The following is a 57,671-nucleotide window of genomic DNA, read 5'->3' on the forward strand; positions in this document are numbered from 1 at the left end:
CACATTGAAAATTAAACAACTTTAATTTATGTCCCAGACTCATTGATAATGACCTACAGATAAATGAACTGTTCATCTGTAGGTTTTCTAATTACCAATTAATTCAATTTGACATTTGATTCATCTTTCTTTTCGCTTATTGTCAGCACTTCATCTGCTAAGCTTTCTGCTTCGTAATTTGAATGTGTCACGAAGATAATCGGGATATGCCATTCATGAAAGATACGTTTCACTAGTGCGATGCCTTCTTCTTTCGTCTGGTCATCTAGACTAGAAAATGGTTCATCTAACAAGATAAGATCTGGCTTCGTACTCAAAGCACGTGCCAAAGCGACACGTTGAGATTCCCCACCTGATAAAGTCATCGGATATTTATCTTTCAAATGTTCAATATTTAACTCTTTCATTAACTTACGTATGTGATCATTCATTTCTGACATAAAGGTCAAATTACGATGCACCGTCATATTTGGAAACAGTTGATAGTCTTGGAAGAGATAACCCAAATTACGCTTTTGAATCTTCACATTCACCTTACGTTCAGTATCTGTGAGTACGCGGTTATTAATTTGTATCAACGCTTTGTCAGGCGTTTTCAAACCTGCGATAAAGTTAAGTGCAGTAGTCTTTCCTATTCCTGAAGGCCCTTTTAATGCATAGATCTTAGGCTCTGCATCGTCGATATGAATATCGATTAAAGCCCGATCAAGTTGATGTTGTAATTGAATCTTCAACATCTAATCCACCTCCCGATAACGATCGCGATTGAGCAAGTTGATAGTACTGATGACTACTACCGCAAAGGCAACTAAGACGAGCACCCATAACCATGCTTCGTTCTCTTTACCTTGTTCGACAAGGAAATAAATTTCGAGTGGTAAAGTATTCGTTTTATTAGGGATATAACCTGCTACCATTAACGTAGCACCAAACTCACCTATCGCTCTCGCGAAACTCATCATAATGCCAGAGAGTATGGAGCGTTTAGACAGTGGAACAACGAGGCGATAAAATATCTTTCGCTCACTTGCTCCCATCGTGCGCGCCGTGTTTAACATCTTGCTATCAATACCTCGAAAGCCTTGCACCGTATGTTGATACATGAGCGGAAAACTAACAATGACAGATGCAATTACTGCACCTGTCATCGTGAATACTACCGGAAAGTGTAAGACATTCGAGAAGAATCGTCCCACTACGCTATGAGGAGAGAAGATGATGAGTAAGATAAACCCCATAACAGTAGGTGGTAACACTATAGGTAGTACAATAATGCTTTCGAGAATTCTAGCAATGATCCCTTTTCTTTCATATAACCATTTGGATACTAGGATACCGATAATCGTTACGATGACTGTACTAATCAACGCAACTTCAATCGAAATCTTAAATGGTGTGAAGTCAGGCATTGCTACAACCTCCTAAGCTTCAAATTCGTATTTTTTCAAGATTTCTTTTGCTTTGTCTGATTTTAAGAAGTCCATCCACTCTTTAGCAAGTTTCTTATCAGAAGTTGCACCTGCTTCATAAGTGATTGGTTTGTCTAATTTCGCTTCGTTAATTTCTTTAACGTTGCTATCACTATTTTTTTGGTCTTGCGCTAAGTCTGTTTTGTAAACATAACCGAGTTGCGCATTACCTTTTTTCACGTAGTTTAATACTTGGCGAACGTCTTTCGCATACACTAAGTTAGGTTTAACTTGATCGTATAAGTTGTTAGCTTTCAAGTATTTTTCAGCGTATTTACCAGCTGGTACGGATTTAGCTTCACCCACCGCTAATTTGTCGCCTTTTTTAAGATCTTTAACTGAGCTATAATTACCATCTTTGTCTCCGATTAAGACTAGTTTGTTTTTCGCATAATTGTATGTATCATGCGCTTTGTCTTTATCTTTCAACATATCTACGTCTTTCGTGTTCGCTGACATGATAACGTCAGTTGGTGCACCTTTTTCGATTTGTTGTCTTAAGGCACCTGAACCGCCGTAGTTAAAAGTAATGTTCGCATCCTTGTGATCTTTCTTGAATTCTTTTTCTAAATCTTTAGATGCGTCAGTTAAGCTTGCTGCAGCTGCAATTTGCAATGCATTTTCGTCATTCTTGTCTTTCTTGTCTTTATCATCTTTCTTATCTTTATGTGATGATGTTTGATGTGAGTCATTTGAACTCTTTGAATCTTTTGAGCTATCGCCTGAGCCAGAACAGCCCGCAAGTACTAGGCATAGCGCAAGTAGTGAAACTACTAGAAATCTAAGTTTCATGAATATCCCTCCTCGCAAGCTATTATATACTTATTTGACACAAGATAAAAGTGCTTTCGCACAATATTTTCCGAAAATAAACTATATTAGGATAATGGAGTAAAAAGCGTTAACGAATCCCCTTATTGTAATAGTTCACACGTTGATCATCTTTCAATTTAATTAGGGATATGACTAATATACTAAGTATATCCAACATGTTCCCACGTGATTAACTACACATCACTCTGATTACATACTTTTACGATAAACTTGTTTTAACTGACTAACGATCTCCTCGTAGTTTGAAAGTTTTTGGAATTTAGGGGAATCAATAATTATATTCATGTATTGTTCCACCGTTTCATCAAAATCTAATGATAAACTTTGACCAGCAGGAAAATGCTCGAACCAAGGTTCAACAGCATCGAAAAAAGCATCCGTTTGAAACGAAAAATCAATAACTAATCGCTCATAACAAGTCGTGTAATGCTCTAGAAAGTGTTGCGCTTTTGTATCGTCTATTTCAACATAATATTCAGCAAAGTAGTAATATATCTGCATAGCTAAGAAGGGGAATAATTGATCAATATTAAAGGCTAAATTGAGATACTCATATTTAGGAGCTAACTCCTCGACTGATAAGTGCGGTAATTCATGTGCCACAAGGAGCACAAATTCTTGCACCATCAAATTTAAATTCTGATACATATCCGATTGGATTATACTGGTCGCCTTCTCTCTATCATCTTGAGCTAAATAGGCACTCCCTAATAACAAGTTCTCTCCCAAATTCACTTCATAGTCAGAGAGATGCTCAATGATTTGATCGAATTCTCCATTAACATACCAAAACGTGACTTTATATCCATACGTTTTACGCAATAGAGAAGTACTTGTGCAATTTGTTTCAATAATATGCACAATTTCAAAAGCAAGCGCAATCGCTTTGTCTCGTAAGGCGTCTTGCTTAAGTCGTTGTATATTGGTACTCATCACACCTAATAATGCGACAAGAAACTCATAATCGTTGCTGGATTGCTGAAAGTACGCTTCAATCGTTGATACAAAGTCTTCTTTACTATGGCTCAATTTATCGATTAAATCAGAAATAATCGCTTTCGTTTCCTCACGTGAGTGCTTAGAAGTGACGTTAAGCATTTCATCCACACTCGTGTTAAACAGTCTTGCGAGAATAGGTAATTGCGTAATATCAGGTAGTAATTGACCTGTTTCCCACTTAGAAATTGTCGTTTTCGTTGTCTTTAAATGATGCGCTAGTTGTGTTTGATTCCAACCTAGTCGGCGTCTCTCTTGTCTAATTCGGCTCGCAAGGTGTTGCACGTCTATCCCTCCTCACTCACCATATTAACTCACTCTTATGGTTAAGCGAAGTTCTTATTTTGCAACTTTAAGAAACAAAGTTTCCGAACGGGAAACATCTGCTAATTTCGTTTTTCAGCAAGTTATTTTCAGCATAAATTAAACTCCCCACGCACAGTCGTTCAACCGTACATGAGGAGCGCTACTCACTCTATCTATAATTGATTAATAAAACGTTGAAAGGCCGCTTGTCCTTCTTCCGTATTTTTAAACACACCAGCATCTTCTAACACTCGCGTAAATTTGCGACCCACCTCATCACGAATGATCTCGTCTACATTCGCCTCGTCAAAGTCATAATTCTGAGCCATGTCATGCGCCCACGTAGCATGAACACCTAAGTCTCGTTCCACTGAAGTATCACCCAGCAAGAAGCGTTTCACGACTTGTAATTCTTCTTTCAATCTCGCTGGTAGAATCGCTGTACCCATCACTTCGATGAGCCCGATATTCTCTTTCTTAATATGTTGCACATCAGGATGCGGATGGAAGATGCCGTCTGGATATTGCTCAGAAGTTTGATTATCACGTAAGACGACGTCCAATTCATACTGTCCATTGCGATAACGTGCAATTGGTGTCACGGTATGATGGCGTTCCCCTGACTCGCTCAATGCCCTAACGTTCACAGTTTCATCTGAGTAATGATTCCACACCTCAAGTACATGTGTGGCCGCCTCAATCACCTCACCTGGCGACGTGCCACGCAGACGAATAACACTCATCGGCCAGAACAATCTGCTACAAGATACATTTGGATGCCCTTGCATAGTAAAAGGATCGCGTTCTTCAGCATGATCCATCGGGAACGTATGGCGTCCAGCTTGATAATGATTGTGAGATAGAATAGAGCCACCCACTAATGGAATATCCGCATTCGAACCGATAAAGTAGTGTGGTAACTGATCGATAAATGCAAAGAGATTGGTAAAGGTTTGGCGGTTCATACGCATCGGTGTATGTGTTTCTGACAGTACGATACTATGTTCTTTAAAATATGCATAGGGTGAATATTGAAAGCCCCAAGTCGCACCATCCAAATCCATTCTTACAACGCGGTGATTCGTCCGCGCAGCTTGGGTTGCAGAACCTTGATAACCTTCATTCTCTATACAAAGTGCACATTTCGGATACGACGTTGCCATCGCTTGTTTCGCCATAGCAATATCTTTCGCACTCTTTTCTGGTTTCGACAAATTAATCGTCACTTCTATCGGCCCATACGGAGTTGGACTCGTATATGCAATATTTTTACGTATTGCATCTTCTTTAACGTAGTGACTGCGTTTAGATAATGCGTAAAAATAATCCGTAGCCGCTTCAGGATCTTCTGCTAACTTGTCATGAAAGGTACGATTGACGAGTGATGGGCGTGGCGTGATCAAATCGAGTAGTTGTGCTTCGAGTATTTCTTTCGCCGCCAAACTATCCTCAATCTGTCCGTCAGCTACAGATTCTCGAATCCAATGTTGTACATAATCGTTAGGCTCCCACTGTGTATCATCCTGTCCACCTTCATCCGTCACATCCGAAGCTTGTAGTAATCGCAACAGCTGATTCTGAAGGTATAATCTATCAAGTTCTTCGTATTCATTATATTGAATAATATAGTCAATATAGTGATTGACTAATGTTTGATTGAGTAACACTATGCTTCACGCTCCGATTGATCTTGATAGCCATGTGGATGTTGACAATGCCAGTTCCATGCTGAACGAATAATTTCATGGATATCGTCATGTTGCGGTTGCCAACCTAACACTGATCTCGCCTTATCACTAGCAGCGACTAACTTACTCGGATCACCCGCACGTCTTGGTCCTACTTGTGCTGGGATCTCTTCACCCGTCACTTTACGAGCGGCTTCGAGAATTTCAAACACAGAATAACCTTGACTGCTTCCGAGGTTAAACGCACCTGATTCTCCTCCATTTCGCAGGTGTTGATACGCTAAAATGTGCGCATCGATTAAATCAACGACATGCAAGTAGTCACGAATACATGAACCGTCTTCTGTATCATAGTCGTCACCGAAGATCGTAAGGGCGTCGCGTTGACCTAATGCAACTTCTAAGACGATAGGAATAAGATGTGTTTCAGGATGATGATCTTCACCAATTGAACCTTCAATGTGAGCACCCGCCACGTTGAAGTAGCGTAGCGCCGTATAATTCACACCATAGGCTTCATGACAACATTTCATCATCTTCTCCATCATTAATTTACTTTCACCATACGGGTTCGTAGGTGCTTGCGTATCTGTCTCATGAATTGGTACAGTATCAGGCTCACCATACACTGCAGCTGTAGAAGAGAAGACGATGTGATTTACATCATGATCTTTCATTACTTCAAGTAGAACTTGTAAACCATAGACATTGTTATTAAAGTATTGTAGCGGAATTTCTACGGACTCTCCGACGAGCGAGAATGCACAGAAGTGAAAGACACCTTCTATAACTTCTTGTTCAAAGACACGATTGAGAAATGCTTTATCACGAATATCCCCTTCGTAGAATTTCGCTTGTGAATGTACCGCTTCACGATGTCCTTTAACTAAATTATCTACTACCACGACATCGTAATTCGCGTCGATGAGTTGCGCGACAGCGTGACTTCCAATAAATCCCGCGCCTCCTAAGACGAGTACTGACATAGTTATACTTCCTTTCTTTTTCAACTATTTTTAGTTCATTTTTACAGATAAAAGGCACTTAAAATAACGACAATCGATGGTGACGATTGCACCTATTCACCTGCATCTTACAGGTTCTTAACACCATCACCAATTGACACATGGTAGAATGACGGCTCGTAACCGATACGCTCTACGTAAGCTGTAGTCACGTCAGTTTCAAGTTGTTCAATACTATCTTTGTGCACGAGCGCAATTGCACAACCAGCAAAACCTGCGCCGGTCATACGTGCACCTAAGACACCTTCAACTTGTTGTGCTGTTTCTGCCAACGTATCGAGCTCTTGTCCTGTCACTTCGTAATCTTCTTTGAGCGACTCATGAGAAGCATTGAGTAGTTGTCCAAACGTTGTAAAATCATCATGTTGTAAGGCTTGGTAAGCATCTTTCGTACGTTGATTCTCTGTCACTGCATGACGTGCACGACGACGATTCGTGTCACTCGTAATGTAGTGCGCGTTCGCTTCAAATGTTTCAACACTTAATTCGCCGAGTGATTGGATATCAAGATGGTGCTGGAGTTCTTCCAGCGCCGTTTCACATTCTGCACGGCGTTCGTTGTATTTAGATTCTGTTAATGATCTACGCTTATTCGTATTCATAATTGAAATGACATAGTCGCCAAATTGCGCAGGAACTTCGTGATACTCTAACGTTGCCGTATCAAGAAGTAACGCATGATCTTTCGCGCCCATACCTACGATAAACTGGTCCATAATACCAGAGTTCACTCCGATAAATTGGTTCTCTACTCGCTGACCTAGGTGGATTAACTGTAAACGATCCACAGATAAGTCGAAAAGCGATTTCACTAACCAACCACTTAACATCTCGAGTGAAGCTGAAGATGACAAGCTGGCACCATTCGGAATATTACCTTCAATCAGAATGTTCATCCCTGTATTAATGTCAGGATAATCTTCTATTAAATAGGCAATCATTCCTTTGACATAGTTGCCCCAATCATGGTCGGTCTTGAAACTCAAGTCCTCAAGTGAGAAGACGAGCTCTCCTACTGATTCGAAATTGTTGGAATAAAGATGTATCTCTTTATCTTGACGCTTGCTTGCGACACCATATGTTCCTAAAGCAATCGCCGCTGGAAAGACGTAACCACCATTGTAGTCCGTGTGCTCTCCAATCAAATTAATACGTCCTGGCGCGAAAGCACGCGCTTCTGGCTGAGTGTCATATCGTTCTTTAAATTGTGCTGTTAATTGATTAATCATCGTCTCACACCTTCGTCGGTCTTTGTTGTCGAGGAATCCACAGATCTTGTTGCCCATTTTTATCCGCAACAAAGTACACTTTTTCTTTACTTACCTTTAGTGTACTCCATTGTCTTAACGAAATAAATCATCTCTCTTAAATTTTACCTGTGTAGGTGGAAAAATCATTCACGTCATTCATCGTATTAACGTAGATATTTCAATTCATGAACTGAATAGTATACAATAGACGTTAAGTGTAAATGGGGGGTTACTATGGACAAAGATGTACTCAATAACCAGAAGATCATACGCTATCAATCTGGCAAACTTTACGAAACTAAGGATAGTTATGCCACGGAATTTCCATTGACGATCATGGTTAACAACGAAGAATTTGCAACGGTAATATGTAGTCCGAATCATCTTAAAGAGTTAACGATTGGTTTCTTAGCTTCAGAAGGCGCGATTTATAAACTTTCTGAAGTGGAATCCGTTGAGCTCGACGATAGTAAAGGTTTCGCACATGTCCAATTAACTAAACCTTTAAGTGACCGCTTCCAATATTCTACTAAGCGTATGGTGGCTTCCTGCTGTGGTAAAAGTCGTGAATTCTACTTTCAAAATGACGCAGCTGTCGCGAAAACATCGATGTCACACATTCGCCTGCACCCTGAACAGATCCTTACGATGATGGATAACTTGCAAAGCGCCAGTGAGGTCTTCAAACAAACAGGTGGCTTGCACAATGCAGCGATTAGTGATGGCAATGATTTCTTTGAACATCGCCAAGACATCGGTAGACATAATGCCTTAGATAAACTCTACGGTTATTGTCTCCAGCAACACATCCCCGTTCGAGACAAAGTATTAATCTTTAGTGGACGAATCTCGTCTGAAATCCTGATTAAAGCAGCTAAAATTGGTGTAGGTGTGATTCTGTCTAAGTCAGCACCGACCACACTAGCAGTACAATTGGCTCAAGATCTCAACATTACTGCAGTCGGCTTTATCCGCGATGGCAACTTTAATGTGTATAGCCATCCTGAACGGATTGAAATGCCAGAAGAGTGATTGAGGTCAAGGTGGAACATTACAGATTTCGCCTTTTTTCGCGTGAGATGAGGTAGAAATCAAAAAAGGCCGTCGCACTCTTTTTCATATATAAAGTGCAGTTGCCACTTAATACCTCAATAAAATAAGCAGCTCGTTGATGCTAATTATCCATCTTCGAGCTGCTTATTTTTACTCTATTCAATTACTTATTCATCCATTGATTCTTTCAAAGCTTGATACGTATAACTCAGAAAGACATAGCCTTGTTTCACATACATATCTTTCGCTGTATCCTCGCCATCTGCGACGAGTATCATCGTGCGACCCTCTGCTAAACGTGCGATTTCTCGTTGGATGGCGCGACCTATTCCTTGGCGCTGATAAGACTCCAGCACGCCGAAACCATCGAGTTCCACTGTCGAATTTGTAAAGATTACATCGACAATGCCGACAGGTTGCTGATTGAAATAAGCCACAAACCGAGAAGGCGGTTCCTCTTCGTAATTCTCTCTCAGCTCCCAAATACTTTCTTCAGTATATTCGCGGCCAAAGGGTTCTGAGAATTCACGATAAACTTCGATATAATCTTCAAGCGTTTCATGATCGACTTGAGCCAATTGAACTTTCTTTTGAGCAGGGTTAAGCTCTAGAAACGTGTCTGGTTCGACTGCATAAAGTTCTAGAATTCCCAGCTGAAATCCTTCTTGCTTTAATTCATCTTGCCACGTATCACCAAGCTCACAATTTTCCGGAAAGGTAAAGCTGAGATGTGATGAGCCTTGCTGTTGATGTACGCGCTGTTGTTCAGCACAGTCCCTTTTCCACGTCTCAAAGTCAGGCATCTCATGGTAGACCCAAGTATTTTTATAAAATGTATGTGGCGTACTAGACGTTAAATAAATCGTTCTACGCGCATCTTGATCCTCAATCGTTCCATCGTTAAAAATGTCGCGCATCGTAATCGTCGTCATATTGCTCACGTCTCCTCATATCATTGACGTTTAATGAGTTGTTGGAAACGACTATGGTTGAGTAGTATATTGCCGATTAAAGCTGCGAGTATTGCTTTAATCACGTCCCCTGGCATAAATGTGAGTGACAGATAAATCGCTTTGCCAACAGGAATATGTGTAATGATACCCATCACAATCGCTCCTACTAAGTCTAATAATACTACACCAAATAGGAGGATCGTAATTAATAACACTAAGAAATTTGTGCGTGTTAAGAACATATCACGAATAAGACCGATAAGGTACGCGCAGACAGGATACATAATCAAGAAACCAACTGATGGTCCTTGGAATACGCCAATACCGCCACGTCCACCAGATAACAGAGGCATGCCAGCTGCTACGAGTAGTAAGAAGACGATAACGCTGAGCGTGCCATATTTACGTCCAAGCAGTACTGCAGCTAAAAAGATACCTAAATTCTGTAGCACAATGGGCACAGGAATAAAGGCAAGTGGAATGGGTGGCACCATTCCTAACACCGCAATGACTGCAGTCATTAACGCTGTATAAACTAAAAATTTCGTAGACATATGTAGTTCCTCCTCAATATCAATACTGATATTATAGCACAATTGTAAACCTGTAAAAATATCTAGTTTACAATACATCCAAGAAAAAGCTGAAATGCGAGCGTGCTTACCACTTTCTGCACATTTCAGCTACTGATAACATCATTTTCATACTCAATTTATTATTTTAAGAATTTCTCTTTTAAATCTTTGCGCATGTAATCTAGTGTATACGGATCGTTGTACCAATATGTTTCAGCTTGAACTTTGATGACATGATTGTCTTTGACAGCTGGTAAGTTGTTCCAGATATTTGTTTTTTCATATCCTGGAGCTGCTTTACCTTCACTTGTAGACACAATGTAGTCGCCAGCGAAATCAGAGATTTTCTCTTGTTTTACTTCAGTCCAGCCTTCTTTTTTCACTGCTTTTTCTAATTCAGTTGGCATTTTCAATCCGAATGCTTGGTAAAGTACTTCACCGCCTCGACCCCAGTTTGGTCCGTAAGTGTAAAGTTTTTTGTCGAACTCGTCAAAGATTGAAACTGTCTTATCTTCACCAATTTTATCTTTGATTTCTTTACCATCTTTTTCAGTTTGAGATTTCCATTCTTTTTCCCATTTTTTCTCTTGATCTTCTTTGCCTACGATTTTAGCCAATTCGCGTTGTTGCTCTAGGTATTTGTGTTTACCGTAATCGAAGACGATCGTTGGCGCGATTTTTTCATATTTTTTGATGTTTTTATCTGTTGAGTAAACGATGATTAAGTCTGGTTTCGCTTTTGTTACTTTTTCAACGTCGTTATCTCCAATTTTAGTTACACCTTTGAATTTGTCTTTCAATAATTTACTTTGATCGACTTGCTTGTTAACAGCTACGATGTTAGCTCCTAAATATTTTAATCCTCCAGCATATGTAGGTGCGACAACGGCGATTTTTTGAGGATCTTTAGGGATGTCGATCTTTTTACCACTATCGAGCGTATATGATTTCGTTTCTGCTTTGCCTGACTTGCCTGAACTGTCGTCTGATTTATTGCCACAAGCTGCTAAGACAAGCATTAACGCGATGATCGGTATCAATAATTTCTTCATGTCTTTTCTCCTTTGTTGAAAATGATTATCATTATTGATATTATATTTCGTTCCGCTTATTTGCGCAATACTTTTTGAAGCGATTGTTCAAATTTTTTTGGGTAAAATGGTTAAGACTTTAGGAATGTATATATTTAATCTGTTTCCAATGTTTAGACTCTTGCTTGGAAGAAGTACAGAAATCTTATATTAAGGTAATTACCCACTTTAATTTAAAACCATTATATTTATTAGCTTTATTAATACAACATTTCTCATATAAACATCTTGAATTACACTTCGATATAAATTACTTGTTAAGACTTGAAATTTCTTTTAAATACCTACTACTTCTCTTAAAACTAAAAAAGCCCTCCCTACCCTGTACAGATAGGAAGCGCCTTCGCATTATCTCAAGCAGTCTACTATAGACCTAGTAATATTTAATTAAATTCGACCTAATATTGACTTCGCAATATTTGTATAAGCCATATCTTCCATCGGTGGATTGTGTAGTCCAGCACGCATATCGCGATAATAGCGTTGTAATGGACGTTCCATTTCAAGACTTTTCGCACCGACGATACGCATCGCTAAGACTATCACTTCAATACCTTGGTTCATGACAAGGACTTTACTTGCTGAAGTTTCATTCCAAAGCAACGCATCTTCCACATCTTCATGATACATACGCGCAGTGCTCCATAAGAAATGACGTGCAGACAATAAAAGTGATTCCATTTTACCTAAATTCTGTTGCACAGTCGTTAAATCGCCAATGGTACCTTCAATACTATTCGGGCTATATTCTTTCGCAAAGTCCACTGCATAATCACGTGCGGCTTGAGCGATACCTAAGTACGTACTTGGAATGTGTAGAATCCAGCCATTCGGTTTCTTGCCTCGCGCACCGCGAACCTCTACAAAATTCTCTTTTGGAATTTGGACGTCGTTAAGAACGAGGTCATGACTCTCCGTCGCTCTCATGCCAACCATATTCCAGTTGTCAGCGATTTCGACACCTGGCATATCTCTTTCCACTAAGAAGAAACCAACATCTTGATCGCTTTCAGAATAGGCACTCACGATATAATGCGTTAATCCTTTACTCATAGAGGTAAAGGTCTTCACGCCATTCAATAGGTAGCCTTCATCATTCTCAACTGCATGAGTACCTGGACGGCCACCACGTGTTGGACTACCTGTTTCCGCTTCACTTACCGCACGATTGACTAACGCACCTTGCTTCACTTGCTCAGCAAAGCGGTCAAGCATAGATTGCTCCCACATTTCTTGTTCAAACAATTGACCTACGACGCTCAAGTGCCATCCGATAGATAAAGCTGTCGCACCATCAATACTACCGAGATAAGATTGGAGTACGACCATATCTTCGACCGTACAACCTTCGCCGCCATATTCCTTCGGCAGCGTTAATAATGTGTAACCTTCTTTCACAAGCCACTCGATATTCTCATACGGAAAACGAGAGTGTAAGTCGTTGTATTCCGAATGTGATTGAAATTCGTCTTTCACGCTTTCTAATTTCGCCAACCATTTACGTTGGATATCAGATTGAATTAATCCCGATTTCATTCCTTGGTTCACCTCGTTGTTAATAACTTCATTCTTAGTTTAACACTCAGCTTTACCGAATAAAAGTAGCAGCATTGCCTAATCCCTACTTTACCGATAAGAATTATTATGGTAATTTAACCTTAATGAACTTGAGGAGGGACTTCCATGATATCAGTAGAGAATATCATCCATTACTATAGCGACAAACGTATACTCGATAACGTGAGTTTCACGCAGGACACTGGGACGGTTACTGCAATTATCGGGCCTAGCGGATCGGGTAAGACGACATTACTTAGAACGTTGAATGCTTTGACGATGCCGAAATCAGGTATCATTCAAATCAATGATCAACGCTTCGATACCGCTCAACATACGAAGAAAGACATCTTGAGATTGCGTCAATCCTCAGCAATGGTCTTTCAGAACTACAATCTTTTTAAAAATAAAACGATTATCGACAATATTACCGAGGGATTGGTTTATGGTCAGAAGAAATCGAAGAAAGAAGCGCGAGACATCGCACGTGATTATCTTCAACGCGTAGGAATGCTTGAGCATCAAGATAAATACCCTGCGCAACTATCAGGCGGACAGAGTCAACGTGTGGGTATCGTTCGTGCACTTGCACTCAATCCAGAAGTCTTATTGCTAGATGAACCGACTTCAGCACTTGATCCAGAATCGATTCAAAGTATCTTAAATCTCATCAAATCAATTGCACAAGAAGGCATGACGATGGTACTCGTCACACACGAAATTCAATTTGCGAAAGCGATTGCAGATCAAATCCTCTTTATGGACGAAGGGCAAATCCTTCATCGTGGTACACCTTCAGAAGTATTAGATCATCCAGATTCTGAACGTGTGAATCGCTTCCTCAATAAAGTTGGAACTGAGGTGAAAGAGTGATGCGTTTGAAATCAGTCACTTATCTACTCATACTTCTAGCAATCATGGTCGTAGTCACTGGCTGCGGTACATCCTCAACTTCTCAGAAAGCGACGGCCAAACACCCTCGTGAAGTGAAAGTAGCTTTATCTGCAGAAGTGAACCCACCCTATCTTTATACTAATAAAAATAATGATTTCGTCGGTTTAGATATGGATTACATGAAGATGTTAGAGAAGAAATTGCCACAATACAAATTTAAATACGAATTGGGTGAAGAAGAATCCAATCTTGTTGGTTTAGGTGCAGGTAAATTTGATATGGCGGTGAACTGGTTCTTTAAAACACCAGAACGTGAGAAACAATTTCTATATCAAGATGAACCTTATAGTTACGCTTTACCTATGCTTGCCGTCAATGAACATAACAACGATATTCATGAATTAAGTGATTTACCTGGCAAACGTCTTACACCTATGGCGCCAAGTGGTGGTTTGTACTCTATCTTATCTCAATATAACAAGACACATGACCCTAAGATTTCGATAGATAAGATTCAAGAGCCCTCTAATCGGGATAACTTGAAAATGTTAAGTCAAAATCGTCGCGACGCTATGATTATCAACTGGAATACGTATAAAGCCATTCAAGAACAAATTCATACTAAAACTAAAATTGGTGGCATCGTTAAACGTGAACCATTACATGTTGTTTATAACAAGAAGAATAAAAAATTACATGATGATATCGACCAAGCGACGAAAGAATTGAAAGAAGAAGGTAAACTTCAAGACTTATCTAAGAAATATTTCGATATTAACGTCTTTGAAGATATTGATGAGTTGAATAAACATAAAGATCGATTGGAGGTTGACCGTTAATGAAGACAGATTGGCCAGACTTATTTCAACAGGTATTACAAGCGCTTCCTTTGACGCTATTAATGATTGTGATTGCGCTCATCTGTGCAATCATTTTAGGACTCGTGCTTGCGGTGATTCGTATTCAACGCACACCAATATTGTCACCGATTGTACGCGTGTACCAATCCTTTATTCGTAGACACCCTTGCTATTGCAATTGTTCCTAGTTTACTTTGCTTTACCGCAAGTATTGATGTTAATACACATTGATATCAACCATTTTAGTCGTCTCTTCTTCGTAATCTTAGCCTTTACATTACACACAGGTGCTTACTTATCAGAAGTGATGCGTGCGGGTTACTTGTCAGTGGATTATGTGCAAATTGAGGCAGGTCTCACAGTAGGACTTTCCTATCGCCATATCTTGACGCATATCATTATTCCACAAGCTTTACGCAATAGCTTGCCGAACTTAACGACACAAATTATTGAACTGGTAAAAGATACATCGTTAGCCTTTACTATTGGTCTCGTCGACATGATGGGTCAAGTTCAACTTATTATCGGTAACAACTACGGTTTAGGTATGTTACAAGTTTATGTTGTGATTTCAATCATTTATTGGATTATCGCACTTATTATTCAAGGTACTTTGACGCTTGTTGATAAAAAAGCTCAAAAACCTTATCAAGCCTAAGGAGGTTTCAGCATGTCATTTATACTGCATACGATATGGGAAGTGCTGAAAGGTGTACCTAATACGATAATTATCTCTATCGTTGCGATGATTATCGGCCTCGTAATAGGTACCATCTTTGCGATGATACGTATAGCCAAGATTCCTGTATTGTCTCAGCTTATCGTTGTTTATAATTCATTTATTCGAAGCACACCGTTAATCGTGCAATTATTCGTCTTGTATTATGGTTTACCGGCGTTATTACTCTTTTTCAATGATCAATTACACACGCACTTTAATCCTGATGCTTTCTCGCCTCTGACAATCGCATGTATCGGTTTCTCGCTACATGCTATCGCTTATCTTTCAGAGAGTATGAAAGGTGGCTTACAATCTGTTGAATATAGTCAGATTGAAGCGGCGAAAACCATCGGATTGTCGAAATTTGATACGTATCGCCGTATCGTACTACCTCAAGCATTCGGCTATGCGTTACCGAATATTGAGAACCAATTTATTATGCTCATTAAAGGGACATCGTTAGCCTTTGCGGTACAGGTTACTGAGATTATGTCAGTCAGTCATGTAATCGCTAACGAGGGTTATCGTTTCATCCCAGTCTATTCAGTAGCCGCGATCTTCTATTGGTTATTAGCTATCGTGCTTGAGCTCATCTTTAGCCGATTGCAACATCGTACCGTACGTTACTTAACGCCAACTTCATAAGCTATTGATAAAAAAAGTGTCTCATATCACGTTGCAACTCCCCCACTTACTTTAAGGTGGAGTTACAGTGTGACGAATGAGACACTTTTCTTCTGACTTCGAACAATCAATCTATGAAATATTGTAAATCTGTAAGCAACGATTGAATCATGATGCGTTGTTCGTCTGTCACTTCAATATATATTTGACGTTGATCTATTTGACTTCTCTTTTTATCCAAATAACCTTTATCTTTAAGCTTTTGAACCGCTTTACTTAGAAAGTACGGTTTCAAGAATGACCGTTGTGCAATGTGTCGAACTGGGATGGTATTCTCATCACTTTGTGCAACGTAATATAAGACGCTGATCTCTTCGTAAGTGAGTTGACGCTCTTTCTTAACTCTACGGTAGAAATCCTTAATAGTCGGTGTGATATGAATGAGCTCATCCAAAGTGTATTCTTCAGTCTTAATCATGTGCATCCTCCTGCTAGTCTAGTCTCGTTGCTTTAATTTAATTATAAACTGTAATGAAAATAATTCAATATCTGAAACGTTAAATTCTCAAAATTTCTTCTTATCAGAAATTTTTACTAGTTAAAATGTCAGTTATGTTCTACTAAGTAAAAAATCGACAATTAGCAATTAACAAAAAACTCATTTTCAATACTTTAACTCTCGCTTGCTGGGGAGAAACACATGATTGCAAATGAGTACGAAACTTCCTATTCCTACAAATATCATTTCAAACAAAAAAGCCCGCAGATGAACGTTAATCATTCACCTACGAGCCCATATTTAAGACGCTATTTCGTCCTTACTTTTACATAAAACTCGAGCGCTCACTTATTTATCTTTCTTGCAATTTAAAGTATCTAATAAACTTAATGCTGCTAAACCACTTACATCCATCGCATGTTTCGCGCCTTCTTTACCATGGCCTGCTTGGAAGTGTTTGAAGATTGCGCCACCGAGTACACCTAAAGTGATGAGTGAAGCTAAACGTGAAATCTTCTTGCTTGCGAAACTGAAGACGAATAATACTGAACTGATTGCCTCAGCTGCACCGATGATAGGCACCATTTTAGAAGGCAAGCCAAATACATTCTCAAATGTATCTTTCATACCTTGGTCACCTTTCAATTTAGGTTGTGAAGCGTTGAATAATTCTTTAGCTACCTTTAAGTTTGTTAAATAACGTAAAATCATTGTACATACTCTCCTTACTATTTATCCTCAAAATATTTATCTACTATAGGCTTTACCCGTTTAGCGAAAAGTTTAATACTTCGTAGCGTACGCTCATGTGGTATCGAACCTACTGGTGTGTGCAACATAAAGCGTGAAAGTCCTAGTGTTTCTACTGTCTCAATAATCTTCTTAGCTACAGTTTCAGGACTTCCTACGTAAAGGGCACCACGTGGTCCCATTTCGCGATGATAGGCATTTAAGTCATATGCTGGCCATCCACGCTCTTTCGCAAGTTGATCGTGACTCACTTTGACCGCATGATAGAACTCACGCTCAGCTTCTTCATCTGTTTCGGCTACATAGCCCCATGAGTGTGTTGCCACTGCGAGCTTATTTGGATCATGACCATTAGATCTTGCAATCGCACGGTACATTTCAACGTTACGGGCAAAGCGTTTAGGATCACCACCAATTATAGCATACGTGATGGGTAAACCGAGTGCACCTGCTCGTAATGATGATTCTGGCGTTCCACCTGTCGCAATCCAAATCGGAAGTGATGTTTGTTCAGCTCGAGGGTAAACTGCTCTTCCGTCTATAGATGGCGTCAAACGCCCTTGCCAGTGCACAACTTCATGTTGATTGATGCGCAGTAAGAGCTCTAGCTTTTCCTCAAAAAGCGCCTCATAATCATTGAGTTGATAACCAAATAATGGGAAAGATTCGATAAACGAACCTCGACCCACCATGATTTCTGCTCGCTCATTAGATAAGGCATCAAGCGTTGCAAAGCGCTGATAGACACGCACAGGATCATCTGACGACAATACTGTCACTGCACTCGATAATTTGATATGTTCTGTCGTTCTTGCTGCTGCTGCGAGTACAGAGACTGGATCTGAGACAGCGTAATCTTGACGATGATGCTCGCCTAAGCCATAAATATCTAAACCATATTGATCTGCTGTTTCAATTTCTTCTACTATATTACGAATACGTTCAGCTTTACTAATAGCTGGTTGAGGGCCTGACTCTGATTGTATTGCCGTGTTATCAGCAAAGGAAGTTAACCCTAGCTCAATTTTCATACTTATCACTTCCGTTTTTATACTCGGTATAACTTTTATACTTTAAATATATAGCTTTCTATTTCTAAAGTCAATATTGAAAGCTCAGCAGACATTCATTTTTTTAATCATACCTCTTACATATCAATGAACTTTAACTTTACAATGTCTACCCCACCACTCTGTGTCCTGCAATATAAATATTCAGTTTTATTACAAATCTGTAATATTACGAAATACCTTGCTTCAAAGAGAAGTCTCATAAGTGCTTTAGCTATCGCATTTCATTAGATAAAAATATTAATGAATTGACATTGTCTTTAAAAATAAATTGTTAGCGCTAAATTACAAATCGTTAACAAACCACACAAACGCAATATTTTCTGGTAGAGTAGAACGCGTCAAAAAACTTTCACTTTGCAACTAAGTACAAATGAATTTATCGTCTGGGTTCTCGATCTTTTCAAGACGAAGTCGGTAGTTCAACTTTATATAACAATACTTATTGGAATATTAGGAGGATATTTTTACAATGAAAAAAATCGCTACAGCTACAATCGCTACTGCAGGAATTGCTACATTTGCATTCGCACATAACGATGCGCATGCTGCCGAGGATCATCAAGGAGGATATAATCCTAACGACCCAACATCTTACGAGTACACATATTGGATAGATGCTCAAGGCAACTACCACTACACTTGGAAAGGTAATTGGAATCCAAATCAAGTAGAAGGTCAACAATCTTACGGAAACTTCGCTAACTACGGTTACGCTAACAATAACTATGCAGGCTATGCTGCTAACAATAATTCAAGTTATGGTCATTACAGCAACTACAGTGCGCCATCTTACACAAGCTACCAAACTGGCGGACGTGGTGCAGCACCAACAACTTCAACTTCTAGCCATAACGTACATGTAACAACTACAGCAGCACCATCAAGCTCTGCTAACTCTATCGCACGTACTTCTGGCTCATCTGCAAACTACTACACTGCTGGTCAATGTACTTACTACGTGTTTGACCGTGTAGGTGGTAAGATCGGTTCAACTTGGGGTAACGCGAACAACTGGGCTAATGCAGCAGCAGCTTCAGGTTACACAGTAAACAACCGCCCATCAGCAGGTGCAATCATGCAATCTTCAGCTGGTGCTTACGGTCACGTAGCATACGTTGAAAGTGTGAACAGCAACGGTTCAATCCGTGTATCTGAAATGAACTACGGCCACGGTCCTGGTGTTGTCACTTCACGTACAATTTCAGCTAGCCAAGCAGCAAGCTACAACTTCATTCACTAATATAGATATTTCATTTAAGCTTTAGCCAATACTTCAGTGTTGGTTAAAGCTTTTTTGTATTGATTTGATTATAAAATTATCGTGATGTACTAAGTTGAAATAATACTATTGAGAAGTAAGTAGTATAATCTATTTGATAAAGTTTAATAGTAGGAATATGAGAGCGTAATAATCATCATGAGTAGAAATGATGATCTTAGAAATATAAAAGGAAGCTATGGAAGAAAAAATGAATTGAAAGCGTTAATTCCCTTTTGAAAGTACTTCTAATTCATTTGTTTTCAAAGACAACCTGACACGCTCGAGGGATACAGGCTACAGTGAAAATCCATTAATGGAGCTCGTTGAGCGACATTAATTAGTTGAACGTAGCCCCCTGAGCAAGGAATGGTTGTAATATGAAAACAAAGCATTATAAAATATAGTATGTATAAAAGAATATACTTTTAGCAAATGACAATAGGCATAGACCTTGTACCTCTCTAGTTGGCTAAAATAACGTAATTCAATTAAATTTTCTCCTACACAAAAAAACAGTTTTGCATTGCAAAATCGCTACAAAAACACAATACAAAACTGTCTTCAAATAGATAATAGAAGGATATTTAATTATTATCTACATGACGCGAGATGACTTGCTCTCCGTTATAGTAATACCACTACTTATATTACTATGTATCGTCATCTCAACGTCTCTACTATACTTTATCCTATTACTACTATTTTAAACTTAAATACTGCAAATCTATTTAATTTTTTATAGAACCTACTCACCAGTCACTCACGTTGTTAATTATCCTTATTTCAACTCAGATTTCTGTCTATATTCAATAAAAAGGGATGAAGTGAACTGCCCTCGCTTTCACTTCATCCCCTTATTTTAATTTCATACGTTTAAGCTTCAGAACCTTGCGAAGTCTTGTCTTGTTGTTTCACTTTCTTGATACCTATACCTGTAAAGCCATAAATTAGTGCGAAGACGATACAGAGGTAACATGGCACCGTCCAAATAAAGAATTGGTCGAAGGAAACGCCAAGTTGTTTCGTATAATAAATACCTGACGTACCCCAAGGTATTAATGGAATAATCATCGTACCCGAATCCTCAAGTGTACGTGATAGGTTCGTACGATCAAGATTCATTTTATTATACATATCCATCATTAAGACACCGACCATGATGATCACGACGGAAGCCACACCTGCTGCAAGTACCATCATCAAACCGCCAATAACGGTCGCTAAGATGAGCTGACCAACTGAGTGGATATTGCTAGAGATCTTGTTCAGAATCACATCGAGACAGCCTGAACGTTCTACGATACCTGCGAAAGCATAACCACAGAAGATCGTCACAATAATCTCAGTCATACTCATCATACCGCCCTGTTCAATCAAGGTCGCAACTTTACCTGTCACATGGTCGTTACTGCTCACCATGCCTTTGGTAAAACCATCAAAAGTTGCCTTAAAGCCATCAACAATGTTAAAGCCATTGTTCGCCCAACCGATGATGATTGCGCTCAAGCTTGAAATAAGCATCGCTGGAACGGTATCAAATTTAAGCAATAAGCAAGCGATGATGACGATGACCTGCATCCAAGTAAAGAAATTAATATGATAGATCGTGCTCAGTTCATGTAACATTTCGTTAATTTGTTTCGATCTCGCACTTCCGCCGAATTGACGACCCGCAAAGAACCAAACGATGAGTCCTACGATAGATGCAGGTACTGTCGTCCAAACCATTGCTTTAATGTGTGCGAAGATATTAACCTTCGTCACTAAAGCGGCCAAGTTCGTCGTATCGGATAACGGAGACATTTTATCCCCAAAGACCGCACCGGCAATAATCGCACCGGCTGCCATACCTTCATGTATACCGAGTTGATGTGCAATTGCCATCAGAGCAATACCGCCAGTGGAGGCTGAGCCCCATGCGGTACCTGTAGCTACAGAAGTGACTGCACAAATGACGAAAGCGGAAACGAGAAAGTAGTTAGGATTTAAAAATTCTAACCCGTAATAGATCAAAGCAGGAACTGTACCTGAATACATCCAACTACCGACGATAATCCCAACGGATAGAATGATAAAGATCGCTGGCATCGCTGTCGCTAACCGCTTCGTAATTCCCTCTTCTAAATCTTTCCAATTCAGTCCTACGCGTTTCGCAATAAATACTGCGTACGCGGACGATAAGATTAATAATGCTTGAATTGGTATTTCAAATACAACGAATCCTACGATGACAATAATCACCATGACGATGATTGTTGATAATGCTTCGAGTAACGTTGGTTGTCGCTTCATACACATCCCCCTCGTATTGAATTAGTCTAATCCGAGTTTCTCAAGTCCTAACTCTTCTACTGTAAGTCCTTCTTCAAAGAAATCCCGTTCAAGAATCGTAGACGCAATGACGATGATCGCATCAATGTTAGGCGTAGACACCCCTATTTCACGCCCTAAGCTTGACCACAGAACGAGGCCATATGCGATATCTTCAGTTAAGTAACGATTCTTCACTTTATTTGGGCCCGGAATATGTGAGAAGACCGGACTCGTGTTAAACAAGCGATTCAATGGTTCATCCTCATATTGTCGTTCAAGGTAACCACGTTCAATACGTGCTTCTTTCGCTGTAGACAATTCGAACCCGAGTTTACGTCCTAATGAGAGACGTTCAAGCTCTACTGCGTGTAGCAAGCGTACAGTATGTTTCGTAATCCCTTCTTCATACAATCTAAATTCGTCTGCATAGTCGATACGTCCAACGTTGAGTAATGTCGGCCCTGGGTGCACTTCAGGGTTACCATTTTCAAGATTGGTCTTCATGAGACTTTCTTCTTTCACGATGTAAGGATAAATGGTTTTAATTTTATCAAAACTATCACTTAAGTAATCTTTGTCGTATGTTGAAAAATGAACTTTGCGCACGTTTAATGAAAGATCTACGAGCGCTTTATCGAAGTTCACGCGCGTACCATACGTCAGCGTATTCGCTTCAGCAAACTTTGGCATCGTATCAATATGCATATCTTCAAGCACGTTGATAAAACGGATTGAACCCATAGCAGCAGCCATATTAAAGAAGATCAGCTGCTCATTTGTTACAAATGGTGCCATCGTATAAGCATAATGTTCAATAAATGATGAAGGAATAATCACTTGAACAACTTCAGCTCCTTCAAGTACGTATTCCATGTCATCGCTAATATCAGTGAACTCTACAAACTGTTCGTCTCCTTCGTTATTAAAGGTAAAGCCCCCTTCTTCAAAGGCTTTATCAAATTTATGTAGCGACTGATTTCGACAATAGAGTCTCACTTGATGTCCTTTCGTGTACATATCGAGTGCAGCAGTTACCGCACCGTTACCAGAACCTACAATTGCAATCTTCATGTGTTATTCCCTTCTTTCTTTGTATATGGCAATAAAATATTTCACTATAGGTATTTACCTTTCTGACTTGAAGATTAAACCACCTATCTCGTCTTGTTAGACATATGGGGTATTCTAACAACAACTTCATCTCGACGTAAGTGCTTTCACAACATTTAACTTTCTAAATAGTTATACATAAATTCAGAGTCTTTTGGTATAGTTATAGTTACTACATCAGAAAGGATGACAACTATGACAGAACAACAAGAAACTTCGCTTCAGAACGAGACTTAGAACTTTCGCGCTCAACCCGACATTAAAGAGCGCTTCATAGGGGTAGGTATTTATTTATCAATTATTATCTACGGCTATATTACGATGAAGATTTATAATAAACTGACTTATGTAGACACACCTGCATTTGTGTATATAGACTTTTTCCTTAGCATTGTCATTAGTTTCATTGTCGCTTTTGTAATTTCGTTAGTGAGTTGGCTCTTTATTCGAAAGCAGTCAACTTTCGTCAATCAAATTGGTAAGGCTTACTTTAATTTCTGTATTTCGATGATTCTCTGGAACGTAATTATTATTTTAGCTTTAGGGCTAGCATTTTTAGCTATTGGTAAAATAATCGATACTCAGGAATTGGAGCCGAGTATCCTTTTTATCATATTCTCTGCGCCAGTTTTTGTGTTGCTTCTGGTATTTTTATTCTTGATATTTTCAATTATCGGTGCAGTTATGGCTGGTTTTGGGAAAGTGTTTCATGTGCCCATGTCTTTTAAAATACTGAAATAATATTTGAGGGGCAAAAACCACAGAGAGGAGAACATCTATGGAAAAAGTTCAAAATAATAAACAACAAGAAGAATTTGATTTTTCAGTTCAGCGTCCTACTAAAAGCGAGAAGTTCATAGCTCTAGTTTCTTATCTGCCAACTCTTTTAGTCCCTATTGATTTCTTGATCTTAAATAATCTAATTTACACATTACCTCAACTATATAGCCTTAACGATTGGGTAATATTAGCTATATTTATAACATGGATAGCCTTACCTTATATCATATGGATTGTAATTTGGTTCGTTATACGAAAGCGCTCAACCTTTATTAATGAAGTAGGTAAAGCTGCATTTAATTTCGGTTTTTCTTTTTTATTTTGGTTAACCATGATAATTTTATCAATTATTGCATTTTATTTGATAACTATTAAAGCTTATCCTTCCGATCTAATCTTGCTAAGTATTTTGGCAATTGGACTATTCACTTTCATTGTCCTTCCCTTTTTCTTACTGATCATTTTTGGAACAACTATTGCTGGTATAGTCATGACACTTAAAGGAAAGTTTTTCCACGTTCCGCTTTCCTTCAAGTACTTTAAATACAAAAAATAAAATTTCATAAATACGACTTAACTTTTCACTCAATCTTTTACGCGTTTCGCCACCCTTAAACGCTAAAGATTGAGTTTTTACGTTATTCAAAAGGCTTAGATTGTAGTTTCAAGGGAACTTTGAGAGAATAGTGTGGTTGGAAGAAGGAGGTAAATAAGATGCAATGGTTAAAAGTATTTGTAGCTGGCCTCATCGAAATCATGTGGGTCACTAGTATGAATCATGCACATAATATACCAACTTGGATTGTAACGCTCATATTAATTGCGTTAAGTTTCTATCTCATACTTTCAGCAAGTCAACACTTGCCTGTCGGTACGGCTTATACCGTCTTTGTCGGCATGGGCGCAGTGGGTACTGTACTTGTTGATATCTTCGTTCATGGCGATACCTTAAGTTTCAGTAAGGTTATCCTTCTCATCTTACTCATCGTCGGCATATTAGGCCTTCAAATGACGACAGAACAGGAGGAATCATAATGGCTTGGATTTATTTATTGATTGCGGGTGTGTTCGAGATTATCGGTGTGATTATTCTCAACGAAATCAATCGCACTAAGAAACAATCCTTAATTATCTTATTAGGTCTGGCCTTTATCTGCAGTTTCCTCATACTCAAGTTATCGATGTATGATATCCCAATGGGTACAGCTTATGCGATTTGGACCGGTATCGGTACATGTGGCGGTGCGATTATTGGCATGCTCTTTTATAACGAATCACGCAGCGCGAAACGTATTTCCTTTATTGTGTTAATCATCGTAGCAGTTATAGGTTTAAAGCTCATTAATTAATGATAAATATATAGTAGAAAGCTTATTTTTTAGACTTTTAAACTACGCATGGTAAAAGTCATTAGTGTAAACATCTGCTAGAGTCATTTTAAAAAGAGCTAAAGTTAAAATGCATAAGAAAATCAACCCTGCATCACACACGTCGAACTACGAACACCAACTAAATGCATTACTATAATTACGCAAAAAAATATATTTCTAAACCAAAAACGCTGTGAAACAATATAGATTTATTTGTTTAATCAACAGGGTTTCGGTATACTTAACGGTAAAGGAAGTGATTATAATGGTAAAAGTATATATTGCAGGAGCCATTCCTCAAGAAGGCTTAGATCTTCTCCAAGACCAAGGCTATGAGGTCGATGTCTACGATGGAGAAGGCATTATTGATCAAGAGACGTTGAAAGAAGGCGTAAAAGACGCTGATGTGCTAATCAGTTTATTGTCTACAAATGTAGATAAAGAAGTGATTGATGCAGGTAGTAACTTGAAGATCATCACTAACTATGGTGCTGGCTTTAACAACGTTGATGTAGATTATGCACGTGAAAAAGATATCGATGTTACAAATACGCCGAAAGCATCTACGGCTGCAACTGCTGAATTAACATTCGCACTTGTTCTAGCTTCAGCACGTCGTATTGTTGAAGGCGACCAATTGTGCCGTACGAAAGGTTTCGACGGTTGGGCACCCCTATTCTTCCGTGGACGTGAAGTTTCAGGCAAGACAATCGGTATCGTTGGCTTAGGTGAAATCGGTGGCGCTGTTGCTAAACGCGCAAAAGCATTTGATATGAATATTCTTTACATAGGGCCACATCAAAAACCTGAAAAAGAGCGTGAAATTGGTGCGAAATATGTAGACTTCGACACACTTATCGAAAAATCTGATTTCGTTACAATCAATACAGCTTACAAACCAGAATTACACCATAGTTTCGATACAGAACAGTTCAAGAAAATGAAATCTACTAGTTATCTTATCAATGCAGCACGTGGTCCTATCGTGAACGAACAAGCATTAGTAGATGCATTGAAAGCGAAAGAAATCGAAGGTGCTGCACTCGATGTCTTCGAATTCGAACCAGAAATCAATGATGAACTTAAATCACTTAATAACGTCGTTATTACACCACATATTGGTAATGCGACATTCGAAGCACGTGATATGATGGCGCGTATCGTAGCTAATGATGCGATTAGTAAGATGAATGGTGAAGAACCTAAATATGTAGTAAATAAATAATTGATTTCAAACGCTATTGAAATCATAAAAGACAGGTAAGGTGAAAGTCCCTTACCTGTCTTTTTGTATCTTTATTTCGATTTACTTTTATACAAGAACTTCGTCTGACGTTCACCGTAGGAATTCGGTAATAATTTCGCAATAAAGTTACGCACGGCAACCACGAGCGGATTAGTATGTTGCGCGAGTTTACCAATCTTTCTGGAACGCTTAATCACTTTCGCCGTATGACCTACACGCAACTTGTTATACCGCTTCAAGCTCTCATTAAAGTCATAATACTTAAAGCAGTTCGTTAACACGATCGCATCTTCCATCGCTTGACCTGCACCCTGTCCCATATTAGGCGTAGTCGCATGCGCTGCATCACCGAGTAGAATCGTACGTTGATAGACGAAATCATTCAACGGTTTCAAATCGTACATATCGTGTTGTAAGATACCAGTTTCACTTTGTTTATCTAGTACTTGGCGCACTTCATCTGGATAACGGTTAAAACGCGCTTGGAGATGTGGCTTGCCATAAGCACTCAATGCGATATCTTTCTCTTTCGCATTGATTGAAATAAACCAATACGCTTGGTTATTTAGGAGAGGAACGATACCTACGCGCCCTTTCGTCCCCCAGTATTCGCGTGCGATATGCGTATCTTCAAGCTGAACATCTTCAACCATGCCACGAAACACAGTATAACCTTGGTAATTTAATTTCGCTTTCGGTGCGACGGTCTCACGAATGATGGAATGAATTCCATCTGCACCGATACATAAATCGAACGTCTCTGGTTCTTGATTCGCAAAATGAAGCGTCACTTTCATGTCACTATTCTCCATTTTAGTAACACGATGATTTGTATATATAGCGTGATCTGGCACGTATGAAGCAATCACATCGATCAGTGTTTGTCGTTTTAACGTGAGATTGACGCTATTCTTTTTCAACTCTACTGTTGAAAGTGGATGTTGTGCTTCATCGTAAATCGCCATTTGTTTAATAATTTGTCCCGCATTTTTAATCCCTTTAGCTAAATCATGCTTGCCTAATTTATCTAAGACATTGTCACCTATACCGATACCGGCACCCAACTCTTTGATTTCAGGCTCTTTCTCAAATACTTTAACCTCATGTCCTTGTTCATGAAACAGTGCTGCTGCAGTGAGGCCACCGATACCGGCGCCAACAATACCAATTTTCATATTCCAAACACCTCAATTAATATGTTCACTCACATTCTATCACAATCACTCGCACAATTAGAGAGGGCAAAGCTATTTCGATTCACTATCTGCTTTAGCAACGCCCTCTCTTCGATATCATTCATTACTTTTTATAGTAATCTTTATGAATATGATCTTTCTTTATCCCATATTTATCATAATATCTCGCCATCAATTGTGCGATATTATCATCCCAATCAACATCACTAGCATACTGATTTGTACCAGGATTCTGAGGGTTCCAACGCATCTGATAGAGAGACAATTGGTGGTGCTTAAAGTAATTGTAGCGTACGAAACGCGCTCCGCCGATAATGGCTTTGCGTGGGGACGTCCACTTCTCTTTCTTCGCATAACTATTACCATGTTTGAGTGCATTCGCGTCGAAAGCACCGATACCGAAGAAATTATAATAACGCTCGTGACCTGACTTAAGTCCATGTGCAAGTTCAGATTGACCGTTACCTGTTTCCACCAACGCATGACTCACTAAATAAAGCGCGTTGACTTCGTATTTATCTTGCGCGTCTAAGAAGGCTTGTCCCTGTCCTTCAAGAACACCTTTACCTTTGAGAAGTCGATTAACTTCACTTTTACTCAAAGGTACTTTCTCGGAGATATCCATGTGCTTTAAATTGTGATGTTGACTATCTACCGCCATCGCTTCTTCAACATCTTTCTTAGATGCATTCACGAAGCGACCGTCTTTCTCTTTCGTATTAATCACACCGTCACTTGTCTGCTTCTCTACCGCTTCGTCAAAGGTATGCGTCTTACGGTGATCAAACAACGATGTATCATAGATTACGAACAATATCGCAAAGATGACGAGTAACCCTGCGGCAACGAGAAGTGTGGCTTGTTTCTTAATCCATTCCATCTTAACTCGCGCTCCTCTTCCCTTACTCTATTTCAGTACGAAGAATGCGACCATAATCGCAATCAACACAATCGCAAACGAAATATTGATGACGACCTTCATGCCCGTACGATGTCTAAAGAAGACGTTAAACATTACTAAACTAATCGCCAATGAAACGACGAACATCGTGATGGCCATAACGAGATTCTTCATGACGAGTAAGATGATGCCGATGACGAGAAAGATATTCGAAATAATCGACAGTACTTTCATCATTTGTGGATTGATAGGTCTTCCCTCCCATTTCTACATTGATTACATTACTCAAATTGTACCATATCTCCCGACCTCTCGACGACGTTTATTCCTCGCTGTAGTAAAAGGTCTTCTAAATGTTCACAAACATAGAAAAGCTGTCGACAAGATGATGCCTGCCGACAGCCTTCTATTTATAGTATTGATTTAAGTTAGCCCAACATTACATTGCCGCTTCTTTTACTATATTACAGTCATATACGCGACTTATTCTTCGCGTGACATACCTTTTAATAAGTTCAACATGTAAGTTAAGCCACGGTTAATTTCATCATCACGCAACACTTTGAAGAGTCCAGTGATAGATGTCTTCTGATTAGGGTTAGCTGAGTTTGCCACACGTAACCCTCTGTTGACTTTATTAAGCACGTGACTCAAATCGTTCACGTCTAAATCGCCAAGTAAGAAGACAAGTGATGCCATGTTTGAAATTAAACCTGTATATTGTTCTTTATTTAACTCAGTCGCAAACTTGTTCGCAATGACACCGCGACCTTTGACCATACCTGATAATGCATCTAGTATCTTCGCATCATCGAGTGCACTCACGAGATTGATCGCTTTAAGAATGCTCTCTTTATTCTCGGAAATCGCTGAAGTCACTTCTTCTAAGTTCTCTTGTTTCACTTGTTCTTTCGGTTTCTCGACACGTCTAATCTTAGTAATACGTTCTGCCATTATTGATCCACCTGACTTCCTGGGAATACGTAGTCTTCACGATTCCATTTATTTTGTACTTGAACACTATATTGTGGTTTGCGTTGTTTGTTGACACGGAAGTTAGTTGGGTTCAATGGTGACTTACCTTTACGTGTCTTAATTTCCATACGACAGCTTGTACGCTTGTAAGACGGCGTATCTGTATCTTTATCAACGTCACTATTTGTCAACGCGTTAATAGCATTAATATCACCATTTAGCATCGCATTATTGTTCAACGGAATGTAAATTTGCTTACCTTTTACGCGATCCGTCACATGCACGACAAGTTCAGCTTCACCAGAGTCAGAAATCAATTTAACTTCTGCACCTTCGTGTAATCCACGATCTTCAGCGAGCTCAGGAGATACTTCGACGAATGCATTTGGCATCTTGTACTCTAAACCTTTCACGCGATAAGTCATGTTACCTTCGTGGAAGTGTTCAAGAAGACGACCGTTGTTAACGTGTAAGTCGTATTCTTCACTTTCTTTATAGAAGTTGTCGAATGTTAATGGGAAGAACTTCGCTTTCTTGTTCTCGAAGTTGAATCCATTCATGTAAAGCGTTGGCTCGTCTGTACCGTCTTCAGCAACTGGCCATTGTAAACTGTTGTAGCCTTCAAGACGCTCGTAGTTCACACCAGAATATAATGGTGTTAAACGTGCGATTTCATCCATGATTTGAGATGGGTGAGTGTAACCCCAATCGTAGCCCATTTCTTTCGCAATCGCTTGGATGATTTGCCAGTCAGGAAGTGAGTCTCCCTTAGGTTCAAGTCCTTGATAGATACGTTGGATACGACGTTCAGTATTAGTAAAAGTACCTGTCTTCTCTAATGCAGGACTTGCTGGTAATACGACATCCGCATATGTTGCTGTGAAAGTGAAGAAAGCATCTTGTACGACTAAGAAGTCTACCTTTTCTAAAGCAGCTTGAACAAAGTTAATGTTAGAGTCAACGATACCTGTATCTTCACCGTAAAGATATAAGGCATGGATCTCATCGTTGTGGATACCTTCCATCATTTGGTGATTGTCGCGACCTGGTTCTGCAGGAATTTCTACGCCATATTCACGTTCGAATTTCGCACGAACCACATCATCATCCACTTTCTGATAACCAGGGAATTGGTCAGGCATACTACCCATATCACTACAGCCTTGAACGTTGTTGTGACCACGTAATGGATAAGCACCTGTACCAGGACGACGATAGTTACCTGTAGTTAAGAGTAAGTTTGAAATTGCTGTTGAAGTATCACTACCGATGTCTTGTTGCGTAACACCCATCGCCCAGCAAATTGATACAGATTCAGCTGCAATGACTTGCTCAGCGAAGTCGATTAAGTCTTCTTTAGGAATTCCTGTCGTTTCTTCAGCGAATTCCATAGTGAAATCTTCTAATGATTTGTAGTAATCATCGAAGTCGTCTACCCATTCATCGATAAACGCTTTGTCATGTTTATCTTGATCGATGATGTATTTCGTAACTGCAGATAACCATACAAGGTCAGTACCTGGTTTCGGTTGATAGAAGTTATCTGCACGTTGTGCCATTTCGTGTTTACGGATATCGAAGACGTTCAACGTGTTGTTAAATAACTTCTGACCACGTTTAATCTTAGAAGCAATAACTGGGTGCGCTTCTGCTGTATTTGTACCGATAAGTACAACCATGCTTGCACGTGCTAAGTCTGAGATTGAACCAGAGTCACCACCGTGACCTACAGTACGGAAGAGTCCTTTCGTCGCAGGTGCTTGGCAATAACGTGAACAGTTGTCGACGTTATTCGTGCCTACAACTTGGCGTGCTAACTTCTGCATTAAGTAAGATTCTTCGTTTGTTGCTTTAGAAGAAGAAATGAATGATAAGTGACTTGCGCCTTTTTCATTCTTGATCTTAGTAAAGTTATCACTGATGACTTTAAGTGCTTCGTCCCACTCTACTTCAACAAATTCGTCACCTTTACGTACGAGTGGTTTCGTCAAGCGATCTTCTGAGTCTGTGTAATCCCAACCGAATTTACCTTTAACACAAGATGAGATTTGGTTCGCAGGAGATTCGTGTTGAGGTTGAACTTTAAGGACTTCGCGACCTTTCGTCCAAACATCAAATGAGCAACCTACACCGCAGTATGTACATACTGTCTTCGTCTTCTTGATACGTTCTTCACGCATCGCTGCTTCTGAGTCTGAAACTGCGAACAACGGACCATAGCCAGGTTCTGCCTTTTTAGTTAAATCAATCATAGCCGCAAGTGAGCCTGGTTCTAAGTCAGTCATGTAACCTGCGTTACCTTCCATGTTCACTTCCATCATCGCGTTACATGGACAAACTGTCGCACATTGACCACAGCCAACACAAGATGAGTCGTTAATAGAAACGTCATTGTCCCAAATCACGCGTGGTTGTTGTCTTTCCCAATCAATCGTTAAAGTCTCGTTAACTTGAACGTCCTGACAAACCTCAACACAACGTCCACAAAGGATACATTGGTTAGGGTCATAACGGTAGAATGGGCCGTAATCTTTCTCATAAGGTTTCTCTTTGTACTCGTATGTTTGATGTTCAAGACCCCATTGGTCCATCGTATTATGTATTTCACAGTCGCCGTTATTATAGTCACATACTGTACAATACAATTGGTGTTTCTCTAAAATGCGATCAAGTGCTTCCTTTTGACTTGTTTGAACACGATCGTTCTGAGTATTTACTACCATCGGGCGATCCACGATTGTGCTACACGCACGTTGAATTTCTCCATCGATTTCTACTGTACACGTATCACACGTTTGAATCGGTCCCAATGACTCGTTATAACAAATCGAAGGCACGAATGTGTTCTGCGATTTGATGAATTCTAATAAATTTGTTCCAGGTTCAACAAGATAATCTTTGCCATCTAAAGTGACAATCAAATGCTCTTGCATGCAATTCACCCCTAATATATATTAATGCCCGTGTTATATCTGCTAAGCGTTGTCGATTCTCTTTTTAACAATGCCCACACATGTGTAAAAACAGAATGCCTTGAGTATATTCTATACTCATATATGTAAAATGTTAAGTGTTTACACACGGTTTTATTAATAAATTTTAATTAAGCAAACGTGGCTATATCTTGCGCGACATAAATGATTATCATTATCAAATACAAATTCTCAATACGTATGTTCAATGAGGTTGTAAAAAGGTAGGATTCACAAAAACATAAGCTCTCCTATGTCCAAATCTCTACTACGTCTCTTAACGTATATTATCTACTTTAAGCAACTTTTGAATAAACTTTTATTGTTATCTCGTTCCATCATTCACCGCTAGTCCACATTAAAAATCACAACACAAAAACCACCTCCCCCATAATGAGAGAGATGGTCATCTTATGAAACTAGTTTAAATTAGATGTAATCGCTTGAGAATTCTCTTGAAGTGAGCCGTCACTTGGGTGGAAGTAGTACAAGCCGTCATCTTCGATACCACCAGAGCCTTCAAGCTGATGACGATGAACGGTTTCGTTCGCACCTTTATAATGACTGCGTACTTTATTTAAATCGCCTAAAGATAAGTCAGTCTTCACATTCTCTTTCGCATGATTCATCAATGAGTTGAAATGAGTGAGTGAGCTCACGCTAGATAACTTGTTTGCTAAACCTTGAATGACAAGTTGTTGACGCTCTTGTCGACCAAAGTCTCCACCCGCACCTTGTTCTTTACGGCTTCGAATAAACGCCATCGCTTGTTTGCCATCGAGATGCGTCTTTTCACCTTTCGTAAATGATTGACCGTCATAAGAGAATGTTGCGTTACTTACGACATCGATGCCACCTACTGTATCAATCATATCTTTCATACCGTCCATATCAATCGTTGCATAGTGATCAATCGGAACGTTCAATAATTTTTCTAAAGATTTCACTGCCATATCTGGGCCACCGTAAGCATACGCATGATTAATCTTCTCTGTCGAATCTTTGCCCACAATCTCAGCTTTCGTATCACGCGGGATACTCAATATCTCAGTCGTCTTCTTCTCAGGGTTGATTGAAAGCACCATAATCGTGTCTGTTCGTTGGCCGCCACCATTAGCTGAACGTTTCGCATCCGAATCTACACCAAAGAGCGCAATGGTAAAGGGATCTCCCTTACCTAGATCCACTTTGTCACTACGTAGTGATGATTTATCACGGTTCAATGGATCTTGAATTGATCCTCCAACTGCAAATACTTTGTACCCGATATACAAAGCGAAGAGAATCAGTGCGAGTACGATAATCCCTACAATCCAAAGTAGTACCTTACCTGGTCCACCTGATTTTTTCTGTCCATAGTAATCTGAGCGTTTCACTCACATCACTTCCTATCTTATTTAATTTTCATTCTTAGTGATTGCTAACTTTTCTATTTGTTTCTACTTCTTGTTGGTCGTTCACTTTCTTTGTTCATTAAAAGTGTGTGAGTCTCGCCATAATATATGTACTACTCGCATAGTTCCCATTTTTGAGATAGCGATTTTACGACTCATAAATGAGCAATGAACGATGCGTCACGACAATGTAGTCAAGCTATTAACCTCAACTATTTTTTAGACTATTAAGTGACAGCTTGAGACGGGGAGTGATTCATTGAGAAGCAGCGATTTTACTACACGTAAATGAACAATGAACGATGAACCACGACAAAGTAGTCAAGCTATTAATTAACAGTATAAACTTTATAGAAAAGAAAAGTATCCAACCAAAGACCTATATCTCATAACCCTCGCCACGTTGAAGCACCTCAAGTACCGCTTCATGACATCCTGGGTTGCTGATAATAAATGGTCCTGCTTTTGTGAAGTCTAACGCTTCCCCTCTTAAACTCGTCATCTTCAAATCAAGTTCACGAGCAAATAGAAACTGTGCTGCGATATCCCACGGTTTCGGATTCGTGTTAAAATGCGCACCGAACTGACCAGTGATGACGCGAACGGAGTCTAATCCACAAGAACCTATGATGCGATGACTGAAAGATGCATCAAAGAGATCACGTAACGTTGTATTATTCACAAATTGGGCACCGAATGAAAGGATCGCATCTTGCATTTCAATTGGAGCCGGGGAGTGAAGTTCCTCACCATTTTTATAAGCACCTCGATTGCGTATGGCATGATAGAGATGACGATGTGGATAGTCATAAATATAAGAAAGCATGGCTTCTCCATCTACGAAATAAGCGAGAATTACGCAATAATCTTCTTGTTGCTTCACTAAATTCATCGTGCCATCAATCGGATCCATCATCCATGTGTGTCCATGGCGCGCATCAATATTATCATTAGACTTTTCTTCAGCAAATAATTGATGTTCAGGATAATGTGCTTCAAGAAATGTCGCAAACTGTTCTTGTATCGTTTGATCAACATTGGTAACTAAATCGAATCGATCTTTTTTCGTTGACGTATGCATTTGTGCGATGAGCTGCGGAATTGTTTCATCTAGGGTATGTAGCCATTCACGTATACGTTGGTCTAAATCGATTAAATATTGCTGATTCATTATGTCACCTCTTTATTTAAGATTAATATGTATGAATGTATTTATTTTAGCATATTATCTATCACGAAATGTAGCACTCTTATGACATTGTCTATCTACATTAAAAAACCGACTAGTCATCGCTAGTCGGCAAATAGAAAGGAAAGTAAGTAATAAATATTGAAGATGTTTGAATAGTAACGCATACGAACAAGAGATTGTAACTATTATATTATGTAATAGCCTACCCCTAAATCACCTTATTCGTTATCCCTTGTTACTACAACAACTATAACACATGTTTAATAATAATGTAAGCGTTTTCTTGAAATTTTTGTAATTTTTTTGTCAAAATATCGCTTAAATGTTGTCGTTACGCGTTTTATGCTATACTAAGTGTAAATAGTAAAGGTAACAGGAGGTGTCATCGATGAACAAACGTGAACGTCAGAATCGTATTATCGAACTCATTCAATCTAACAATCAAACGAGTGCTTCTAAGCTCGCGCAAACACTTAGCGTGTCTAAACGTACTATCTTACGTGATATGGCCGATCTTGAGAATCAAGGCGTGAAGATTGTAGCGAAACAAGGTGTACGTGGCGGTTATCAAATTACTGAAACGCACAATCAATACACAATGAATTTCACAGAAGATCAAATGATTGCCCTCTTCTTAACATTAAATGAAAGTCAATCTTATTCAACTTTACCTTTTAAAGAGGATATCAAAGCAATTATTAAGAAATGCTTAAATATCCCCTATACGAAATTAAGAAATACGCTGAAACGTCTCGACAACTATATTAAATTTGAAGATCATGACGAGGCGTTATTACCTCAATTCTTCACTGACATTCTCATTTATAGCGCTGAACGTAATGTGATGGCTGTTGAACATACGACGAGCGACTATGATGTGCAGACAGAGAATGTCATATTTATCGGTATGTTATGTCAGCATGGCACCTGGTATGCCATTATCTTTGAAATCGGCACTGGACAGACGACGATGTTGCCAGTGAGCGAAATTCAAGATATTGCCTACTCTTTCCAGAAGACCGTGCAGACCCACGATATTACAATGCATAACTTCGAGTCATTTTTAAAAGAAGTAGAGTAACGCAAGTCAATCACTATCTAATAAAATAACGAGATACACGTGAGGATAAAGGCTACAAAGTTATTGAGCATATGCATCGCTATAACAGGAAGTAAGCGTCGCCCTGTCTTCAAATACACAATGACGATGGCGGCACCCATAATGAGATAACCCCCATACTCGAACGGCGAACTCGTCGTATCGACATGAATCAATGCGAAGAGAAGTGCTGAAATTACACCCATAACTATGAAATTGAATTTCTTGCCTAATTCGCCGATAAGTAAGTGTCTAAAAGCGAGTTCTTCGACAATCGGTCCAACGATGACGGCGAGAATAAATGTAAACGGTAAGAATACTTTCTGTTTAAACAATTGATCGAGTGCTTGTTCGTTCTTCGTTTCAGAATAACCCCATCCATGTGGGAGATGTTGTATCAATTGATCATACAACATTGCTAGTAAGAACATTGCTACAAAGCCTATCAATACCCTTAGCCATTGACGTTTTAAAGTCTGCCAATTGTCACTGAAGATAGCTTGAAATTGATGAATATGTAAAAAGTAGTAACTCATAACGACGACCACATAAGCAAGGAGTTGTATTAGAGCAGTCATCATATCAATCGTGACACTGTCGCCTTTCCCTGTGATGAAACTATATACAACGCCTATGATAAAAAAGATAATAAACGACACGATAAATATAGGAATCAGTAAGAAATCGCGCCATTGAATATCTCGAAAGCGATACTTAGTATCAGGCATATCCCATCGCTCCTTTATCTTTATTGCTACGATATTTATGTGCTAATAACGCTTTTACCCTCTAAGATTTGAATCAACCGTAGAACCTAAATATCTCTGAACTACCTATTTAACTTATCACGAAATGACGCATCACGGAATAATACATCACGAACAGGACGGATTGACTATGAACTATCAAGAACTTCAACAGTTACATCACTGCGTACACGATATGGTACAACACATCGAACTTTACCATTATGCTATTCATGAAGATAGCAAGCACAAGGCGGCTTATCGTCAAAGGATTGTTGAGTATGTAGAAGCGGAGCGTGAACGACTCGAACACATGCCTCCCTCAACTTTGACTTTCTATCATCATAAATATCTCCACCATCTCAACTATCTTGCTGAACATCCTTTAGATGAGTTGCAAGCGGGCAATAAATCCGCGTACATCCTTGATACGCAACGTCAGTTTTTATCACTTTATCATCAGATTCATGAGTTATTATTTGAGTAGCCTATTCATCGTACGTTGCAGCACTGTCCAAACTACGCTATTTAATTGCGCATAACTTTATATGCATTATGTATAGAATTGTAAAGTCATACGAGTTATTGTAAAATGAAATCGATTACAAGTAAGGAGGAGGACTGCTTATGTCCGGCTTTTCAGTTTATTTGGGAGAAGAAGCTGATTGGTCTTATATTCAATCGATGATTCATCTCGGATACGATACACTTTTCACCTCATTGCAAATACCTGAAGAATCCGACGAGGTCAAGCTCCAATACTTCAAAGAACTATTACATCAACTTCAAGAGGCACCTGTGACACTCATCATCGATGCAAATCCTTCTTTACTGAATCACACCTTTTATCAGTTACTTTCTTTCTATTCAAATGGGAATGTGGTGATCCGTATTGATCACTCAACTTCAATAGATGTTATTAATCAACTTACTCAAGCAGGATTATCATGTTGTTTAAATGCGAGTACACTCACTGAAACGTTGTTAACTCAACTAAAGCAACAAGTCGATCATTTTCATAAAATCGTTTACTGTCACAACTATTATCCACGTCCAAATACCGGTCTGTCTCAATCTTTTGTTCAAGCGCAAAATACATTGATTCGTCATTATAATCCTGAAGCGATGATCTATGGGTTTATAAGTGGAACGAAGAAGCGAGGCCCATTGTATAAAGGTTTGCCAACGCTAGAGAATATGAGACATGCACATCCCATCTATAGTGCACAAATGCTGATTGACACTGGCGTCAATCATGTTATTGTGGGGGATATTCAACTTCAAAGAAAGTATGCACAACAACTCATTCAAGCTGTTGTAGAACGGCATTTTACCCTTAGATGCAAAGTGGCGAGTACGGATTTGCAAGTGCAGACTTTACTACAAATGACGCATCAAGTGAGAATTGATTCGCCTGAAAAGGTCTTTCGCTCTCACAATGCGCGTCAAAGCATTAACCAATCTATCCCTCCGGCTCATACAACGACACGAACACGTGGAATGATTACAGTAGATAACGAACGCAACGGACGCTACCAAGGTGAGTTACAACTCATTAAACAGCCTCTTCCTGCACACCCTAACGTGAATTGTATCGGAGAAATTATTGAGGAGGATATCGCTTTACTCGATTGTCTAAGTGGTAATGATACGTTCAGCTTTGAACTTAATACATAGGGAGATGAAATAATGAATCGAATGACTACTGAAACTCGTAATCCTAAGACGATACGTTTAGATGAAATGTCTATAGAGGAAGCATTGCGTACGATGAATGAGGAAGATCAACAGGTTCCTCGTGCCATCGCGCCTCATATTCCTCAACTCGCTCAAATCATTGAACGTATCATTCAACAGATGCAAGACGGTGGCCGCCTCATCTATATCGGTGCAGGAACGAGCGGTCGCTTAGGCGTACTTGATGCTGCGGAGTGCGTACCTACATTCAACGCAAGTCCTAACGAAGTCATTGGACTGATCGCTGGAGGACAACGTGCGATGACTGAAGCGGTAGAAGGTGCAGAAGATAGTAAAGAGATGGCTATTGAGGATTTGAAAGCCATTGAACTTTCTGCTCAAGATATCGTGATTGGTATTGCCGCAAGTGGTAAGACACCATATGTGCTAGGCGGTCTCAAATATGCCAATGAGATAGATGCTATGACTGTAGCTCTAAGTTGTAATCAAGAGACACCGATGAGTGAGGTCGCAGATTACCCACTTGAGATTCATGTAGGCCCTGAAGTCTTAACAGGTTCAACACGTTTAAAAGCAGGAACAGCGCAGAAACTCATGTTAAATATGATCTCTACCCTTTCAATGGTAGGTTTGGGAAAGGTCTATAGTAACTTGATGGTCGATTTACGCCCAACCAATCAAAAATTGATTCAACGTTCTATCGGTATTATTCAAGACATTTGCGATTTATCCGAAAGTGATGCCGCTTCACTATTTGAACAAGCACAACAGCAATTGAAAGTCGCTGTCGTCATGCATCTTGCGAACTGTTCACGTGAAAAAGCAGAAACGCGTTTACAGACAAACCAAGGGCAAATTAAGCGCGCAATTCAGTAGTCACCAGTACAAGATAACCATAATGATTTGAAGGAGGTCATTTCATATGGCGAATACCCAAGAATTAACCGATCAGATTGTGCAAGCAATCGGAGGTATAGAGAATGTAGACAATGTGATTAACTGTATGACACGCGTACGCGTTCAACTCCATTATAACGATCACGTTGATTTCGATGAATTAAAGGCCATCGATGGCGTGCTCGGAGTTGTACAAGATGAACGCTTACAAATTGTCGTAGGACCAGGTACCGCTTCAAAGGTTGCGAACTATATGGAAGAGTTACAACAATCTCATCCATCTACTCTGACTAATGATGACTTAGGCGGAACTGCCAAAGAACGTGCAGAAGCGCGTGCGCAAGAGAATAAACAGAACTATCAATCTCAACAGAAATCTGGTCCTTTCCAAAAGTTCTTTAAGACTATAGCAAACATCTTTATCCCGTTGATTCCTGCATTTATCGGTGCCGGACTTATCGGCGGTATCGGTGCAGTTATCGAGAATATGCTAACTGCTCATGTTATTTCTGGCGCTTTCTTCACTCAACTCGTAACGATCTTTGGTGTGATTAAAGACGGTATGTTAGCTTATCTTGCTATCTTTACAGGTATTAATGCCGCAAAAGAATTCGGTGCTACGCCAGGTCTAGGCGGTGTTATCGGGGGTACAACGTTACTCACAGGTTTAGGTGATGATAAAGCAATCACTAACCTCTTTACAGGTGAACACTTACAAGCAGGTCAAGGTGGTATTATTGGTGTCATCTTTGCAGTTTGGCTCTTAAGTTTAATAGAGAAGAGACTGCACAAAGTGATTCCTAACGAAGTCGATATTATCATTACACCAACAATTACTTTACTAATCATCGGCTTACTCACTGTATTTATCATTATGCCGCTCGCTGGTTTCGTATCTGATGGACTCGTCGGCGTAATTAATTGGATTATTAGTGTAGGAGGCATCTTTAGCGGCTTTATCATTGGCGCTTTCTTCCTACCATTGGTTATGTTAGGATTACATCATATATTTACACCTATTCATATTGAAATGATAAATAAAATGGGAGCAACTTATTTATTACCGATTGCTGCGATGGCAGGTGCAGGACAAGTAGGCGCTGCACTCGCTTTATGGGTGCGTTGCCGTAAGAACAAGACGTTACGCGATACGTTGAAAGGTGCTCTACCTGTAGGCATACTCGGTATTGGTGAACCTCTTATTTATGGGGTTACGCTTCCACTTGGTCGCCCATTCTTTACTGCATGCTTAGGTGGCGGTGTTGGTGGCGCTGTTATTGGTGGCATCGGTCACATTGGTGCTACTGCAGTAGGCCCTAGTGGATGGTCACTCCTACCACTCATTTCAGATCATATGTATTTAGGTTATATTGTAGGTCTCTTTGCTGCATATATCGGTGGCTTTGTATTCACATACTTATTTGGCACGACGAAAGCAATGAGAAACTCTGATACTTTAGGTGATTAATATGACCAACGTACTTTATAAGATAGAAGATGAATATACCCGATTGACTAAAAGCGAAAAGAAGATTGCAGATTACATCTTGAACCGACCTCACTATATCGTCAAAATGTCAGTACAAGAATTTGCGAAAGAGATTGGCACGAGCGCTGCTTCCATCGTGAGATTTAGTAAAAAAATGACGAGCGGTGGTTTCCAAGATTTAAAGTTAGAGCTCTCACGCTATTTGCCCGAAGATACAACAAACAATACACTGTTAGAACTCGTCGATCATGAATCTATAGCGAATATTTCATCAAAGTTACTTTCACGCGCAAAGGATACGCTTTATGACGTATCCGCGCACTTAGATGCACATACGATTGGTGCTATTTGTGATCAATTTAAACAAGCACGCACGATTTTCTTATTCGGTTATGGCGCATCTTATGTCATTGCCACAGATTTATTTCAGAAATTCTCACGTATCGGCTTAAATGTCCGTTTAATCACAGAAACACATCAGCTAACTTCGACCCTCGCAACGCATGATCAACGTGATTGCGTCGTGTTTATTACCAATCACGGTAGTCACAGTGAGTTACAAGCCATGGCAAAGGTAGCAACAGATTACAATATCTCTATCATTACGATTTCGAGCACGGCAGACAATCCTGTTGCTGAAATTTCAGATCACGTGTTGACTTATGGTCAAACAGACGAGAACGAATTACGCATGGCTGCGACAACTTCATTGTTTGCGCAACTCTTTACTGTTGATGTCTTATATTATCGCTATATCGCGCTCAACTACCAACATTCCTTGGATTCAATTACGCAGTCTAAGATGGCTTTAGACAATTATCGCAAACATATTTCAAATATTCATTTTAAACATTAATTCAGTCAAAAAGACTTAAGTTGAACTGTAACCGTCAACTTAAGTCTTTTTATTATTTATTCAATTAAGTAATTTAGAAGCGTTGTTTTTCTTCGCTCATTTTATGATAACCCTTAATGAAGTAATAAGCTGTCATAAATGCGAGGAAGACAACACCAATCAATAATGAAATAACTTGTTCTTTGTTGAACAACATACCAATCAACACAAGTATAAAAAAGATGATTGTAATAAATGTACCTACTGCGCCTCCTGGCATTTTAAAAGGATGGCCTTCAACTTGATCAGGATGTAGTTTTCTAAATCTCAAGTGACTAATCAAGATCATGAACCAAGGAATCATACCTGGTAAGATTGATGCACTGTAAACGTATACGAACACGTTATCAGCACCTGGAATCAATTTCGGTAAGATCACATTGAGTAATGCACCGACTAAGATACCGATTGCAATTGCAGCAACTGCAAAGACAGGTACACCGTTCTTCATCACTTTAGTAAATGACTTAGGCATTTGACCTTTCTCAGCAAGTGTGAAAATCATACGGCTTGCACTGAAAATACCTGAGTTACAGCCTGACATCGCTGCAGTAAGTACAACGAAGTTAATGAGTCCTGCTGCAAATGTAATGCCGACTTTCGCAAATGTTGCTACGAATGGACTACCGATATGACCTAATTGGTCCCAAGGATAAACAGTAACGATGACGAAGATAGCACCGATATAGAAGATTAAGATACGCCAAATAACACCGTTAACTGCTGATTTAATGTTCTTCTGAGGGTCTTTCGTTTCCCCTGCTGTGATCCCTATCAATTCAACACCTTGGTAAGATGCAACAACGATAGAAAGTGCGAAGAAGAAGCCAACCCAACCATGTGGCATAAATCCACCGTGTGACCAAAGATTAGATAATCCTGTCGCATGTCCTGTACCTAAACCGAAGAAGATTAGACCAAGACCTGCAATAATCATTAAGATGATTGTGACAACTTTAATCATCGCAAACCAGAATTCAAATTCACCAAATGCTTTTACTGAAACTAAGTTCGCTGCACAAAGTAATATTATAACAATGACACCTGGAATCCACTGTGGTAAATCAGGGAACCAATAGTTCATGTACTGTCCTACTGCGATAACTTCACTCATACCTACGACGATCCATTGGAAGATGTTACTCCACGCTGTGATGTAACCCGCCACAGGATGGATGTAATCACTCGCAAAGTGCGCGAATGAACCTGTCGTTGGATGTAAGTAAACCATCTCACCCATTGCACGCATGACTAAGAATAGGAACATACCTGCAATGAGATATGCAAAGATAACAGATGGTCCTGTCTTGTTAATCGTATCTGATGCCCCCATAAATAGTCCGACACCGATTGTACCTCCAAGTGCGATCATGCGCATTTGACGCGCAGTCAATCCCCTTTGTAACTGATTCTTCTCTGCCATAATTCAACCCCATCTCTTCCTAATTCGTTATTCTCGAATCTTAGATAAAGATTCTATCTATTCAGAAGATTGATTTGATTTAAAATACATGGCTATAAACGATCAATCTTTCTCAAACGTGAGTTGTTCGAACCGCCCCAGGAACTCACAGCTCAAGATGATGATTATCGGATGCATAGCCATCATTCATTAGTTGCCAAATCAATCTTAGAATGCACCCTTGTCCCAATTTAATTAAACGCTATTGACTCAGACACTATTATATTACATTTTATGTAAGAGCTTACATTCTTTTTATATATTCTATGTGATTTGTACGAAAAATGCAAAATAAATTTCAAAGAATCTTCACAATTTTAAGTCAATCACGTTCGCTCAATTTGATGCCTATGCGATTGTTAGCTTTTCTAACTTTTTTAAAATTGTAACTGTAAAAGATACGCAAGTCTTAGTAGTGTCTTTTTGAGAAATACAACGATACTTTCTGTATAGAATATGCTTATTCTATCATACTTTGAGATGAAATGGCAGAGGTCTAATAAATTTAATAGATATGATATAATTTGAGTAATTCAGTTAAAGGAGTTTCACGTATCATTATGAAACAAAATCTTAAATTACGTACGCTGATCATAGCAATCATCTTCGGCGTCCTTTTCTTCTTAATCAATATTTTTAGTAAACATGAAGCATCAACATTAGTGATTCTCGGCAAATCTGTACTCGCTGCACTCGTCTTTGCCTTGCTTTACTATACTCTGTTTGCACTGCTCAACACCCCTGAGCGTAAATTCAAATTCGGCGTGACAATTCCAATTGCGATGCTACTTGGCATCATCCTTGGTGCCATCGTTGCAACGATTAAGATCGGTATCATCGTCGGTTTGATTGTAGGGATTATTGCAGGTTATGTGTGGGAATTTATCGCTAAACAACGTGGAAATGGAGGCAAATAATGAAACTGATTATCGGAATTATTCTTCTCGTCATACTGCTCGGTAGTGCGTGGAACAACTACCGTGGTTTGAAACATGCTACAGCTCAAGGTGCGAATACGACACGTTATAAAATTATTCTAGGCGTCGACGTCATTTTATTCGTTCTCATATTATTAACGATTGTGCTACAACTCATGCACTAAACAAACTACAGGCGACGATCAACGCGACGACAGCTCACCTTTTACAACTACATAACGACAAAAAGACTTCAACACGTGATAATAGAGCATATGTCGAAATGCTCTCACGCTCGTTGAAGTCTTTGTTATGTGTCATCATGCGTAATGTGACAATATGAAGTAGTAGAAGAGTCCGGCGAGAATCAGATAAATCACTGTAGCTACGATAAAAGAGCGGAAATGGACACGCATAGGAATACGGCGATTAAACAGCGGTCCTAACACCAAATTGCCTATCGCAAAAATCAATGGTCCTCCGACAAAGAACAAGAGAATATAACCTATCATCGCGCTACTCCTTCGCAAAATAATGTTGAATAATGTCGTTCGCACTCATATCTTTACCTACGTAATTAAAGGAACTGAAATCATGAGCGACTGTCATCTGGTTCGTTTGCACAATCACATCTAATCCAGCCATCATAGCCGCTTCTGCACCATTCGTTGAATCTTCAATCGCCAGACAGTTCACAGGATTATAATTGAGTGCCTGAACGGCTCGTAAATACAACTCAGGGCTCGGCTTAACTTCATCGACATCCTCTTTACCGATAACCACTTCTATATAGTGTTCTAATCCTAGATGGTCGAATGCGGGTTGAATATCACGACGATAGCTACTTGTTGCAATGGCCATTGGAATATGACGTTGTTTCAATTGCTTCATCAAGGCGTGGATTTCTGGAAAGATTTCTAATTCTGTACTGCTTTCATGAACATCTTGATAAATGCGTGCAGTTCCCTCTTCTCCTACAACTTGATTTAAATAATCTTTCAATACCTCGTCGGAACCACCGATTGTTTGACGGTAGAATTCTGTAGTAATAGGTTCTGCTCCCACTTCGTTTAAATGACGATTGATTGTATCAAAAATATGTTGTTCTGTATCAATAATCGTGCCATCAAAGTCAAATATGACTGCTCTATACATAGTTAAACTCCTTACTTAATCTAAATCCTTTAAGTTTGTTTCTATCTCACTTCTATCTTGTTCTAGAAAGTCAGGTAAGTTAAGGTATCTTCCTAAGTCTTCTACTGCTGTATCAACTGTAAATCCAGGATCAGTTGTAGCAAACTCAAATAATATCGAGTTCTGACGATAATACAACGATTTAAAGAAATAGCGATCAATAATACCAGAATTATTATGTGGTAATTGATCAATCATGTGGTATATCTCTGCTAATGAATTAGCGTTTGGTGTAGCCAATGCAATATGATGCACGTAGCCTCGTCCTGGTTTCGTCATCGGGCCATCTTTCTGTAGTAATACAATATCACTATACAAGCCATCTGAATCCAAAGTATAAACGAGCGGATTTTGGCTTTTTAGCTTATACCCAAGCTGCGACTCCAAAAATTGACGAGTTGGATCTAACTTTTGCAGAGTGAGTTCGACAGGCCCCATTCCCATAATTTGGAACTCATTAGGCACCGTACTCTCACTATACGGTTGCCAAGCGTGTGGATAGTTATGCGCTCCATTCGCTACAAGGACAAGTGAGAGCCCATCTCTATCCTCAAAGTAGAGTGCAGACAAACCTAGGTACGTGTCACGTTGTGTTTCGACATCATAGGAGGCTAAACGTTCTTGATAGTAATCTAAACTTCGCTCATCATGCACGAGCAAACATAGACTAGAGATATAGTTTGTGGACTTTCGCATAGCACCCGCCATCGGTATTTCGAAAAATGTTAACAGCGTGCCAGGTTGTCCTGATTCATCTCCGTAGAACAGGTGATACATCTTCGGATTATCTTGATTCACTGTCTTCTCAACTAATTTCAATCCCAACACATCTGTATAGAATTGCTTATTCGCACGTGCATCTTTCGTATAAATTGAAATATGATGATGCCCCGTAAGTTTGACCATAGCACGACCTCCTGAAATACTTTTAAATAAGTGTAACATATGAGTTTAGAGATTGAATCTCGAACTAATTGATCCTACCGCTTCGACCAATATTTCGCGAGTATCGGTCCAGTGATATTGTGTATAAGACTGAAGATTGCCCCTGGTACTGCCGCTAGCGGAGTAAAATGAACTGTCGCTAACGACACGGCTAAACCTGAATTCTGCATTCCCACTTCAATAGATACTGCTTTCTTGTCTGGTCGGTCTAATCTCACAAGGTGACTGAGTACGTATCCTAAACCATAACCGATAACGTTATGTAGAATGACAACGCCGATGATAGGTAACCCTATTTGTAAGATTTGCGTTTTACTCCCACCAACTACCGAAGCGAGGATGAGTGAAATTGCAATAACGGAAACGATAGGTAAAGCAGTAGCTGCCTCTTTCGCAAAGCGATGGAACAACTTTTGTAATATAAACCCAACGATAATCGGAATGAGAATCACTTGAACGACTGACCATAACATGCTGAGGAAAGAAACCTGCAACCACTCATGTGCAAATAGATAAATAAGTGCTGGTGTTAGGATTGGCGCCAACAGAGTAGAAACGCTCGTTATTGCCACAGATAAAGCAACATTAGCGTTGGCAAGGTAACTCATAACATTGCTTGACGTGCCTCCAGGACAGCAACCTACAAGAATGACACCAATTGCGACCTCAGCTGGTAGATGAAATAATTTCGCGATAAGGTAAGCGGAAATAGGCATAATCGTATACTGTAGAATCACGCCGATGATGACAGAACGCGGTGCTTGAAAGACAATCTTGAAATCTTTAGGATCAATCGTCAATCCCATCCCTAACATGACGATACCGAGAAGATACGGTACATATCCTCCGAGTTGAGCTAAGGCCTGCGGAAAGATAAATCCAATTACCGCTGCCACTAACATCCATATTAAGAACGTATTCGTCGCAAACCGACTTGCTTTTGCTAACATAACTAACTCCCCTTTATGACTGATATAACATTGAATTTAACACATGTGCACACGAACGACAATATCGTTTTCTGAAAATTCTTTCCTTTAGCAATAAAAATACTTTTAACTTTACTCAAATTCTGTATATCAATTCTCTATATAACTCATTATTTATTTTAATCAAATTGTAACTTTTATTTAACTTCATCCTAAAGACTGAGTGCTATAATCATTAAAGAGTGGTACAATTTAGTATAAATCATAAGAGATAAACGATGCATTGCGCCGTTCCCAATGGAAATCATGTCTATTTAGAATGGCCAATTGAAATGATAGATATTCGCTTAGATGAGGAGGTCCCCCTTATGTTCTTGGATAAGACAGAAACGTTCGTTCTTAATTTGGACGGACTTCATAAACGTGGCGTACGCAAACGCTTAACTAAACTTTGTCGTCAAATTCAATTTTGCGACCCTTTTCAATTTAATATTATGAAAGATAATCAACAGTATGCCTTGGAAATTAATATTCCGAAGCGTCAACTTCCTTATGTGATCAGTTTCCTCAGTTTCCATAACTATGTGATTTATCAAATCGTCACAGCATCGGAGGGTATTGAGCTGCTAGACTCTAATCATATTATGCACTCATCTAAGCGGTTTGAGCTCAATGTGGATGGTATGCACGATGCGTTTGTGAAGGATAAGATTATTGATATTATGACGATGTTGGATAATACTGAGCATATTACGTATACGTTTACGAAGCATCGTATTGATGTGTGTTGTACGCCTGAGGTGTTCTCGAAGTTGATTTATCAGCTGGCTACGCATCATGTGGATGTGTTGAGTGCGACATATTGTCCGCGCGTGGCTGTGAAGAGAATTTCGTAGTGGATGTGTAGGTCTGCAGATATGGTAGCGTCTGTGGGCCTATTTTTTATGGGTAAAAGTTGTGTGGCTCTAATTAGTATTTGTAGTAACTTAGAATTTGTACTAATTTGTGTTCGGGTGAATATAATGTGTGGTACTAATTTGCAATACTGCGTATTGGGTGGGAGAAACGGCTCGCTTTCTTAGGTGGTCACGCTCAACTAAGTAATAACGCTTGTTGCGCGTTATTACTGGATTTTCGCTGTGCCCTTGATACCTCAAGAGTCTCGCCTGCTCCCACCTTTTACTTGTGTTGCAAGTATACTTCGTTAAGTAATATTTTTTCTAAATTCACAATCCTATTTAATTCATCTAATAATCTTATCTCTACACATTCTCTTCTTTTTTTATTTTAATTTAGGTGTTTCGAGGTATTATAGCGTATCTATTTAATATATAATTCTTGCTTCAGATTTATTTCATACTACTTTCTTTAATCATATTGCATGAGTTTAAAATATGTCATATCTACTCATCCTTCTCATACTTTCATTATTTAAATTTAAATTAGTTGTCTCGAGGAATTAGAGCGTATCTTTTCAATTTCTAAGTTCAAGTTCTAAGTGCATGGTTTTGTAACTAATTTTGATGTTTTTCAGCTTTTTTAAGATATATCGCAAAACTTAACGCTACCCTTATTACAAACACTTTTCAACTTTCCAACTAACGCAAAAAAACCAACCTATGACTTCCATTAATCATAGATTGGCTTCTCTAATATATTATTCTTCTTCAGATTCGTACTCAGCTAATACTTCGTGTAAACGGTCGAACATATTCTCAAAACCGTGTGCTGTTGAATCGTGGTATTCTTTCTTGAGTTGTTTGTATTCGAGTGTCGTTAAGCGACGTTCTTTCGGTACGTAGGCTGTGTAAGTAAAGATCATATGCGTCTTGCCTGGTTCACGTTCTAGGAATTCCACTGTGATATTATCTTCTGAATCACTAATATCAGGCATTCCAATTGTCATCTCAATCCAAGCGTTCTCTTTTAGAGCGACGTAGGAACCTACGACACGATTGGTTTTTCCTTTTCTGACATCTACCACTTCGTAGCGCCCTTCGACTTCAGGTTGCACTTCTAATTTCTTATTTGTACGTTCGGTTGTCATTAACCAGTGCTTTAAGAAATCTTTATCTATCCATGCTTGGTATACTAATGCTGGATCTACTTTAAATATACGTTCAATTTCAATTTCTACATATTCATTCTCAACGTTATACTGTGCCACTATTGTCACCCACCTTCCATCACAATCATTTTAACTTAATTTGCTTAGTAACAACAATTATCTAAGCTAGTTTCATAAATGTCTCAACTTATTCATTTTACCTTTAATATTAAAATGCCGTCAATGTTAACGGTAAAAGTCACCGTAGTAAACTCGCGCCGACTATAAACAAACACCGATAAGACACACGTTTGTCTTACCAGTGTTTCTCACTCTTTAATGACGTTCTTTTAACTTAGGAAATTTGAAGAATATGGCAAGTAAGCCACAAACGCCGAGTAGTATCGGATAAATACAATATGGCACAAGTGCAACGGGCGATATGCTTGCTACTCCGGCAGCTGCGATTAACTGTGGACTATAAGGTAACAGTCCTTGGAAACAACCACCAAAAATATCTAATATACTTGCGGATTTACGAGCATCGACACCGTATTCATCTGCGATATCTTTCGCTAGTGGTCCAGACATCAAGATAGAAATCGTGTTATTCGCAGTAGAAATATCTGCAGCACTCACAAGCGTTGCAATACCATATTCTGCACCACGTTTCGATTTCACTTTACTGCGTACAAAGTTGAGCAACCACTGAATTCCGCCGTAATATTCAATAATCGCAACTAAACCACCGATTAAGAGAGCAAGAATAGCGATATCTTCCATACTTTCGATACCTTTTGCCAGTGATTTTAACAAGCCTACCCACGAGTAGGAACCGTCTATAAGCCCAATCGCGGCTGAAAGTACAGTACCGCCGATGAGCACGACGATTACGTTCAGACCAACGAGAGCAAGAATAAGTACGAGAACGTAAGGAATCACTTTAACTAAATCGTAGTGATAGCTCCCTGTATGCGCAAGACGTACACCACGTGTCATCCACCACAGAATAATCATCGTCAAAATAGCACCTGGCAAGACAATCTTGAAGTTCACACGGAATTTGTCTTTCATATTCGTATGTTGAGTACGCACTGCAGCAATCGTCGTATCTGAAATCATGGACAAGTTGTCACCAAACATTGCGCCGCCAACGACCGTTGCCATTGTAATCGCTGCTGAGACGTCTGTCGCTTGTGTTAAGCCGAACCCTACTGGCGCAATTGCAGCAACTGTTCCTACAGATGTACCCATGGAGATGGAGACGAACATACAAATGACGAACAGTCCTACAATCAAGAGGTTCTCGGGGATGAGCGTCAACCCTAGATTAACAGTTGATTTCACGCCGCCCATATCTTCTGTCGCTTGTGAAAATGCCCCCGCGAGTAAATAGATGAGCACCATCAATAAGATATTCGAATGTCCTGCCCCTTTCGTGAACACTTCTACCTTTTTATTAAAAGGCACCTTGCGATGGATGGTTAATCCAAATATTGCTGCGGCGATGACAGCGACGTTAAGTGGCATAATCGTAAAGTCACCTGTCGCTATTCCGACTCCTAAGAAGAGCACAATAAATAATATGAGTGGGGATAAGGCCCATAAACTTCCTTTCTGCCCGTTATCCATGTACATCTCACTTCCTCTTTCTACTTAAAAAGCTCTTTTCTCACTAGAAGAAAAGAGCTTTGAATTCGTTATCAACCTTATCTTCAAGCAAATCATTGCTACTGGAATTGGCACACGCGTGACCATGCTGCCGAAGCTTCGTCGGGCCAGTCCCTCCACTTCTCTTGATAAGCTATATTATATTTAATCTTACATTACATGAATTTATATCTTGCGTCAATCCTAAGTGAATATTTGTTGTTGATTATTGCTTGTTTCATGGCTATTTGCGCACTTCTCTTTTTAAAACCACTATCCGCCTAACTCATTCTTCCACCTGATATTTGCGTAGGTAGTAAATTAGCACGAATGTGAAACCGATAAAGATAATAGTGCTAATAGTAATTGTTGGCCAGTTTGTATAATATACTCCTAACAAAATAGCGATGAGTGAAGCACCTAAAATGATTAATATTGAACCTAACCATCGCTTTGCTTGTTGATTGGAAATCATTTTAACCTGAATTGCATCACTTAAATTTGCTGAGACCTTTAAAATATATTCGAGAATGACAATAAAGAACATACTTAAAGTTGATAAATAGAGTATTGGAGAGCTTTCCTCTCTTCCAAAATAATAGATCAATGGTCCCAGTAGCAGTACATAAAATACTGACATAAGTATCAATAATGTATATGCGAGACCGCTCGATAACTTCAAGTGTCCTTGTGCTAAGTTCCAGCGTACTTTAAGAAAGTTTAACGCCATCATACTTAACAAGAACACAATAGCTATTACGATAGATACGATACTTGGAAGAATTAACACACTGCAACACAACAGTGCCAATCCTATAAACCATACACCAATTTTCCAGAAAGCATAATATTTAATCACACTATTAAAGTTCATATCATCTTACTCCTTGATGTCATAGCGATAGATAAAGAAAGAAGTAACTACACATAAAGCTAGCCATAACAGAAAGCCGATTACTCCTAAAATAGTGTAGCCCTCTCTAATAGTATAATTGCTAATGATAAGTAGAAGCGGATTGGCAATCAACCATATGGGCAGTACTTTTCTTGCAAGCTGACGTGGAATATATTTCTTCGCCGTTTTATGCTGACCGCCAATTTTTAAATAATAAGTTAATACACCAACATTAAGCACAGAAATTGTTGTAATTACACCACTCATATCACTACCAAATTTTATCGTATTAAGAGAGAGTCCTATAAATACGCCCGCCATCATTATCTCTAAAATAATGTACCAGGTGTAAGCTAGAATTGGCGGTTCATTAATAATTTGATGAGTAATATTATATTTAACTTCTGACCATCCGATATATATCGAAATAAGATAGCACATGACAGCTAGTATAGTAGTAAGCCATATGATATGCGATGCAAACCCTATTATTAGGAAACCAACGAACAATATAATACCTATCCAACGAATTGGATGCCTCTTCTCCACGACTTCAACCTCCTATAGCGTGCAATCACCTATAGGATAGTTGAAAGCCTATATCATTTACAAGTTGCGTTCCAAACTTATAGAATACAATGTATTTAACTCTACAATACCTTCAGCTTCGAGCATGATTCCATAATTTCTAACCGCTTCATCCAACTAGCTCTCTGGCCGTTCGATCGTAAACTGCTCACCTAATTTTGAATAATTTGAGCCAGAAAGCCGGGCGATCGCATTGAGTTGATCTGCATTAATTTTAGTATCATCGTAATAAATGTCATCATCAATGTGATAGTGAACGACCTCACCGATAATTATATCTGAACCTTCGATTTCATCACCTAACGGAATCAATTGATGTAAACGACATTCGAAACGAATCTTCGCCTGTTTCACTCCAGGAACTTTCACAGATTCTGAAGGTACAACTTCTAAATCAGTAAAGTTGAGTTCGTTAACTGAGCGATCGTGTGAAGCGGCAGTAGTATTAACGGCTTCAATAATGTCTTCGTCCGTGATATGTACGACAAATTCTTCGTTATTGAGAATATTTAAAGTCGTATCCTTTCGTTCTCCGTCCTTTCTACCTACAGAAATCATGACCATTGGCGGTTCTGCACATACTGCGTTAAAGAAACTGAATGGCGCCGCGTTCAAAGTCCCTCGTTTATCGTGTGTTGTCACGAAAGCGATAGGTCGCGGTATAATCCCTCCAGTAAGTAACTTGTAGTTCTGAGTCTTTGATAATTCCACTGCTAAAAATTGTTTCATAATACATCCCCTCATTCCTAACAAATTTCTTCTACACCTACATTGTTTATAAAAAACGTATCGATACAGAACGATGATCTATACCGATACGAATGTCAAAGTACTTCTTAAATTATGAAATTGCTTCTATGTTGCATTAATCGATTTGTGCGCCGCCTGTCACACCGTAAACTTGTCCAGTTGTGTAGCTTGCTTCTTCAGATTCTAAATGAACGTAAATACCTGATAATTCAACTGATTGACCGGCACGTCCCATCAATGAATTCTGACCGAATTCTGGAATCTTAGACTGTGGTTGTCCACCTGAAATTTGAAGTGGTGACCAGAAAGGACCCGGTGCCACACAGTTCACGCGAATACCTTTTTCAGCCAATTCTTCTGAAATACTTTTAGTCAAGGAAATAATGGCTGCTTTAGATGCCGCGTAATCGTGTAAGATAGGATTCGGTTTGTAACCTTGAATAGAAGACGTTGTCGTGATTGTCGCACCAGGTTGAAGATAGTCTAAGGCTTTCTGAACCGTCCAGAATATAGGATACACGTTCGTTTCAAACGTTTCTGTGAATGCTTCAGTAGAGAAACCTTTAATGTCATCGTGATATTGTTGATGTCCTGCGACAAGTGTCACGTTGTCTAAACCGCCTAATTCGTTATAAGCTTGTTCGACTAAATCGTAATTAAATTGTTCATCGCGAACATCTCCGGGAATTAAGACTGCTTTGCGGCCTGCTTGTTCGATGACGGATTTCACTTCTTCGGCATCCTCTTGTTCTGCTGGAAGGTAGTTGATTGCTACATCCGCACCTTCTTTCGCATAAGCAATTGCTGCTGCACGGCCGATTGCTGAGTCGCCACCTGTCACTAACATCTTGTAATCAGTGAGTCGACCATGACCTTGGTAAGACGTTTCACCACAATCTGGTTTCGGTTCGAGTTTGCTTTGTAAGCCAGGTACCGGTTGTTCTTGTTTCGGATATTGCTTACTTGAGAATTTCGTTCTAGGATCTTGAGCTGCCATCATCAACACTCCTTCATAGTATGATTTCTTTATATATTTACCCATGTTTAAGTTTGATTAATACATCAAATATGAAGCGATAAGGTGTGATTGATTTTTGTTGAAAATGACAACTAGCATGACAGCACTTTTTACAATACTGTTTACCTCCTAGTAACCACTAATTCTCGTCAGCCGTTTTACCAGCTCACTCACCCGTTATAGTGATTTAACCGACGTAACCCATTATTGAAAATCCGCCCATTTTACCAACTTAATCGTCTAAAAGTTGATGAATCAAAGTTACGAAGTAGTCGGGCGCTAACTCGAAGATACGCTCATCCGCATCATACTTCGGATGGTGCAAGTCATAATCACTTTGTGAACCAATCAATGCGAAGACACTCGGGTAATGTTTCGAATAGCCTGAGAAATCCTCACCAATGGTTAATGGCTCATCCAGCATCGTCACGTCATATCCGACCGCTTTGGCTACATTCACTGCACGGTCTGTGAGTTCATCGTCGTTCACGACTGCACCAGGTAGATAATCATACGACACGTCAATGTCGACATCGAAAGTTTGTGCTAATCCATCAGCAATCGTATTTAAGCGGTGCTTGATCTTCGTTCTTACTTCCTCGTCAAAGGTGCGTACTGTACCTTGCATGTAAGCTTGGTCAGCGATGACGTTCCATGTACTACCACTTGAAACTTCACCTATAGTCAACACTGCATCATCGAAAGCAGATAGATTACGGCTCACGATAGATTGAATGCTCGTGATCAGTTGACCGAGGACAATAACAGGGTCATTGCCTTGTTCGGGTTTGGCAGCATGTGCGCCTTTGCCTTTAATCTTAAATTCAAAGCGATCCACGGCTGAAGTCAACACCCCTGGCTTGATCGCATATTCTCCAACCTTCATAGACGGATAGTTATGGAAACCAAGTACCGCCTTCACTCCATCTAGCACGTTCGTCTCCGTAATATAGGAGGCGCCGTAACCTAGTTCTTCAGCGGGTTGAAAGAGAATACGTACCCTTCCATTCAACTCATCTTCATGTGCTTTCAATTTCATCGTTGTCGCGAGAATCGTCGCCATATGAATATCATGTCCACACGCGTGCATAACGCCTTCGTTCTGTGAAGTAAAGTCGTGTGTCACTTGTTCATCAATAGGCAACGCATCAATATCTGTACGTAATGCGACAAAGGTATCCCCTTGCCCAACTTCCGCAACAAGCCCTGTTTTCAGTGGCAAATCTAACACGTGGACATTATGTTCCTCTAATATGTGTTTCAGACGTTGCGTTGTCTCATATTCATTCTCAGATAGCTCGGGATATTGATGGAAAGTTCTCCTCCATTGCACGATGTCTTGATATTGAACCATCTTATCCTCTCCTCTTAGTGTTTTTGAATATAATACTATACTAACACAATTTTCTAAATATTTGTTAGATTCTAAATACAATTGTACTTTTTTAGCTCATAAAATAGAGGGACCTTCACTTGGAAAGTCCCTCTACACATTTATTCTCAAGCATATATTATATTCTACTGCCTTTTTCGTCGAAAGATGTCACTTTCTCAACTTATTTCGCATCGATGCTAAATGTGTTGTCGGCAATCATTTTACCATTCTGAATCACGTATTGTGCATGGTTAATACCGTAGTGATATGGAATGTATTCGTGGTTTGGTGCATCCCATACAACGATATCTGCAGTGTCCCCTTCGTTGATTGTACCTGCATCTGCATCAATAGCTTTCGCAGCGTTTACTGTTACCGCGTTCCAAATTTCGTTTGGAGTTAATTTCAATTTCAACGCCGCGATAGACATTACGAGTTGAAGGTTGTTTGTCACACAACTACCTGGGTTGAAGTCTGTAGCAATCGCAATGGCACCATTGTTGTCGATCATGCCACGAGCGTCTGCGTACTCTTCTTTACCAAGATAGAATGTAGTACCTGGTAATAAGACTGCTACTGTTTCGCTGTCGCTTAACTTCGCTTTGTCTTCGTCACTTGAAGCAACGAGGTGGTCACCTGAAATCGCACCTTCGTCGATCGCTAAGCCTAAGCCACCTAATGGATCGATTTCGTCAGCATGGATTTTCACTTTGAAACCTTGTTCTTTCGCTGCTTGCATATAGCGTCTAGATTCTTCTACTGAGAAGACATCTGTTTCACAGAAGATATCTGCGAAGTCCGCGTATTCTTTCATTTCTGGTAAGAGATCGATCATCTCTTGTAAGAATGCTTGGTTAGATTCCGCATCTTTCGGTACTGCGTGTGGTCCTAAGAATGTGTGTTTGATTCTTAAACCATATTTGTCAGCTAAGCGATGAGCAACACGTAATTGTTTCAATTCGTTCTCTCTATCTAAGCCGTAACCACTTTTACATTCAATTGTTAGCACACCGTGTTCTACCATTGTTAAGATATCTTTTTCAGCTTTTTTGAAAAGCTCATCTTCTGAAGCGTTACGTGTAGCTTCAACTGTAGATAAGATACCTCCACCTTGCTCAAGGATTTCTAAGTAAGAAACACCTTGGCGTTTCAATGACATTTCGTGTTCGCGTGAACCACCGTGAACTAAGTGTGTGTGCGCTTCAACGAGTGCTGGAGATACAACTTTACCTGTCGCATCAATTGTCTTCTCTGCTTCGTACTCGTCAGTGTGTGGTCCTGAGTAGACTACTTTGCCGTCTTTGACAACGACTGTACCATTTTCAACAATTTCAAGTTCGTCTAATTCTTTACCCTTTAAAGGTTTATCTGTGGACTTTGGTAACAGTAATTGACCGATATTTTGTATCAATAAGTCGTTCATTATTTATCACCCTTGTTTGTAATTGTTGGTATTTGGATACCTTTTTCTTTCGCCACTTCGATTGCTTTTTCATAACCAGCATCAGCATGACGTACTACACCCATACCCGGATCTGTAGTAAGTACGCGTTCTAAACGACGTTCTGCTTTCTCAGAACCGTCAGCAACGATAACCATACCTGCGTGTAGAGAGTAACCCATACCTACACCGCCACCGTGGTGGAATGAAATCCATGAGCCACCTGCAGCTGTGTTGATTAAAGCGTTAAGTACAGCCCAGTCACCTACTGCATCTGAACCGTCTCTCATAGATTCAGTTTCACGGTTTGGACTTGCTACTGAACCAGAGTCTAAATGGTCACGTCCGATAACGATTGGTGCAGAGATTTCACCTTCACGAACTAAGCGGTTTAACGCTAAGCCCATCTTCGCACGATCTCCGTAACCTAACCATGCGATACGAGATGGTAAACCTTGGTATTCGATCTTTTCAGAAGCTAAGTCTAACCAACGATTTAATTTCTCATCTTCTGGGAATAATTTCTTCATTTCTTCGTCCGCACGTTCGATGTCTTTAGGATCACCACTTAATGCAGCGAAACGGAAAGGTCCTTTACCTTCACAGAATAATGGACGAATGTATGCTGGAACGAATCCAGGGAAGTCAAAGGCATTCTCTACGCCATTGTTGTATGCAACTTGGCGGATGTTGTTACCATAGTCGAAT

At 39.5% G+C, this 57,671-nt stretch carries 57 protein-coding genes, 1 pseudogene and 1 riboswitch (1 of these 59 running past the window's edge); of the genes and pseudogenes, 20 read left to right on the top strand and 38 right to left on the bottom strand.

Annotated elements, in window-relative coordinates; translation table 11 throughout:
- Positions 1 to 98 precede the first annotated feature (98 nt).
- The 7 genes from CD039_RS07330 to CD039_RS07360 all read right to left on the bottom strand — a co-directional run bounded on the left by CD039_RS07330 (position 99) and on the right by CD039_RS07360 (position 7,547).
- Positions 99 to 737, bottom strand: a complete 639-nt coding sequence (locus tag CD039_RS07330) for an ATP-binding cassette domain-containing protein (RefSeq protein WP_103371759.1) — start codon at positions 735 to 737, stop codon at positions 99 to 101.
- On the bottom strand, positions 738 to 1,409 hold the full coding sequence (modB, locus tag CD039_RS07335) for a molybdate ABC transporter permease subunit (protein WP_103371760.1): 672 nt from the start codon (positions 1,407 to 1,409) through the stop codon (positions 738 to 740).
- 12 nt (positions 1,410 to 1,421) lie between these two features.
- A complete protein-coding gene (gene modA, locus CD039_RS07340) occupies positions 1,422 to 2,261 on the bottom strand; it encodes a molybdate ABC transporter substrate-binding protein (protein WP_103371761.1) in 840 nt (279 codons plus the stop codon).
- 231 nt (positions 2,262 to 2,492) lie between these two features.
- On the bottom strand, positions 2,493 to 3,584 hold the full coding sequence (locus CD039_RS07345; RefSeq protein ID WP_167386239.1) for a helix-turn-helix domain-containing protein: 1,092 nt from the start codon (positions 3,582 to 3,584) through the stop codon (positions 2,493 to 2,495).
- 194 nt (positions 3,585 to 3,778) lie between these two features.
- A complete protein-coding gene (gene galT / locus CD039_RS07350) occupies positions 3,779 to 5,272 on the bottom strand; it encodes a UDP-glucose--hexose-1-phosphate uridylyltransferase (protein WP_103371763.1) in 1,494 nt (497 codons plus the stop codon).
- Positions 5,272 to 6,279, bottom strand: a complete 1,008-nt coding sequence (gene galE / locus CD039_RS07355) for a UDP-glucose 4-epimerase GalE (RefSeq protein ID WP_103371764.1) — start codon at positions 6,277 to 6,279, stop codon at positions 5,272 to 5,274. Before galE ends, galT begins: the two co-directional genes overlap by 1 nt.
- 107 nt (positions 6,280 to 6,386) lie before the next feature.
- Complete coding sequence (locus tag CD039_RS07360; RefSeq protein ID WP_103371765.1) at positions 6,387 to 7,547, bottom strand: galactokinase; 1,161 nt, start codon at positions 7,545 to 7,547, stop codon at positions 6,387 to 6,389.
- Positions 7,548 to 7,802: 255 nt separating this feature from the next.
- On the opposite strand from CD039_RS07360, the gene fdhD reads away from it, so the two are divergent.
- On the top strand, positions 7,803 to 8,600 hold the full coding sequence (gene fdhD / locus CD039_RS07365; protein ID WP_103371766.1) for a formate dehydrogenase accessory sulfurtransferase FdhD: 798 nt from the start codon (positions 7,803 to 7,805) through the stop codon (positions 8,598 to 8,600).
- A gap of 188 nt (positions 8,601 to 8,788) precedes the next feature.
- Here fdhD and CD039_RS07370 read toward each other — a convergent pair whose 3' ends face one another.
- From CD039_RS07370 to CD039_RS07385, 4 genes are all read right to left on the bottom strand, one after another.
- The gene (locus CD039_RS07370; protein WP_240595099.1) at positions 8,789 to 9,553 is read right to left on the bottom strand and encodes a GNAT family N-acetyltransferase; all 765 of its coding nucleotides are present in this window, start codon (positions 9,551 to 9,553) and stop codon (positions 8,789 to 8,791) included.
- 20 nt (positions 9,554 to 9,573) lie between these two features.
- A complete protein-coding gene (locus tag CD039_RS07375) occupies positions 9,574 to 10,128 on the bottom strand; it encodes a biotin transporter BioY (protein ID WP_103371767.1) in 555 nt (184 codons plus the stop codon).
- Positions 10,129 to 10,289: 161 nt separating this feature from the next.
- Positions 10,290 to 11,201 (bottom strand): ABC transporter substrate-binding protein, encoded by a 912-nt coding sequence (locus CD039_RS07380; protein WP_103371768.1) that lies wholly within the window; start codon positions 11,199 to 11,201, stop codon positions 10,290 to 10,292.
- A gap of 426 nt (positions 11,202 to 11,627) precedes the next feature.
- Positions 11,628 to 12,776, bottom strand: coding sequence for an acyl-CoA dehydrogenase family protein (locus CD039_RS07385; protein WP_103371769.1), 1,149 nt, complete (start codon positions 12,774 to 12,776; stop codon positions 11,628 to 11,630).
- A 147-nt stretch (positions 12,777 to 12,923) separates the two neighbouring features.
- On the opposite strand from CD039_RS07385, the gene CD039_RS07390 reads away from it, so the two are divergent.
- From CD039_RS07390 to CD039_RS07405, 4 genes and pseudogenes are all read left to right on the top strand, one after another.
- Positions 12,924 to 13,670, top strand: coding sequence for an amino acid ABC transporter ATP-binding protein (locus CD039_RS07390; RefSeq protein WP_103371770.1), 747 nt, complete (start codon positions 12,924 to 12,926; stop codon positions 13,668 to 13,670).
- The gene (locus tag CD039_RS07395) at positions 13,670 to 14,530 is read left to right on the top strand and encodes an amino acid ABC transporter substrate-binding protein (protein WP_103371771.1); all 861 of its coding nucleotides are present in this window, start codon (positions 13,670 to 13,672) and stop codon (positions 14,528 to 14,530) included. The genes CD039_RS07390 and CD039_RS07395 overlap by 1 nt, the downstream gene beginning before the upstream one ends.
- Positions 14,530 to 15,209, top strand: a pseudogene (locus tag CD039_RS07400) (amino acid ABC transporter permease). Before CD039_RS07395 ends, CD039_RS07400 begins: the two are co-directional and overlap by 1 nt.
- Before the next feature lie 12 nt (positions 15,210 to 15,221).
- Complete coding sequence (locus CD039_RS07405) at positions 15,222 to 15,917, top strand: amino acid ABC transporter permease (protein WP_103371772.1); 696 nt, start codon at positions 15,222 to 15,224, stop codon at positions 15,915 to 15,917.
- A gap of 106 nt (positions 15,918 to 16,023) precedes the next feature.
- Here the strand turns inward: CD039_RS07405 and CD039_RS07410 are convergent, their stop codons facing one another.
- The 3 genes from CD039_RS07410 to CD039_RS07420 all read right to left on the bottom strand — a co-directional run bounded on the left by CD039_RS07410 (position 16,024) and on the right by CD039_RS07420 (position 18,176).
- On the bottom strand, positions 16,024 to 16,374 hold the full coding sequence (locus CD039_RS07410) for a transcriptional regulator, SarA/Rot family (protein WP_049407589.1): 351 nt from the start codon (positions 16,372 to 16,374) through the stop codon (positions 16,024 to 16,026).
- Between the two features lie 369 nt (positions 16,375 to 16,743).
- Positions 16,744 to 17,106 carry a DoxX family protein gene (locus CD039_RS07415; RefSeq protein ID WP_103371773.1) on the bottom strand — a complete coding sequence of 121 codons (363 nt, stop codon included), beginning with the start codon at positions 17,104 to 17,106 and terminating at the stop codon, positions 16,744 to 16,746.
- A 17-nt stretch (positions 17,107 to 17,123) separates the two neighbouring features.
- Positions 17,124 to 18,176: an LLM class flavin-dependent oxidoreductase gene (locus tag CD039_RS07420; protein ID WP_103371774.1), complete on the bottom strand. Its 1,053-nt coding sequence runs from the start codon at positions 18,174 to 18,176 to the stop codon at positions 17,124 to 17,126.
- 511 nt (positions 18,177 to 18,687) lie between these two features.
- On the opposite strand from CD039_RS07420, the gene CD039_RS07425 reads away from it, so the two are divergent.
- Entirely contained in the window at positions 18,688 to 19,458 is a 771-nt protein-coding gene (locus CD039_RS07425) for a CHAP domain-containing protein (protein ID WP_103371775.1), read from the top strand.
- An 894-nt stretch (positions 19,459 to 20,352) separates the two neighbouring features.
- On the opposite strand, the gene nhaC is transcribed toward CD039_RS07425, so the two are convergent.
- Together nhaC and CD039_RS07435 are read right to left on the bottom strand one after the other, a co-directional pair.
- A complete protein-coding gene (gene nhaC, locus CD039_RS07430) occupies positions 20,353 to 21,771 on the bottom strand; it encodes a Na+/H+ antiporter NhaC (RefSeq protein WP_103371776.1) in 1,419 nt (472 codons plus the stop codon).
- 21 nt (positions 21,772 to 21,792) lie between these two features.
- Positions 21,793 to 22,863 (bottom strand): NAD/NADP octopine/nopaline dehydrogenase family protein, encoded by a 1,071-nt coding sequence (locus CD039_RS07435; protein ID WP_103371777.1) that lies wholly within the window; start codon positions 22,861 to 22,863, stop codon positions 21,793 to 21,795.
- A 360-nt stretch (positions 22,864 to 23,223) separates the two neighbouring features.
- On the opposite strand from CD039_RS07435, the gene CD039_RS07440 reads away from it, so the two are divergent.
- The 5 genes from CD039_RS07440 (at position 23,224) to CD039_RS07460 (ending at position 26,277) form a co-directional block, all read left to right on the top strand.
- On the top strand, positions 23,224 to 23,643 hold the full coding sequence (locus tag CD039_RS07440; RefSeq protein ID WP_103371778.1) for a magnetosome magnetite crystal formation protein family: 420 nt from the start codon (positions 23,224 to 23,226) through the stop codon (positions 23,641 to 23,643).
- A 37-nt stretch (positions 23,644 to 23,680) separates the two neighbouring features.
- Positions 23,681 to 24,238, top strand: coding sequence for a magnetosome magnetite crystal formation protein family (locus CD039_RS07445; protein ID WP_103371779.1), 558 nt, complete (start codon positions 23,681 to 23,683; stop codon positions 24,236 to 24,238).
- 158 nt (positions 24,239 to 24,396) lie between these two features.
- A complete protein-coding gene (locus tag CD039_RS07450; RefSeq protein ID WP_103371780.1) occupies positions 24,397 to 24,717 on the top strand; it encodes a DMT family transporter in 321 nt (106 codons plus the stop codon).
- The gene (locus CD039_RS07455) at positions 24,717 to 25,031 is read left to right on the top strand and encodes a DMT family transporter (RefSeq protein WP_103371781.1); all 315 of its coding nucleotides are present in this window, start codon (positions 24,717 to 24,719) and stop codon (positions 25,029 to 25,031) included. Before CD039_RS07450 ends, CD039_RS07455 begins: the two co-directional genes overlap by 1 nt.
- 286 nt (positions 25,032 to 25,317) lie before the next feature.
- A complete protein-coding gene (locus CD039_RS07460) occupies positions 25,318 to 26,277 on the top strand; it encodes a 2-hydroxyacid dehydrogenase family protein (RefSeq protein WP_103371782.1) in 960 nt (319 codons plus the stop codon).
- Positions 26,278 to 26,348: 71 nt separating this feature from the next.
- On the opposite strand, the gene CD039_RS07465 is transcribed toward CD039_RS07460, so the two are convergent.
- From CD039_RS07465 to CD039_RS07495, 7 genes are all read right to left on the bottom strand, one after another.
- Positions 26,349 to 27,473, bottom strand: a complete 1,125-nt coding sequence (locus CD039_RS07465; RefSeq protein ID WP_103371783.1) for an FAD-dependent monooxygenase — start codon at positions 27,471 to 27,473, stop codon at positions 26,349 to 26,351.
- A 124-nt stretch (positions 27,474 to 27,597) separates the two neighbouring features.
- Positions 27,598 to 28,374: an N-acetylglucosaminidase gene (locus CD039_RS07470; protein WP_103371784.1), complete on the bottom strand. Its 777-nt coding sequence runs from the start codon at positions 28,372 to 28,374 to the stop codon at positions 27,598 to 27,600.
- Positions 28,375 to 28,401: 27 nt separating this feature from the next.
- Positions 28,402 to 28,632: a hypothetical protein gene (locus CD039_RS07475; protein ID WP_002471329.1), complete on the bottom strand. Its 231-nt coding sequence runs from the start codon at positions 28,630 to 28,632 to the stop codon at positions 28,402 to 28,404.
- 246 nt (positions 28,633 to 28,878) lie between these two features.
- On the bottom strand, positions 28,879 to 29,349 hold the full coding sequence (locus CD039_RS07480) for a helical membrane plugin domain-containing protein (protein WP_002471346.1): 471 nt from the start codon (positions 29,347 to 29,349) through the stop codon (positions 28,879 to 28,881).
- Positions 29,349 to 32,303, bottom strand: a complete 2,955-nt coding sequence (fdhF, locus tag CD039_RS07485) for a formate dehydrogenase subunit alpha (RefSeq protein ID WP_103371785.1) — start codon at positions 32,301 to 32,303, stop codon at positions 29,349 to 29,351. Before fdhF ends, CD039_RS07480 begins: the two co-directional genes overlap by 1 nt.
- Positions 32,304 to 32,761: 458 nt before the next feature.
- Entirely contained in the window at positions 32,762 to 33,718 is a 957-nt protein-coding gene (locus tag CD039_RS07490) for an LCP family glycopolymer transferase (RefSeq protein WP_103371786.1), read from the bottom strand.
- 397 nt (positions 33,719 to 34,115) lie between these two features.
- Entirely contained in the window at positions 34,116 to 34,907 is a 792-nt protein-coding gene (locus CD039_RS07495; RefSeq protein ID WP_103371787.1) for an inositol monophosphatase family protein, read from the bottom strand.
- 409 nt (positions 34,908 to 35,316) lie between these two features.
- Here CD039_RS07495 and CD039_RS07500 point away from each other — a divergent pair, with 409 nt between their 5' ends.
- Positions 35,317 to 36,009 carry a helix-turn-helix transcriptional regulator gene (locus CD039_RS07500; RefSeq protein WP_103371788.1) on the top strand — a complete coding sequence of 231 codons (693 nt, stop codon included), beginning with the start codon at positions 35,317 to 35,319 and terminating at the stop codon, positions 36,007 to 36,009.
- Positions 36,010 to 36,026: 17 nt separating this feature from the next.
- On the opposite strand, the gene CD039_RS07505 is transcribed toward CD039_RS07500, so the two are convergent.
- Complete coding sequence (locus CD039_RS07505) at positions 36,027 to 36,755, bottom strand: CPBP family intramembrane glutamic endopeptidase (RefSeq protein WP_103371789.1); 729 nt, start codon at positions 36,753 to 36,755, stop codon at positions 36,027 to 36,029.
- Between the two features lie 169 nt (positions 36,756 to 36,924).
- On the opposite strand from CD039_RS07505, the gene CD039_RS07510 reads away from it, so the two are divergent.
- The 5 genes from CD039_RS07510 (at position 36,925) to CD039_RS07530 (ending at position 41,713) form a co-directional block, all read left to right on the top strand.
- Entirely contained in the window at positions 36,925 to 37,260 is a 336-nt protein-coding gene (locus CD039_RS07510; protein WP_103371790.1) for a hypothetical protein, read from the top strand.
- A gap of 140 nt (positions 37,261 to 37,400) precedes the next feature.
- Positions 37,401 to 38,450, top strand: coding sequence for a MupG family TIM beta-alpha barrel fold protein (locus tag CD039_RS07515; protein WP_103371791.1), 1,050 nt, complete (start codon positions 37,401 to 37,403; stop codon positions 38,448 to 38,450).
- Positions 38,451 to 38,462: 12 nt separating this feature from the next.
- Entirely contained in the window at positions 38,463 to 39,347 is an 885-nt protein-coding gene (gene murQ, locus CD039_RS07520; protein WP_103371792.1) for an N-acetylmuramic acid 6-phosphate etherase, read from the top strand.
- A 46-nt stretch (positions 39,348 to 39,393) separates the two neighbouring features.
- Positions 39,394 to 40,836, top strand: coding sequence for a PTS transporter subunit EIIC (locus CD039_RS07525; protein ID WP_103371793.1), 1,443 nt, complete (start codon positions 39,394 to 39,396; stop codon positions 40,834 to 40,836).
- 1 nt (position 40,837) lies between these two features.
- Complete coding sequence (locus CD039_RS07530) at positions 40,838 to 41,713, top strand: MurR/RpiR family transcriptional regulator (RefSeq protein WP_103371794.1); 876 nt, start codon at positions 40,838 to 40,840, stop codon at positions 41,711 to 41,713.
- A gap of 73 nt (positions 41,714 to 41,786) precedes the next feature.
- On the opposite strand, the gene CD039_RS07535 is transcribed toward CD039_RS07530, so the two are convergent.
- Positions 41,787 to 43,175 carry an amino acid permease gene (locus CD039_RS07535; protein ID WP_103371795.1) on the bottom strand — a complete coding sequence of 463 codons (1,389 nt, stop codon included), beginning with the start codon at positions 43,173 to 43,175 and terminating at the stop codon, positions 41,787 to 41,789.
- Positions 43,176 to 43,774: 599 nt separating this feature from the next.
- Here CD039_RS07535 and CD039_RS07540 point away from each other — a divergent pair.
- Both CD039_RS07540 and CD039_RS07545 read left to right on the top strand, forming a co-directional pair.
- Entirely contained in the window at positions 43,775 to 44,131 is a 357-nt protein-coding gene (locus tag CD039_RS07540; RefSeq protein ID WP_103371796.1) for a hypothetical protein, read from the top strand.
- Positions 44,131 to 44,316 carry a hypothetical protein gene (locus tag CD039_RS07545; RefSeq protein ID WP_103371797.1) on the top strand — a complete coding sequence of 62 codons (186 nt, stop codon included), beginning with the start codon at positions 44,131 to 44,133 and terminating at the stop codon, positions 44,314 to 44,316. Before CD039_RS07540 ends, CD039_RS07545 begins: the two co-directional genes overlap by 1 nt.
- A gap of 135 nt (positions 44,317 to 44,451) precedes the next feature.
- Here the strand turns inward: CD039_RS07545 and CD039_RS07550 are convergent, their stop codons facing one another.
- From CD039_RS07550 to CD039_RS07565, 4 genes are all read right to left on the bottom strand, one after another.
- Entirely contained in the window at positions 44,452 to 44,640 is a 189-nt protein-coding gene (locus tag CD039_RS07550; RefSeq protein ID WP_240595107.1) for a hypothetical protein, read from the bottom strand.
- Between the two features lie 7 nt (positions 44,641 to 44,647).
- Entirely contained in the window at positions 44,648 to 45,286 is a 639-nt protein-coding gene (locus CD039_RS07555; protein ID WP_103371799.1) for an HAD family hydrolase, read from the bottom strand.
- 15 nt (positions 45,287 to 45,301) lie between these two features.
- Positions 45,302 to 46,231, bottom strand: a complete 930-nt coding sequence (locus CD039_RS07560; RefSeq protein ID WP_103371800.1) for a VOC family protein — start codon at positions 46,229 to 46,231, stop codon at positions 45,302 to 45,304.
- A gap of 74 nt (positions 46,232 to 46,305) precedes the next feature.
- Positions 46,306 to 47,220: a bile acid:sodium symporter family protein gene (locus CD039_RS07565; RefSeq protein WP_103371801.1), complete on the bottom strand. Its 915-nt coding sequence runs from the start codon at positions 47,218 to 47,220 to the stop codon at positions 46,306 to 46,308.
- A 347-nt stretch (positions 47,221 to 47,567) separates the two neighbouring features.
- Between CD039_RS07565 and CD039_RS07570 the strand changes: the two genes are divergently transcribed.
- Positions 47,568 to 48,095, top strand: a complete 528-nt coding sequence (locus tag CD039_RS07570) for a hypothetical protein (protein WP_103371802.1) — start codon at positions 47,568 to 47,570, stop codon at positions 48,093 to 48,095.
- 761 nt (positions 48,096 to 48,856) lie between these two features.
- Here CD039_RS07570 and CD039_RS07575 read toward each other — a convergent pair.
- The 9 genes from CD039_RS07575 to hutU all read right to left on the bottom strand — a co-directional run.
- Positions 48,857 to 49,366 (bottom strand): SRPBCC family protein, encoded by a 510-nt coding sequence (locus CD039_RS07575; RefSeq protein WP_103371803.1) that lies wholly within the window; start codon positions 49,364 to 49,366, stop codon positions 48,857 to 48,859.
- A 216-nt stretch (positions 49,367 to 49,582) separates the two neighbouring features.
- Positions 49,583 to 50,878, bottom strand: coding sequence for a Na+/H+ antiporter NhaC family protein (locus CD039_RS07580; protein WP_103371989.1), 1,296 nt, complete (start codon positions 50,876 to 50,878; stop codon positions 49,583 to 49,585).
- A gap of 74 nt (positions 50,879 to 50,952) precedes the next feature.
- A riboswitch (SAM riboswitch) is annotated at positions 50,953 to 51,052 on the bottom strand.
- Positions 51,053 to 51,182: 130 nt separating this feature from the next.
- Positions 51,183 to 51,770, bottom strand: a complete 588-nt coding sequence (locus CD039_RS07585; protein WP_103371804.1) for a hypothetical protein — start codon at positions 51,768 to 51,770, stop codon at positions 51,183 to 51,185.
- A gap of 6 nt (positions 51,771 to 51,776) precedes the next feature.
- Positions 51,777 to 52,340, bottom strand: a complete 564-nt coding sequence (locus tag CD039_RS07590) for a hypothetical protein (protein WP_103371805.1) — start codon at positions 52,338 to 52,340, stop codon at positions 51,777 to 51,779.
- A 156-nt stretch (positions 52,341 to 52,496) separates the two neighbouring features.
- On the bottom strand, positions 52,497 to 53,108 hold the full coding sequence (locus tag CD039_RS07595) for a flavin reductase family protein (RefSeq protein ID WP_103371806.1): 612 nt from the start codon (positions 53,106 to 53,108) through the stop codon (positions 52,497 to 52,499).
- A 136-nt stretch (positions 53,109 to 53,244) separates the two neighbouring features.
- A complete protein-coding gene (locus tag CD039_RS07600; RefSeq protein WP_103371807.1) occupies positions 53,245 to 54,126 on the bottom strand; it encodes an SDR family oxidoreductase in 882 nt (293 codons plus the stop codon).
- Between the two features lie 253 nt (positions 54,127 to 54,379).
- Positions 54,380 to 55,501 (bottom strand): amidohydrolase, encoded by a 1,122-nt coding sequence (locus CD039_RS07605; RefSeq protein WP_103371808.1) that lies wholly within the window; start codon positions 55,499 to 55,501, stop codon positions 54,380 to 54,382.
- 202 nt (positions 55,502 to 55,703) lie between these two features.
- Positions 55,704 to 56,945, bottom strand: a complete 1,242-nt coding sequence (gene hutI, locus CD039_RS07610; protein ID WP_049412317.1) for an imidazolonepropionase — start codon at positions 56,943 to 56,945, stop codon at positions 55,704 to 55,706.
- Positions 56,945 to 57,671 carry the 3' portion of a urocanate hydratase gene (hutU, locus tag CD039_RS07615; RefSeq protein WP_049407525.1) on the bottom strand. The gene runs 935 nt beyond the window's last position, so only the last 727 of its 1,662 coding nucleotides appear in the window; its start codon lies beyond the right edge, outside the window; its stop codon occupies positions 56,945 to 56,947. The genes hutI and hutU overlap by 1 nt, the downstream gene beginning before the upstream one ends.

Source organism: Staphylococcus argensis (assembly GCF_002902305.1).
Taxonomy (GTDB): Bacteria; Bacillota; Bacilli; order Staphylococcales; family Staphylococcaceae; genus Staphylococcus; species Staphylococcus argensis.

What these genes read in the sequence shown, in the direction of transcription:
- CD039_RS07330 (WP_103371759.1), bottom strand. Translation starts at nt 737, where the DNA reads ATGTTGAAGATTCAATTACAACATCAACTTGATCGGGCTTTAATCGAT.
- modB (WP_103371760.1), bottom strand. Translation starts at nt 1,409, where the DNA reads ATGCCTGACTTCACACCATTTAAGATTTCGATTGAAGTTGCGTTGATT.
- modA (WP_103371761.1), bottom strand. Translation starts at nt 2,261, where the DNA reads ATGAAACTTAGATTTCTAGTAGTTTCACTACTTGCGCTATGCCTAGTA.
- galE (WP_103371764.1), bottom strand. Translation starts at nt 6,279, where the DNA reads ATGTCAGTACTCGTCTTAGGAGGCGCGGGATTTATTGGAAGTCACGCT.
- CD039_RS07360 (WP_103371765.1), bottom strand. Translation starts at nt 7,547, where the DNA reads ATGATTAATCAATTAACAGCACAATTTAAAGAACGATATGACACTCAG.
- fdhD (WP_103371766.1), top strand. Translation starts at nt 7,803, where the DNA reads ATGGACAAAGATGTACTCAATAACCAGAAGATCATACGCTATCAATCT.
- CD039_RS07370 (WP_240595099.1), bottom strand. Translation starts at nt 9,553, where the DNA reads ATGACGACGATTACGATGCGCGACATTTTTAACGATGGAACGATTGAG.
- CD039_RS07375 (WP_103371767.1), bottom strand. Translation starts at nt 10,128, where the DNA reads ATGTCTACGAAATTTTTAGTTTATACAGCGTTAATGACTGCAGTCATT.
- CD039_RS07380 (WP_103371768.1), bottom strand. Translation starts at nt 11,201, where the DNA reads ATGAAGAAATTATTGATACCGATCATCGCGTTAATGCTTGTCTTAGCA.
- CD039_RS07385 (WP_103371769.1), bottom strand. Translation starts at nt 12,776, where the DNA reads ATGAAATCGGGATTAATTCAATCTGATATCCAACGTAAATGGTTGGCG.
- CD039_RS07390 (WP_103371770.1), top strand. Translation starts at nt 12,924, where the DNA reads ATGATATCAGTAGAGAATATCATCCATTACTATAGCGACAAACGTATA.
- CD039_RS07395 (WP_103371771.1), top strand. Translation starts at nt 13,670, where the DNA reads ATGCGTTTGAAATCAGTCACTTATCTACTCATACTTCTAGCAATCATG.
- CD039_RS07405 (WP_103371772.1), top strand. Translation starts at nt 15,222, where the DNA reads ATGTCATTTATACTGCATACGATATGGGAAGTGCTGAAAGGTGTACCT.
- CD039_RS07410 (WP_049407589.1), bottom strand. Translation starts at nt 16,374, where the DNA reads ATGATTAAGACTGAAGAATACACTTTGGATGAGCTCATTCATATCACA.
- CD039_RS07415 (WP_103371773.1), bottom strand. Translation starts at nt 17,106, where the DNA reads ATGATTTTACGTTATTTAACAAACTTAAAGGTAGCTAAAGAATTATTC.
- CD039_RS07420 (WP_103371774.1), bottom strand. Translation starts at nt 18,176, where the DNA reads ATGAAAATTGAGCTAGGGTTAACTTCCTTTGCTGATAACACGGCAATA.
- CD039_RS07425 (WP_103371775.1), top strand. Translation starts at nt 18,688, where the DNA reads ATGAAAAAAATCGCTACAGCTACAATCGCTACTGCAGGAATTGCTACA.
- nhaC (WP_103371776.1), bottom strand. Translation starts at nt 21,771, where the DNA reads ATGAAGCGACAACCAACGTTACTCGAAGCATTATCAACAATCATCGTC.
- CD039_RS07435 (WP_103371777.1), bottom strand. Translation starts at nt 22,863, where the DNA reads ATGAAGATTGCAATTGTAGGTTCTGGTAACGGTGCGGTAACTGCTGCA.
- CD039_RS07440 (WP_103371778.1), top strand. Translation starts at nt 23,224, where the DNA reads ATGAAGATTTATAATAAACTGACTTATGTAGACACACCTGCATTTGTG.
- CD039_RS07445 (WP_103371779.1), top strand. Translation starts at nt 23,681, where the DNA reads ATGGAAAAAGTTCAAAATAATAAACAACAAGAAGAATTTGATTTTTCA.
- CD039_RS07450 (WP_103371780.1), top strand. Translation starts at nt 24,397, where the DNA reads ATGCAATGGTTAAAAGTATTTGTAGCTGGCCTCATCGAAATCATGTGG.
- CD039_RS07455 (WP_103371781.1), top strand. Translation starts at nt 24,717, where the DNA reads ATGGCTTGGATTTATTTATTGATTGCGGGTGTGTTCGAGATTATCGGT.
- CD039_RS07460 (WP_103371782.1), top strand. Translation starts at nt 25,318, where the DNA reads ATGGTAAAAGTATATATTGCAGGAGCCATTCCTCAAGAAGGCTTAGAT.
- CD039_RS07465 (WP_103371783.1), bottom strand. Translation starts at nt 27,473, where the DNA reads ATGAAAATTGGTATTGTTGGCGCCGGTATCGGTGGCCTCACTGCAGCA.
- CD039_RS07470 (WP_103371784.1), bottom strand. Translation starts at nt 28,374, where the DNA reads ATGGAATGGATTAAGAAACAAGCCACACTTCTCGTTGCCGCAGGGTTA.
- CD039_RS07475 (WP_002471329.1), bottom strand. Translation starts at nt 28,632, where the DNA reads ATGATGAAAGTACTGTCGATTATTTCGAATATCTTTCTCGTCATCGGC.
- CD039_RS07480 (WP_002471346.1), bottom strand. Translation starts at nt 29,349, where the DNA reads ATGGCAGAACGTATTACTAAGATTAGACGTGTCGAGAAACCGAAAGAA.
- fdhF (WP_103371785.1), bottom strand. Translation starts at nt 32,303, where the DNA reads ATGCAAGAGCATTTGATTGTCACTTTAGATGGCAAAGATTATCTTGTT.
- CD039_RS07495 (WP_103371787.1), bottom strand. Translation starts at nt 34,907, where the DNA reads ATGAATCAGCAATATTTAATCGATTTAGACCAACGTATACGTGAATGG.
- CD039_RS07500 (WP_103371788.1), top strand. Translation starts at nt 35,317, where the DNA reads ATGAACAAACGTGAACGTCAGAATCGTATTATCGAACTCATTCAATCT.
- CD039_RS07505 (WP_103371789.1), bottom strand. Translation starts at nt 36,755, where the DNA reads ATGCCTGATACTAAGTATCGCTTTCGAGATATTCAATGGCGCGATTTC.
- CD039_RS07510 (WP_103371790.1), top strand. Translation starts at nt 36,925, where the DNA reads ATGAACTATCAAGAACTTCAACAGTTACATCACTGCGTACACGATATG.
- CD039_RS07515 (WP_103371791.1), top strand. Translation starts at nt 37,401, where the DNA reads ATGTCCGGCTTTTCAGTTTATTTGGGAGAAGAAGCTGATTGGTCTTAT.
- murQ (WP_103371792.1), top strand. Translation starts at nt 38,463, where the DNA reads ATGAATCGAATGACTACTGAAACTCGTAATCCTAAGACGATACGTTTA.
- CD039_RS07525 (WP_103371793.1), top strand. Translation starts at nt 39,394, where the DNA reads ATGGCGAATACCCAAGAATTAACCGATCAGATTGTGCAAGCAATCGGA.
- CD039_RS07530 (WP_103371794.1), top strand. Translation starts at nt 40,838, where the DNA reads ATGACCAACGTACTTTATAAGATAGAAGATGAATATACCCGATTGACT.
- CD039_RS07535 (WP_103371795.1), bottom strand. Translation starts at nt 43,175, where the DNA reads ATGGCAGAGAAGAATCAGTTACAAAGGGGATTGACTGCGCGTCAAATG.
- CD039_RS07540 (WP_103371796.1), top strand. Translation starts at nt 43,775, where the DNA reads ATGAAACAAAATCTTAAATTACGTACGCTGATCATAGCAATCATCTTC.
- CD039_RS07545 (WP_103371797.1), top strand. Translation starts at nt 44,131, where the DNA reads ATGAAACTGATTATCGGAATTATTCTTCTCGTCATACTGCTCGGTAGT.
- CD039_RS07555 (WP_103371799.1), bottom strand. Translation starts at nt 45,286, where the DNA reads ATGTATAGAGCAGTCATATTTGACTTTGATGGCACGATTATTGATACA.
- CD039_RS07560 (WP_103371800.1), bottom strand. Translation starts at nt 46,231, where the DNA reads ATGGTCAAACTTACGGGGCATCATCATATTTCAATTTATACGAAAGAT.
- CD039_RS07565 (WP_103371801.1), bottom strand. Translation starts at nt 47,220, where the DNA reads ATGTTAGCAAAAGCAAGTCGGTTTGCGACGAATACGTTCTTAATATGG.
- CD039_RS07570 (WP_103371802.1), top strand. Translation starts at nt 47,568, where the DNA reads ATGTTCTTGGATAAGACAGAAACGTTCGTTCTTAATTTGGACGGACTT.
- CD039_RS07580 (WP_103371989.1), bottom strand. Translation starts at nt 50,878, where the DNA reads ATGGATAACGGGCAGAAAGGAAGTTTATGGGCCTTATCCCCACTCATA.
- CD039_RS07585 (WP_103371804.1), bottom strand. Translation starts at nt 51,770, where the DNA reads ATGAACTTTAATAGTGTGATTAAATATTATGCTTTCTGGAAAATTGGT.
- CD039_RS07595 (WP_103371806.1), bottom strand. Translation starts at nt 53,108, where the DNA reads ATGAAACAATTTTTAGCAGTGGAATTATCAAAGACTCAGAACTACAAG.
- CD039_RS07600 (WP_103371807.1), bottom strand. Translation starts at nt 54,126, where the DNA reads ATGGCAGCTCAAGATCCTAGAACGAAATTCTCAAGTAAGCAATATCCG.
- CD039_RS07605 (WP_103371808.1), bottom strand. Translation starts at nt 55,501, where the DNA reads ATGGTTCAATATCAAGACATCGTGCAATGGAGGAGAACTTTCCATCAA.
- hutI (WP_049412317.1), bottom strand. Translation starts at nt 56,945, where the DNA reads ATGAACGACTTATTGATACAAAATATCGGTCAATTACTGTTACCAAAG.